Below are 57671 nucleotides of genomic sequence, written 5' to 3' on the forward strand. Positions count from 1 at the left end.
TTCGCCCCCGGGGCTGGTTTTCCACCACCGGAGCTCGCTGGCCGAGACTCTTTTCTCGAAATGGCTCGGATTTCCTGCGGCCGAGCAGTGAGGGGCAAACCTGCACGGTCGCTGATGCTCCTTGGCCTTCGTGGAGTGGGCAAGACGGTACTCCTGAATGAGATCGGCAATATCGCCAGACAAGAGGGGATGCTCGTTTCCCAGCTCGAAGCTCCGGAGAAAAATACACTTTCCACTCTTCTTTACCCTGAACTGCGACGCGTAATGCGTTCACTTTCGGGATTCGAAGGAGCAAAGCACATTGCCACCCGGGGTATGAGCGCCCTGCGCAATTTTGCCTCGATATTCAAAATCGATATCGGTGGCGTTGAGGTGGGCGTTGAGGGTGCTGAACCTGGGCTTGCTGATAGCGGCGATCTGCAACATGATCTTCCAGACCTGTTCGGTGTGATTGGCGAGGGCGCTAAAGCCGCTGGCAAGGGATGGGTGCTGCTCATCGACGAGGTTCAGTACCTCTCGGAAGGCGATCTGTCGGCACTTATCGTTGCGATGCATCGAATGGCCCAGCGCGGGTTGCCTGTGGTTTTGGTTGGGGCAGGACTACCACAGGTTGCCAAATTGGCTGGTGAGGCGAAGTCCTATGCAGAGCGACTTTTCCTCTACCCGCCTGTAGGCGCGCTGGACGAAGAAGCAGCAAAACTTGCTGTTCGAAAACCCGTCGAGGAGGAGGAGCAGACGATCGAAGACGCTGCCCTCCAAGCGATTGTCGCGCGAACGAGGGGCTATCCGTTTTTTCTGCAGGAATGGGGTTCAACTTCATGGGATGTTGCTGCCGGCCCCATGATCACGCTCGCTGATGTCGAACGCGCTTATCCAGAGACTATCGCCGGACTCGATGCCGGCTTCTTCAAGGTTCGTTATGACCGGCTTACCAAAGCCGAGATCCAGTTTGTGATGGCGATGGCCACCCTTGGTGATGGGCCCTATCCTATGGCAGGTATCGCCAAGGTGATGGAGCGTGATCAATCATCGTTAGGCCCGGCCCGGGCCAATATCATTTCCAAAGGTATGATCTACAGCACCGACCATGGTTACCTTGATTTCACCGTTCCTCTTTTCGCGGAATACCTTCGCCGTCGTGGCGAATGAAAATCAGTGGTAGCGCCTTATGTAGTCAGCCGCCGAATTCTTTCCGAAAGTTCTGCCCCGCTTACCTGCCGGTACGCATGGATCAAGAGCATGGGCAGTACTCGATCTTGCGCTCATTGTGGAGCTGCCGAAGGCTGCGATCTTTTGATTTTGATTTTGTGTGGAAGCGAGCCTGCTCGCGAAGGCGGCCTGAATTTGACTAGGTTCCTGGAGTGAATGAAGGTTCCGAAGAATCCGCCGAATTCTGCGATCTTTTGATCCTGGTTCAAAAGCCAGATCGAAACATCGCGCCTTCGCATCGCTAGGCTATAACGCATCCCCTCATTTAATTCTATTTGTTATAGCTGCCTGTCAGATATGACAGTTACGCGCTTATCGATTTTACAGCACGATTGTCCTTCCACTTCGCAATGCAGACGGAACGGATTATGAAAATCGAGAAGGTTAGAACTGCTAAAACGTCAAACACATTCACGGCCACAATTGAGAAGCGCGCGGATTTCGCCGCAAACAGTTTCAGCGTCTATTTCGATGGCACGTATTACCACTGCTATCAATCAATACGCTCCGCTCGGAGTGTTCCTCGTGCCTGAGGTGTATTGGCAACTGACGATCCTTGACTCGCTGTATCGATACAAGGCGGCCAGTCTGGATTTTTCGCAAACATCCATGACCTGCTCAAATTGCTCGGCAGTTGCCTCGACGCGCCACTGTAGTGTCTGGCCTGTCTGACAATTGGATGCGCCAGGCGTGATGTTCATGGATTTCAATTCATTGAGCGCTGCACTGCAGTCTTTTGCCTGCTCTGCGTTATTGTCAGCCTGCGCAGGGATCCAGGCACTGAGTGCGAATATGGCAGCCAGCAGGGCGATACGCAGTTTCGAATAAAGGCTCATACAGAAGGTCCCCACAACCAGCGTTGTCAGATCGGCCACGTCAGTCCCTGAACCACAAAGAATCCATTACAGGTGAGTTCCCGCGTGTCATTCGTGTGCTGTGCTTTGCCGGAAAATTTGTAATCTTTGAGGTCGTATCGGTACACGAAGTTACTGATTTGAGTCACCGCGATAATGGAAGAAGTTGTCGTTTCAAATTCATAGGGACGAGGATCGGCTCGGTCTATGACAATCGTTTCTGAATAGCGCAAAGGGGAAGGATCCTGCGGGTAGCGAAGCGAGATGGAGATGATTCGCGCGCCCGACAAGCTGTCGTTGTGGCGGAAAGAAAAGTCGTATCCCCCTAACACGTTGATGGAAATGGATGTGCTTGAAGTGCTGTAGCTGGTCAAGTCCAGATAATTACCGCTGATGGTGCCTTTGACATCAGTTTCAATAGAGCCGAACGCGAAGACGGCGTTGGGTACGTTTGGGTTTGCCATGAGACCTGCCTCTGTATGATCCGAATAGTGAAGAGGCAAGTCTGGGTAAAAGCGTAAAAGCTGTGAACTGTAATACCTGACAGTTTTTTATTCTTGTTCGCGATAGTTATTCAGGCCCAGCGCATTTTCCGAACGCTACCGACCCGCCTGTCGGAAAACTCCGGCGTATTGATCAGCGTCAGCAGGACGAACCTGTTCACAACCGCTACCACAGGTTTATTCATTGCCTGCCAAGTTGCGCCCACAAAAAAAGGCGATGTCCTTCACGGAACATCGCCTTTTCAATACCGCCAGCTAACGCTTATTCCGGCAGTTTGTACGCAATGATGTAGTCACCCATCTTGGTACCCAGCGAGCCATGGCCGCCAACAACGAGCAACACGTATTGCTTGCCGTCCTTGCCGGTGTAGGTCATCGGAGTCGCTTGACCACCCGCAGGCAGGCGCGATTTCCACAGTTCTTTACCGGTATTCACGTCATAGGCGCGCAGGTACTGGTCGAGGGTGCCGCTGAGGAAGCCGACGCCGCCGGCAGTGACCATAGAACCGCCCATGCTTGGTACGCCGAGGGTGAAGCCGATCGGGATTGGCGAGCTGTCGCGGCTGGTGCCGTTCTTGCGTTTCCACACGACTTTGCCAGTGGTCAGGTCGATACCGGCGACGTAGCCCCAGGCCGGGGCCTGGCACGGTACGCCGAGTGGCGACATGAACGGGTGCATGATCACCGCGTAAGGCGCGCCGGTGTTTGGCTGCACGCCCGAAGTTTCGCTCTCGCGCTTGCTGCCGGCTTCGACTTGCTCGCGTGGGACCATTTTCGAGACGAAGGCCATGTAGTTCGGGCTGGTGAACAGCAGCTGGCGAACCGGGTCGACCGAGACGCCGCCCCAGTTGAACACGCCGACGTTACCCGGATAGATCAGGCTGCCCTGTTCCGATGGCGGGGTGTACTGGCCTTCGTAACGCAGTTCCTTGAACTGGATGCGGCACAGCATCTGGTCGAACGGGCTGGCGCCCCACATGGCTTTTTCGGTGAGTTCCGGGGCCAGCAGGTTGAGGTCCGAACGGGCCTGGGTCGGTGCGGTGTGGTCGCCTTTCACGGCGCCTTGCGGTACCGGGATTTCCTTGATCGGAATGATCGGCGTGCCGTCACGACGGTCAAGGACGTACAGGCTGCCCTGTTTGGTCGGAGCGATCAGCGCAGGTTTCACGCCGTCGGCGGTTTTCATGTCGAGCAGGGTTGGCTGGCTGCCGACGTCCATGTCCCACAGGTCATGGTGGGTGAACTGGTAGTTCCAGCGCACCTTACCGGTGGCCAAGTCCAGTGCGACGAGGCCGGCGCTGAATTTCTCCGCGCCCGGGGTGCGGTTGCCGCCCCATTGGTCTGGAGTCTGGTTGCCCAGTGGCAGGTAAACCATGCCGAGTTTTTCATCGACGCTGGCCAGCGACCACATGTTCGCCGAGTTGCGGCTGTAGGTTTCGCCCGGGGCCAGAGGCTCGGTGGCGTCCGGCTTGTCGCTGTCCCAGTTCCACACCAGGTGACCGTCGCGCACGTCGAAGGCGCGGATCACGCCCGATGGCTCATTGGTCGATTCGTTGTCGGTGACGTGACCGCCCATGATCACCAGATCACGGGTAATCGCTGCTGGCGAGGTGGAGTAGTAGCCGCCAGCGGTGAACGGGCCGATGCCTTGGGTCAGGTCAACCACGCCTTTGTTGCCGAAGCCTTCGCAGATCTTGCCGGTGTCGGCGTTCAACGCAATCAGGCGGGCATCAGCGGTTGGCAGGTACAGACGACGCGGGCAGGCCTGAGCAACAGCCTGGCCGGCTTCGGAGATGACAGCGGAACCGGCGTTTTCAGACTTGGCATAGGCGGCTTCGTCGTAATACGAAACGCCACGGCAAGTCATGTGGGCGAAGCCCTTGAAGCCGACCGGGCTCTTGATCTGTGGATCGAAGCGCCAGATTTCCTTGCCGGTGTCCGGGTCCAGTGCCAGCACTTTGCTGTGCGCGGTGCAGGCGTAGACCATGCCGTTGGCTTTGAGCGGGGTGTTTTCGTTGGTCAGCTCGACCGGGTCATCGGCGGTTGGCAGGTCGCCGGTCTGGATGCGCCAGGCTTCTTGCAGCTTGCCGACGTTTTCCGGGGTGATCTGCTTGAGCGGCGAGTAGCGGTCACCGAACTCGGTGCGACCGTACGCCTGCCAGTCGCCATCCGGCATGGCCGGTGCGGTGCTGGTCATGTCCGCGCTGTCGCGGCCCAGTTCGCCAAAGGTTTCGCCCGGGTGGGTGAAGAGGCTGGCCAGAGCGGTAACGCCGGCCAGGATAACCGCCACGGTCAGACCGCCAGTGCCGATTTTCGCCGGGCCGTTGAGCAGCAGCGGACGACGGAACCACGGCAGCAGCATCACGAAGCCGAGGACAAACCACAGCGCCAGACGCGGCACCAGTTGCCACCAGTCCAGACCGACTTCCCACAATGCCCACACCGTGCTGGCAAACAGCACGATGGCGTACAGGCCCAGTGCCGCGCGGCGGCGCATCAGCAGCAGAACGCCGGTCAATGCGATGCCGATACCGGCCAGCAGATAGTAAAGCGAGCCGCCGAGCATGCTCAGCTTGACTCCCCCGGCCAGCATGGCCAGGCCCATCAGTAGAAGCAGGATGCCGAGCAGGCCCGGTAGCAGACGGCCCCGACTCGAAGCACTTTCGGTGCTCATAGTGTGATTCTCCGTGACGTTTATGTAGTCCCGCGCTGTAGTCACTTTAGATGACGATTTGGCGCAGGCATGGTTCAGATAAAAACTTGTTCGGCTATCGAATTTCATGGATCCCTGTGGGAGCTGGCTTGCCAGCGATGGCGATTGCACATCCAACAATGAAATCGCCAGACAGATTGCTATCGCTGGCAAGCCAGCTCCCACAGGGCCTTGTGGCGTTTTTTAGAACGACGACTGGATCTTGATCCCGCCGATCAGGGCGTCGTCGACGTCGTTTACGCCACCTGGGTGGCGGATGTATTGCAGGTTCGGGCGTACGGTCAGCCAGTTGGTTACGTGCACGCCGTAATACAGCTCGGCGCTGTATTCGGTGTCCTGCGGTGGCAGGAACGCCGGATTGTCGTAGTCGTAGACGGCGTTGGCGCGGTTGGCCATTTCGGCGTTCTTGCGATAGGCCGGGTTGACGTGCACACGAGCGAGGGCGAAACCGATGTCATCCTTGGCGCGGGCATCGAACGGACCTTTGTAGGTCAGGCCGGCCTGCACGTAGTTGTCGATGGCGTTGGTTTTCTTGTCATGCATCGTCGCGTTGGCAAACAGGCTCAAACCGCGCGAGTGGTCGCTGGCGATACTGGTCACCTGCTGCTGAATGCCCAGCCACACGCCGTGCTTGCTCGACGCGCTGCGATAGGCTTCGCCGCTCAACGCTGCCGGTTGGTCATTGCGGTCTTTATAGACGTCGGAGGCCTTGGCATTGCTGTAGTAGTAACCGGCGCGGTATTCGCCCGGCAGGCCGTTGAGCTTCGGCGTCCACACCAGTTCGACCGGCAGGATCGCGCCTTGCGTGCCGCTGCCGCTGAGTTTGAAACCGTTGCCGCGATCGAGGTTCGACGGGTTCTGCTCATAAGCGCCGATCTGCGCATACAGCTCCGGCGTCAGGTGATATTTGACCCGCAGCGCCCATTGGCTGACCGGCCAGTTGTACCAGATGCCGCCGACCCAGTTGCCAACCTGCGAGCCGCAGAACGCGAGGTTCTGGAAGTCGCAAGGGAAGCTGTTGAAGTCTTCGCCTTCGCCGAAACGGCCGACCTTGATGTCGAGCTTCTGATCGAAGAATTTCTGCTGGTACCACATCTGCGTCAGGCGCGTGGTCTGGCCACGGCCCCAGACTTCCTGGGCGGAAGTGAAGCCGCCAACGCGTGGATCGTTGATGCGGTCGTTGCTGATGTTGTTGCCGCTGCGTTTGGTGATGGTCAGCTGAAATTCGGCGTCGTTCCAACCGAGGATCTTCTGCAGATCCAGATGGGTGCCGAGGCCGAACTGGTCGCTGTAGCGGGCAGTGCGGTCGTGGTCGTAACCGCCGTGCAGGTTGCTGCCCATTTCGCCGGTGTAATCGAGTTTGAAGTCGTAGCCTTTTTCCGCAAGTTGCGTGCGCGTGCCGCTCCAGTCACCGAGCATGTACGGTGATTCACTGTCGAAGGCCGGCGCCGCGTGGGCACAGGTAGCCAAGCCAAGGGCGGTGCAGCCGCCAAGGGTGCGCAGGGCAGAGATAGCGCTGTCTCGGGAGAAGGAAAAGTCAGGCATGAAGAAGTCTTTTTTTGATGTTTTTCGAGTGCAGGCCGAGCGCTTCAGATTGTCGCAGGCAGTGAAGCGTTTCAGCGGAAGGGCGGCAGGATAATGATCTGTAACAAATTGAGAAAGGGCTTTTGCAGACATGCAGCGTTTCGGATTCGGTAACAGTGCGGCAAACGGGCGCATTGTGAGTCGGGCCACAGCCTGCGACCTTCCCGGGTTGGCCTACATTTGCAGGAAGGCCTTCCACCCGCTCGGCCCCTCGGCTAAGGTGCGCGGCTTCTGCATATCACTTCGCCCAAAGGCCCGGCATGAACGAACAATCCCCCGATCCGCTGCACGGCGTGACCCTCGAACAGATCCTCAATGCACTGGTGACTCACTACGAGTGGTCGGGGCTGGCCGAGCGTATCGACATCCGTTGTTTCAAGAGCGATCCGAGCATCAAGTCGAGCCTGACCTTCCTGCGTAAAACCCCGTGGGCGCGGGAGAAGGTCGAGCGCCTGTACGTGAAGCTGATGCGCACCAAGCGACCGCTCTGAGATGGACAGCGCGAGGCGCCAACGCCTGATCACCGGCCTGGCCGTGCTGGGCTGGGCAGGGCTGGCAATTCAGCTGTACCTGATTCTCTTCGCACGATTGAGCATCGGCGCCAGCCTGCTGGGCGGGCTGGTGAGTTTCTTCAGCTACTTCACCATATTGACCAACACCCTGGTGGCGACGGTGCTGACCTGCGCGGTCACCGAGCGCGAATCCGCCGCGCGGCGCTGGTTTCTGCAACCGTGGGTCAGCAGCGGGATCGCTGTGAGCATCGCCGTCGTCGCTCTGGCCTACAGCATCCTGCTGCGGCATTTGTGGCATCCCGAAGGCTGGCAGTTTGTTGCCGATGAATTGCTCCACGACGTCATGCCATTGCTGTTTCTCGGCTATTGGTGGTGCTGCGTCCCCAAAGGCACGTTGCGCTTGTGGCACTTGCCGCTGTGGCTGATCTACCCCTTGGTGTATTTCATCTACGCCTTGCTGCGCGGACATCTGCTCGGCGCCTATGCGTATCCGTTCATTGATGTCGCGGTGTTGGGTTATCCACAGGTGCTGGCAAATGCCGGGGGGATATTGGTGGGGTTTGTGTTGGTGGGGTTGCTAGTGACTGGTCTGGATCGATTTCGGCCGTAACGATCAAAAGATCGCAGCCTTCGGCAGCTCCTACATTTGGAATGCATTCCCCTGTAGGAGCTGCCGAAGGCTGCGATCTTTTGCTTCTCGGATTTACTCTTCCTCGGAAGTGCCTTCCGCCCGCCAGTAGCCAACAGCCTTGATGAACTGTTCATCGAGCCCATGCTCATCGATCAGCACCCGGCGGATCTGCCGTGAGACCTTGGTCTCGGTCGCCACCCAGGCGTAAAGATTGCCCTTGGGCACCTGCAGTTGTTTGACCGTCGTCAGCAGGTTGTCCTTGCCACCTTCACGCAGCACCCAGATCACATTGAACTGCGCCGCGCTTTGCAGCACTTGCTGCTCGGCACCGTTTTCCACTTCGATCACCACGAGTGCCCGGCGATTTGCGGCCAGACCTTCGAGGCGGCGGGCGACGGCGGGGAGGGCGGTTTCGTCGCCGATCAGCAGATAGCTGTCAAAGATGTCCGGCACGATCATCGAACCGCGCGGCCCGCCGATATGCAGGAACTGCCCCGGTTGCGCCTGTTCCGCCCAGGTCGAGGCAGGGCCGTCGCCGTGCAGGACGAAATCGATGTCCAGCTCCATTTTATCCAGGTCGTAACGACGCGGCGTGTAGTCGCGCATCTCGGGCATCGGCCCGTTGTCCTTGCCGGCGCCCAGTTGCATCGTCTCCAGCGCGGCAGCCTGTTCGGCGTTCTGCGGGAACAGCAGTTTGACGTGATCGTCCGTGCCCAGGCTGATGAACCCGGCCAGTTCCGGCCCGCCGAGGGTGATGCGGCGCATGCGCGGGGTCAGGTCGGTGACGCGCAGCACTTCAAGCTTGCGCCGTTTGATTTCGTGCATCACGCGGTGAATGGTTTGGTTATCGACTGCAGTCATTCGGCTTTCTCCGTGGCAGGTTGAACGGCAGGGCCGTCGACGATGGCTTTGGCGGTGTCGTTGAGCAGGTCGCGTACGCGCAGGATTTCCTCGGCGCTCCAGCGCCCATGGTGCAGCTGCAAGGCATGGCGCAGGTTATGCACCGCTTCGTGGATTTCCGCCGGACGATCATGCCCGCGCAGCGAGCGCTTGCTGACGTCGATGCGCATGCGGACGCCGTCGAGCGCCACCGCTTGTTCACTTAAAGACAAACGACCGGCGTCGGTGACGCTGTAACGCTTTTTGCCTGCCTCGGCATCACCGGCGATCAGATCGCTCTCTTCCAGAAAGGTCAGGGTCGGGTAGATCACCCCGGGGCTGGGGCTGTAGGCGCCGTCGAACATGCCTTCTATCTGGCGGATCAGGTCGTAACCGTGGCAGGGCTGCTCGGCGATCAGCGCCAGCAACAGCAATTTCAAGTCGCCGGGGGCAAAGACTCGCGGGCCGCGGCCGCCGCGTTCGCGACCGGGGCGCTTCTCGAAGCCGTCGCGGCCATCGCCATGCTCGCGGTGGGGGGAATGATGGTCTCTCATTTCGCTTCTCTCTCGTCGTATTTAGATACAACTTAAGATATATCTTAAGCGCTGTGCAAGACGTTTTTGGCCTCTGGCGACGCTCGACGGACGAGCGGTCAGCGTGAAAAAAGCCACAAAACTCTTTCCGATCAAAAATAAAAAGGCGTGACCTTAAAGTTAAAGTTATCGCTCTAGTTGTGCTTGAGTATATATTCTAATTTCTCGCAAGTTGCCGCGTTAAAGCGGCTAAGTTGCTGTATGGTTTTTTTTCCTGTAACTGTGTGTAGGGCGCAACTTACAGCGAATGTTGCAAGTATCTGTTTTTTGTTCTTTTTTCTGGCGGGGTGTGGGGTTGTTTAACTACGAGTTTGTCGGAAGTTGCCTGCTTACATTCCAGAGGCAACAGTCGATGATGCCCGGCATTGAAAGTTCAAGTTGCTTCAGCGGTCGACGAGCAAAAGGTTTGTGAACTTTCAATGACACCCCCTTATATAAAGCAAACAGGTACTGAACGATGTTCAAGAAAATCGCAATCGCTGCTCCACTGGCTCTTCTGGCAATGTCCTCCACGGCCTTCGCGGCGAATGAAGCCTCGCATACCATCAGTCTTGTCGCCACAGTGCCAACCACCAGCTTCTATGTGGTGCCGGTCGACCCTGATCTGGTCAACAAGGACCAGGACATGAGCTACAACCCTGCCACCGGCAAGATGACCGAGGTCAAAGGTTACTTTGACGTACGTAACACTGACGGCTCCGTTCACGCCAGCCTCAATGGCATCCCTATGCTGCAATCGGGTGTCGATCAGATTGCCCTGGACGTTGAATTCAACGGCAAGATTCTTACCCAAGTGCCACAAATGGTTGTGGGTGAAGATGAATCCGACAGTAGCTACCGCGCATTGCTGAAAATCGCTCCGCGTGCCAGCTCCACATACGCGCCGGGTGATTACACCGGAACTATTGCAATGGTTTTCGATGCGGTACCTCCGGTCGGTTCGCGCTGATCGCATGATCGTCTGCTAGACGCCCACCTTCACCGTGGGTTTGACCGCGGGGCAAACATCCGTGTTTGCCCCGACGGACTTTCATTGTCTGAAAATCAGAGTACGAGTTCATGTTCCCGATGACACCCATCGCGGCTGCGCTTGCGCTGTTGTTCTGTGCCAGCGCAGTCATGGCTTCCGACGCCACCGGTACCACGCCACGCAGTTTGCTGGCGCAGGCCAAAGGCTTGCCGGCGGATTTCGAGGAGCATTTCTTTGATGTACCGCTGGCGGTGCGGGTCGAAGTCGATCAGCAGCCGCTGGGCGAAGCCATGGTGGTGCTGTCGCGAGATGACCGCATCACGCTTCTCGAATTCACCGATACCAGCGAAAACCGCTTTGGCCCGGCCGAGCGGGAAAAGTGGGCGAGCTACCTCAAACCCGGTGTGCCTCTGGGCGCGTGCAGCGGTTCGTGTCCCGATCAGTTTCTGGCGGTGCACTACAACCTGCAAAGTTCGCTGGTTTCGATCCTCACTGAAAATGCCGAGCGCGATGTTCAGGCCAAGCGTTATTACGAGCAACCCGATGGCGGCAGTCGTGGCCTGATGGTGCGCAATCAACTCAATCTCAATGGCGGTCAGGATCAGGATCTGGGTGGGCGCTTCGGCCTGGAAGCCAGTTCCAGTCTGGGCAACTGGAGCCAGACCCTCAACCTGCAAATGGCCCGGCTCGGCGGTCCTGACACCAAGCTGTATCACGCCGTGCATGAGCTGCACACCCAGCGCGAACTGCAAGGCAGTTTCTTTCGCCTGGGCTATTTCACCCCCAATTCCGAAGGGCTGATGCGTCAGCCGCGCACGTTCGGCACCAGCCCCGACACCGCTGTAGGCCTCATGTATGGCAGCTCCGACAGTCTGGCGATCAACACGCCGATGCCGAGCGTGTATCCGATCTACGTGACCGCCAATCGTCAGGGGGCTGTGGAAATCTGGCGCAATGGTTTGCTGATCAACACGCAATCGGTGCCCGCCGGTCTGCAGTCGCTCGATACGCGGCCGCTGCCGGGTGGCATTTACGAAGTGGAGGTTCGCCTGATCGAGGACGGCCAGATCACCTCCACCACGCAGGAACTGGTCTACAAGCCGAGCAACTGGCGCAACCTCGATGAGCGCTGGCGCTACAACGTATTTGCCGGCGAAGAAAGCAAACTGTTGAGTAACTGGGACAAGCAAAGCAGTGGCAGCCCGACCGCCGGTGCATCGCTCAACTATCTGTTGCATCCGCGGGTGATTCTCGGCGCATCGGCGCGGCAAATTCGCGAAAAGCTGCAGTACGGCACATCCATCGACTGGACGCTGGCCAACCACCTCAGCCTGTATGCCAATGTCTACAAGACCGAGGATTACGGCACCGGTCTGGATCTGCAAAGCCTGTACAACTACGGCGCGGGCAGTCTGGTGATCAGCCACAACCGCAGCTGGCTCGACACCACCAACACCTACGAAACGCTGCCCGACGGCACACGCGTTCGTCCGCGTAACGTGTTCGTCGGCCAGACCAGCAATTCATCGCTGGCGCTCAATCATCGGGTGAGCAGCAAGAGTTCGGTCAATGCCCGGGTTTCGCACAGCGAAGGCAATGTCGAAGGCATGGGCCTGGATCTGGGTTGGACCCAGCGCACTGTGCTGCTGGGCAGTGATGCCAGTTGGCGCATGTCGGTCTTTGATCGTCCGGGCAGTTTCAGCAGCGGCGATGCGCGCAATCGCGGGATCGATCTGAGCATCAATCTGGCGCTCGGCGCGCCCGGTCAGCAGCTCACCGGCAGCATCGGCTCACGCACCGCCCGTGATGGCGAGCGCGACAACAACGCCTCGCTCGGCTGGCGCAAGGATTTCAAGGATCACGTGCTGCAAAGCGTCTCGGTCACGGCGCTCACCGATACCTACGGCCTGGGCATGTCCAGCCTGGCCAATTTCCGCACCGATGCGGTCAACGGCGATGGCTTTATTCAACGCTCGTCCTACAACGGCAATTTCACCGGCGGCCTCAACCTCGACAGCACGCTGGTCGTCGGTGGCGAGCAGATGCTCATGACCAATCACAGCGAAGTGCGCGGCGCCGGGATGATCGTCGATGTCGAATCGGACATCGACGACATCGTCCTGCGTGCCGACGACTATAGCGGGAGCAGCGCTGCCTTGAAGCCGGGGCGCAATTTCATCCCGATCACGGCCTATCAGAACAGCTCCGTGAGCTTCGACTTCGAGGGCAATAACGTGCCCGCAGCGACCATCGAGCCGGCGCGCACTCGCTATCACCTGAACAAGGGCGGGGTGGAGTATCGCAAGATCCGTGTGATGAAAACCCTGACGGTGCTCGGTCGCCTGATCGATGAAGCAGGGCGGCCGCTCAAGGGCCATCATGTGATCAACCATGCCAGCCGTGGCGTCACCGAGGTCGACGGGTTCTTTTCAATGGAGATGAACGCCGGTTCGCCGACCCTCGAAATCCGTCGCGATAATCGCTTGCTGTGTCAGTTCCGCCTCGATGCCAACCAGTACCGCAGTGAAAACAACGTCCTGATGATAGGCGATCTGCGCTGCACGCCAGACACCGTGGCCGACGTCGGTGTCACCGCGCAGAAGGCGGGCTGAACCGATGACCAGGTCCACATTTGGGCGACACGCGCAGCAGCAATATCAGCGTTATCCGGGAAGCCGACATGAACGTGCGCGCCGGCGCCTTGTTCCTTTTTTTCATGGAGTTGAAGTGATGAACCGTGGTTTTTTGCTGGGCGTGCTCAGCGTGTTTTGCCTGACGGCGCAGGCCGGGCCGCAGATCAATGTCGGTACGGTGTACGACTATATGGATGGCGACAAGAGTACCTATCTGAAACGGGTGTTCAACAGCGGCGATGCCACCGCGTTCGTCAAGGTAAACGTTCTGGAGATTGTCTACGATGCCGACGGCACGCCGAAGGAAATCCCGGTTGAGAACGCTGCCGACGGCGCTTCGCGCAACGGCCTGATGGCCAGCCCGGCGCGGCTGATCGTCCCGGCCGAGGGCATGCAGGGCACCCGCTTGCTGTACATGGGTGAACGCGATCGCGAGCGTTACTTCCGCGTGCGATTCGTGCCGGTGGTGCCGGAAATGGAAGACGAGTTCGCTGTCAGCCAGGAAGAACGGGAAGACTACAAAAAGGCACTGACGGCCGGGGTCAACGTGATGACCGGTTTCGGCACGGTGTTCTTCGTACGGCCCAAGGACGCACGGTTCGCCACGACGATCAATGAAACCGACAGCCGCTACGAATTGCGCAATGACGGCAACACCGTGGTGATTGTCGACGAGTTCAGAAACTGCTCGTTGAGCGACGAAACCGACTGCGGTGTGACCACCAAACACCATGTGCTGGCGGGCAAGACGTTCGCTTTCGACAAGGAAAAGGGCCGTGGGTACCGCTTCTTCCTGATCGAAGGCAGCGAGAAGAAGACCCTGACGGTCAGCAGCCGCTAGGTCTGCTTTTCATTGACGCAACGGGTAACCAACATGATCAAGCAATGCACCGTCGTCGCGCTGATAGCCGCGGCGGCTCTGACCAGCGATGCGGCCTGGGCGGCTCGGGAAGCACACACGTTCGAAGTGACAGTGGAAGTGCCAAACCGTTCGTTCTACATCATTCCGGCGGTGCCGGACTGGATTCACCGACCGCAGCGGCTCGACTGGAATCACTCGACCTCAAGCCTGGGCAGTGTGCGCAAGTACTTTGATGTGCGTCACGACACCAGTGCGATTGAAGCGCGGCTGGAATCCGCGCCCTACCTTTCGAACGGTCGGCCGGCAGACGATATCAGTCTGCGCGTGACCTTTAACAAGGTGGAGCTGAGCGCCGAGATGGCGCCGCGCGAGGTGGTGTCGCAGGCCGAGGCCGCTGCGGGGACACGGGTGCTGTTGCAGATCGACCCGATCAGCCCGGAGGGCGGCTACCGCCCCGGGGATTACGCCGGCAACGTGCTGTTGCTGTTCAGTGCCCGAGCGCCTGGCGAGTGAGATGGCTCGCGCAATGCTGGTATCGAAGTATTTTCTGGAGACCACCCATGATTTTTTCTAGCGCCCCGGGCATCCGCCCATGGATCGGATTGCTGTTGACGTTGTTCAGCGCTGCGGCAGCGGCCGAAGTGCACAACATTGATGCCACCTTCGAGCCGGACTTTGCCAATCCGCAAAAAAATCAGTTCAAGAATCAGACCCCATCCGAAGGTTTCTGCCGTCAGGTCCCGGCAGCGTGCGAGTCTTTGGGGCTGTTCAGCCTGATCGCGCACATCCCGTTCGCCGCCAATGCGCCGATTCAGGCCAACCATGCGGATCCGCGCCAGGGTGGCATGGCCAAAGTGCCGTCCGAATGGAGGACTGTTTCGGTGACCAACGCTGCCGGTGATAGCCACGTTGTCGAGGTGAGAATCGCCGGTGTTGGTCACGAGGCGGGCTTCCCGTTGCCGGTCGTCGAGTTGACCGGAGGCGGCTGGTGGGATGACTTATGGGAAGGCGGCGGCTGGGTCTTCGCTCCGCCACCATGTCTGAGTGTCGGTACCTATACAGCGGGACATTATGGTTACAACAGTTTCTGGAGAGTTCCGGAAGGGGCGGGGGTGTGCGCCAAGAAAGCTCTGTTCGATATCCCGCTTGGCATGAACTATCAGTATTTCGTCTACGCCTACGAACTGCGCACGCCGGATCCGCTGAAAATGGATGCTGGCGACTACACCGGTGCCATTACCTACACCGTCGGTCCGAACATGGATTTCGACATGGGCGATGTGATGATCCCGAGCGACTCGATTCTGACCCTCAATTTCAATCTGAGGGTTACGCACACCATGAAGGTCGATATTCCTCCCGGCGGCAACCGCGTGGCGCTGCAACCGGTGGGCGGTTGGCAGTCGTGGCTGAACGAGGGCCGCAAGCCGACCCGACTGATGCGTGACCAGACGTTCAATATCTCGGCCTCGAGCCGCTTCAAGATGAACATCGAGTGCCAGTACTTCTTCGTCAACGACTGCTTGATACGGGAATCGAGCACCGGCCATGCGGTACCACTGGAAGTCAGCGTCAGCCTGCCTAACGGGCTGACCGATGGCGCCGGACAAGCGGTCAATCGCCGGCGATTGCTGCGCGATGGCACGGGCACCGAGTTGTTTCAGCCGAGCTTTTATCTGGACCGCAAGGTGGGCACGCTGCATTTCGAAGTGGCCCGCGATGCGGTGGAAAGAATGATCAGGGAAGGGCAAGCGCGCAGCTATTCGGGCAATGTCACGGTGATCTGGGATTCAGAGGTAGGTTAAGCGCGATTCCGGTCAAGCAACCCATGCGAGTCTGGCTGCGTTCAGACGCTCGATCGGGCCCCAGCGACTCGCGCGGCTGCACGGGGCCAACCTGGCAGGACCCCTCGCGGTGTATGCGACAGAAGCAAGAGCAGTAATGCGATGTCATCCGGACAGGATTGCCAACTGCGCCGGCCCGGTGGTAACCACGGGTGGATTTTCCGCCGGACGACATTGCGAGTCACTGCCCGGTTGCAGATACGGCGTGAGAATCGGCGCCATGCCCTTGAGCACTTGCGTGGGCAGGGCCGAGGTGAACTTGAAGTTCTCTGCCGAGCGACCTGGGACGAACGCGGTAAGCGTGCCGAAATGGTGATCGCCGATGTAGAACACGAAGGTCGCCGTGCGGTTGATCGACTTCGAACTGATGATCCGCCCGCCGGAGCCGATCGCCGCAATGCGGTTGTCGCCGGTGCCGGTCTTGCCACCCATGGCCAGCGGCGTGCCGTCGGGCAATTTGAAACTGCCCGACAACCGTTTGGCGGTACCGGCATCGACCACTTGCGACAACGCCTCGCGCATGGCCCGGGCGACTTCCACCGGCATCACCCGTTTACCCACGTGCGGGTCGTTGACCAGTCTGGTTTCGTACGGCGTATCGGCGGCGAAATGCAGGCTGTCGATGCGCAGCGTCGGCATGCGTACGCCGTCGTTGAGGATGGTGCCGATCAGCTCGGCGAGCGCCGCCGGGCGGTCGCCGGAACTGCCAATGGCAGTGGCCAGTGACGGCACCAGGTGATCGAACGGGTAGCCGACTTTCTGCCAGCGCTGATGAATGTCGAGGAACGCTTCGATCTCGAGCATTGTGCGGATGCGGCTGTCGCGCGCGCCTTTGTGCCGGCTCTTGAACAGCCAGCTGTAGACTTCCTGACGTTCAAAATGGCTGGCCTTGACGATCTCGCTGAAGGTCGCTTCCGGGTGATGCAGCAGATAACCCATCATCCACAGGTCCAGCGGATGCACCTTGGCGATGAAACCCTGGTCGGGCAAATCGTAACTGCCGGGGCCGTAGGCATCGTAGAGGCGGATCAGGCGGTCATCGGTGAGTTTCTCCTTGAGCCTGGCGCCTTTGAGGTGGGCGCGAACAAAGCTGTTGAAGTCTTCCTGGCTGGCATCCGGCAATAGATAACGGTGCACCGCTGCCATGCGAATCGGCGTCGGGCGGATGCTGTCGAGGAAGGTATCCAGGCGCGCCTGGGTGTCCTTGTTCTTGTACTTCTTCCAGAACTTGAGCAGGAACGAGGTGCCTTCGCGGTCGGCGAAACTGGCCAGATATTCCTGACGGCGCGGGTCGCGATCATCCTTGAGCAATTCGCCGTTGGGGCCTGAGTAGGTGGTGTAACGGACGATGTCGCGCATCAGCCGAATGAACGGCAGGTTGATCGACTCGCGCAGCGAATCGCGCAGGGTCGGCAGGCGACCGTTGTCCTCTTTGCGGAAGTTGTTGAATCTGTGCAGGCCGCCGCCGGTAAAAAACGCCTCGCCGGGGCTGGCTGAATATTTGCGATCCAGCGCGGCGCCGAGCAGCTTCGACAGATCGTGATCCTTGTTCTGGATCAGGTAGTCGATGACCCAGCGGCTGAGGCGGTCCTGATCGGGCACTTCGACTTTTTTCAGTTCCGGTCCGCTCATCGTGCCGTATTTGTCGTGCAGCTCGGCGACGATTTGCAGGTACGTGGTCAGCACACGCATTTTCGCCGTGGAGCCGAGTTCGAGCTTGCTGCCTTCGTTGATGTCGAACGGCTGATCGGTGCTGTCGGTCTGCACGCGTACGCGCGAGCCGTCCGGGGTCAGTTCGAACAAGGTGAAGCTGTAGCGCACTTGCGTGGTGCTGGTCGGCGTCAGCAGGCGTTCGCCGAGCAGACCGATTTCCGCGGCATAGGCCGGGTCGGCAAGTTTTTTCAGATAAGCCGTGGCCTGGGTTTGCAGATCGCCCTGCAGGGTGCTGGTGGCTGACAGGTCGAGACGATCGAGGTCGTAAAGCGGCCGGTTGAGCATGCTCGCCAAACGACTGCGGGCAACGCTGATGCCTTTGTTGGTTTCAATCGGCTGCATCGTTGGCTGGGTCTGCCAGTCGCGGTATGACACGGTGCTTGCCAGCGCGGCGTCGGCCAGAGCGCTGTCGATCACGCCGTTCTGCTTGAGCAGGCGCAGGTGGCTGTCGGTGAGGCTGGCCAGTTCCTCGCGGCCCTTGGTCAGGTAATGCGAAGGGCGGCGCTGGGCGATCATCAGCGAGAGCATTTCGCGCAGGGCCAGGCCTTTGGCGGCCATGGTCTGCGGATCGGTCTTCGGGCTGTTCAGTTGCTCGTTGGCCTTGTTGAAATCACTGCCGTACCAGACTCGCAAACCTTCGGCCATGCCGTGCACTTCACCGTGGCCGGGTACCGCCGAGAGCGGCACGCTGTTGAGATAGTCGCGCACGATGTTCTGCCGCGAACCGAGGGTCTCTGGGCCATCCTGATAGGCGCGCACGCTGGCGGAAACCATCTGGCGGATCTTCTCCGCGCCCGACACGGTCAGGCCATCGGGCGAGTGGCGATACTTTTCCAGTTGCGTCGCCAGGGTACTGCCGCCGGCCGATTGCCCGGGCAGGCGCAGCAGTTTCGCCACTTGCGACCACGCGGCCATGCCGAAACGCGGCCAGTCCACCGCCGGGTTGGCCAGCGGTTGTTTCGGATCGAGCAGAAAGCGGTTTTCGATGAACAGCAAACTGCTGACCACCACCGGCGGAATCGCCGCGAAGTCGGCATACAGTTGCTGCGGATAGTTGTATCGATACAGCGGCGCGCCTCGGCAATCGGTGATCGACAGCCCGGCCTGAATCTTTTCCGAATACGGCACGAACAGGCCTTTGTCGGTGTAACCGAGCAGGGCAGGGGAGAAGCGTGTCTGCTCGGTGATCACATAGTTGCGCTTGAGCAGACGCGGCAGGAATTCGTCCAGAGAGCTGTAACCCAGGCGCAGATCGAACGGGCCGTTGCCCGGATAACGAATCGCTTCGCTGGGGCCGGGTTCAAGTTTGTAGGTCAGCGAAGTGGCGTACTGGCTCAGCTCCCGCGCCTGAAAGCGCGAGGTGCGCATTTCCTTGGACGCGGCGAGTCCCACCACCACCGCAATGATCAAAAACAGCAACCAGAAAGCCTTCCACCCGTGCCGGTTGCGACGGGGTTTTTCAGGGACAGGCGCTTCATTCACACTTTCAGTCTGAACCACGGTTTTACTCGAATCGGTTTGCCACAAAGCGCCCATAGTCGACTGATCCATTCACGCAGATTGATCGGACTTGTCTGAAGCTTAGACGGTGGTTGAAGCCGGTGAAAAAAATGTGAAGAGCGGAGCCGGCGCTTTGTCTGAATAAAACCGGAACAAACACTGTGGCGAGGGGATTCATCCCCGCTGGGCTGCAAAGCAGCCCCAAAACCTGCCACCACAGTTTCTACAGGCACACCGCGTGTGAGCAAATGGCGACTGCTGCGCAGCCGAGCGGGGATAAATCCCCTCGCCACAAGGATGCTGTTCACATTCCAAGGATGTGTCTGCGTGAGCAATGGACTCCCTGTGGCCAGCAGATTTATCAGTCTTGCGGGAACTCCCGTGGCGAGGGGATTTATCCCCGTTGGGCTGCAAAGCAGCCCCAAAACCTGCCACCACAGTTTCTACAGGCCCACCGCATGTGAGCAAATAGCGACTGCTGCGCAGCCGAGCGGGGATAAATCCCCTCGCCACAAGGATGCTGTTCAAATCCCCATGATGTGTCTATGCGAGCAATGGATTCCCTGTGGCGAGGGGATTCATCCCCGTTGGGCTGCAAAGCAGCCCCGAAACCTGCCAGCACGGTTTCTACAGGCCCACCGCATGTGAGCGAGTTGCGCCTGCTGCGCAGTCGAGCGGGGATAAATCCCCTCGCCACAAGGATGCTGTTCAAATCCCCATGATGTGTCTGTGCGAGCAATGAACCCCCTGTGGCGAGGGGATTCATCCCCGCTGGGCTGCGAAGCGGCCCCAAAACCTGCCACCACAGTTTCTACAGGCCCACCGCATGTGAGCAAATGGCGACTGCTGCGCAGCCGAGCGGGGATAAATCCCGTCGCCACAAGGATGTTGTTCAAATCCCCATGATGTGTCTATGCGAGCAATGGATTCCCTGTGGCGAGGGGATTCATCCCCGTTGGGCTGCAAAGCAACCCCAAAACCTGCCACCACAGTTTCTACAGGCCCACCGCATGTGAGCAAGTTGCGCCTGCTTCGCAGCCGAGCGGGGATGAATCCCCTCGCCACAATAGATACACCTATTCCATAGAACTATGGCGCTCAGAGCCAGCAGGCATCCCAAAGCGGGTAGTCACCGAGGTTATCGACCAGCCCGGCTCGCAAAGGATTATTGATGATGTAGCGGGCAAAGGGCTCCAGGTCCTCGCCGTCACGGATCGCACGGTCGTGGTAGCCGGTTTGCCACAGCGGTCCGTGACGTCCGGTTTTTCTGTTAACCGCATGCGTACAGCGAGCCTTTACACCGCCGATGACTTCGCCAAGTGAGCCTCGTTGCAATTGCATCAGCCAATGAAAGTGGTCAGGCATGACAACCCAGGCGATGGATTGCGCGACTCCTTGCTCATGAGCCCGGCGCAGTTCGGCAACCAGTAATCGGCCGGTCTGCCAATCTGCAAATACGGGCTGGCGTTCGTGGATGACTGAGGTGATGAAATAGGCACGACCGTTTTCCGAGAAACGACCTTGGCGCAGACGGTGGGAATTGGGGCGGACTGGCATGTGAGCTTCCTTGCATGTGCTCCTGGCTTTTTCAAAGGTTAGTGGTTGGCCGCCCCGGTCGGCGCTGCAACTGTTGAACGAAATTTCTGAATCCGTAGGGCGATTTATCCGTGATCAAGCGAGGCGAGACATCACACAGTGGATCAAATGCCCCAGAGCTGAAACATGACGCTGCACCATCGCTGTGCAATACTTCGCGGCTTTTTCAGTGGCGACTTTTCCTACGGAATGCAGGTAATGCCTCTCCGAGGAACCCACTATTGCCGAGAGTTGTCGCTGAATGTTGTGACTTTTAGAGTGAAAAATCCTGCCCTGAGCTTTTTATACTGCATGCCCCGCTGATCTTTCAGGCCCGCCCTGCAAGACGCGTCTGCCCACGAAGCCGACGCGGTTTCCTGCCCAGCCAAGGCCTATCGGCCGACGCTTCGAAACCCGGTGGTCATATCCAATAACAAGACGAGGTTGTACCCCTATGCCAGTTGGCAATCATCTGCCGCACGGCGACACCGCTTCGGGCGGTCCGCTCAAACGTGAACTCGGCGAACGGCATATCCGCCTGATGGCGCTCGGTGCCTGTATCGGCGTCGGCCTGTTTCTCGGTTCGGCCAAAGCCATCCAGATGGCCGGTCCGGCGATCATGCTTTCCTACATCCTTGGCGGTCTGGCGATCCTGGTGATCATGCGCGCCCTTGGCGAAATGGCCGTGCATAACCCGGTGGCCGGTTCGTTCAGCCGCTACGCGCAGGATTATCTCGGTCCGCTGGCAGGCTTTCTCACCGGTTGGAATTACTGGTTTCTGTGGCTGGTGACCTGCGTCGCGGAAATCACTGCGGTGGCGGTGTACATGGGTATCTGGTTCCCCGATGTGCCGCGCTGGATCTGGGCCCTGGCGGCGTTGATCAGCATGGGCTCGATCAACCTGATCGCGGTGAAAGCCTTCGGCGAATTCGAATTCTGGTTCGCCCTGATCAAGATTGTCACCATCATTGCCATGGTCATCGGCGGCATCGGCATCATCGCCTTCGGTTTCGGCAATGACGGCGTGGCGCTGGGCATTTCCAACCTGTGGGCCCACGGCGGTTTCATGCCCAACGGCGTGACCGGTGTGCTGATGTCGCTGCAAATGGTCATGTTCGCCTACCTCGGTGTCGAGATGATCGGCCTGACCGCCGGTGAAGCGAAGAATCCGCAAAAGACCATTCCTGACGCGATCGGCTCGGTGTTCTGGCGGATTCTGCTGTTCTACGTCGGCGCGCTGTTCGTGATTCTGTCGATCTACCCGTGGAACGAAATCGGCACCCAGGGCAGCCCGTTCGTGATGACCTTCGAGCGGCTGGGCATCAAGACCGCCGCCGGTATCATCAACTTCGTGGTGATTACTGCGGCGCTGTCGTCGTGCAACGGCGGCATCTTCAGCACCGGGCGCATGCTCTACAGCCTGGCGCAGAACGGCCAGGCCCCGGCCGGTTTCGCCAAGACCTCGAACAACGGCGTGCCGCGTCGGGCGCTGTTGCTGTCGATCGCGGTGTTGCTGCTGGGCGTAGTGCTCAACTATCTGGTGCCGGAAAAGGTCTTCGTCTGGGTCACCTCGATTGCCACCTTCGGTGCGATCTGGACCTGGGTGATGATCCTTCTCGCCCAGCTGAAATTCCGCAAAGGCCTGAGCGCCAGCGAACGTGCCGGGCTCAAGTACAAAATGTGGCTGTACCCGGTCAGTTCGTATTTCGCCTTGGCGTTTCTGGTACTGGTGGTCGGCCTGATGGCGTACTTCCCGGATACCCGCGTGGCGCTGTATGTCGGGCCGGCGTTTCTGGTGTTGCTGACGGTGTTGTTTTACGTGTTCAAGTTGCAGCCGAACCAGGTTTCGCAAGACGCGGTGCGTTCGATTTCGTAAGTTCCAGCCGCTGAAAAAAACAAAGCCCCGGTCGCAAGATCGGGGCTTTTTTGGTTCGAGCGAGCTGATCGCCAGTCTTACGCCGCTACCACTTCCTGCGGCTCAAAACTGTCCGCCCGCGCCATCTGCCACATCCGCGAATAGAACTCGCCATTCACTTCGCCGGTAAGCAGTTCCCCCGGTTTCAGAAACACATGCAACTGCGAGAACAGTTTGATCTCGGTTGCCGACATGCGACGCACCAGATGCTTGGCCGACAGTTGCGAAGGATGATCAAGCCCGGCAGCAGCGAGCATCTCCGCCAGCGCTTTGAGCGTGCTGCGATGGAAGTTGTAGACGCGCTCGGCTTTGTCCGGCACCACCAGAGCGCGTTGGCGCAAGGCGTCCTGAGTGGCAACGCCGGTCGGGCATTTGTTGGTGTGGCACGACTGCGACTGGATGCAGCCGATGGCGAACATGAAGCCGCGCGCCGAGTTGGCCCAGTCGGCGCCGATGGCCAGCACGCTGGCGATGTCGAAGGCGCTGACGATCTTGCCGCTGGCGCCGAGTTTGATCTTGTCGCGCAGGTTCAGGCCGACCAGCGTGTTGTGCACGAACAGCAAGCCTTCGCGCATCGGCACGCCGATGTGGTCGGTGAACTCGACAGGCGCTGCGCCAGTGCCGCCTTCCTTGCCATCGACGACGATAAAGTCGGGAAGGATGCCGGTTTCCAGCATGGCTTTCGCAATGCCCATGAATTCCCACGGATGGCCAAGGCAGAACTTGAAGCCCACCGGCTTGCCACCGGACAGTTCGCGCAGTTGCTGGATGAACTGCATCATCTCGATCGGCGTTGAAAACGCACTGTGGCGCGACGGCGAAACGCAGTCTTCGCCCATCAGGATGCCGCGGGTCTCTGCGATTTCTTTGGTGACCTTGTGCTTGGGCAGGATGCCGCCGTGGCCGGGCTTGGCGCCCTGGCTCATCTTGATTTCGATCATGCGCACTTGCGGATTCTGCGCCTGCGCGGCGAAGCGCTCCGGGTCGAAACGGCCGTCGCTGGTGCGGCAGCCGAAGTAGCCGCTGCCCAGCTCCCAGGTCAGATCGCCGCCGTGTTCGCGGTGATACGGGCTGATGCTGCCTTCACCGGTGTCGTGGGCAAAGTTGCCGAGTTTCGCGCCCTGGTTCAAGGCGCGAATGGCGTTGGCGCTGAGCGAGCCGAAGCTCATTGCCGAAATATTGAAGATCGACGCCGAGTAGGGCTGCGTGCACTGCGGCCCGCCGACAGTGACGCGGAAACCGTTCGGGTCACTCAACGGCGCCGGGCGCATCGAGTGGCCGATGAATTCGAAGCCGGACTGGTAGACGTCGATCAGCGTGCCGAACGGTTTGTCGGCGGTTTCGTTTTTCGCTCGCGAGTACACCAGCGAACGCTGGGCGCGGGAAAAGGGCAGGGCGTCGCTGTCGGATTCGAGTAGATATTGACGAATCTCCGGGCGGATGCCTTCGACCAGATAACGGATGTTGCCCAGAATCGGATAATTGCGGCGCACTGCATGGCGCGTCTGCAACAAGTCGAACACGCCGAGCAGGCTCAGCACCCCAGTGACGGCAGTGATCGGCCACAGCCAGTCATGTTCGAGAAAGGGCAGGCTGGCGAGGGTGAAAATCACACAGATGGCAAAGAAGGCGTAGCGGCTCAGCAGCGACAGGCTCATACGGGTTCCTTGGTTCGGACTCAATTTTGTGCAACGGCACGCATTTCTGTGGGAGCGAGCCTGCTCGCGAAGACGGCGGACCAGCCAACCTTGATGTCGGCCATGCGGGCCTCTTCGCGAGCAGGCTCGCTCCCACAAAAAGCGTTAAGCACACTGTTTCAGGCGTTCTGCGCCTGCAGAAAAATCGAAAACAGCTCGGACTGGGATTTGATCCCCAGCTTGCTGTACATGTGTTTCTTATGGACTTTCACGGTTTCCACGGAGATTTCCAGCTTGCGGGCGATTTCTTTGCTGGAACAACCGCTGAGCATTAAACGCCCGACGTCCAGTTCCCGCGCGGTCAGTTGTGCGCCTTTGAGCTGTTGCACCGACGCTTCCAGTTGCACCCGCCAGTCTGCCTGCGCAGGTGCGACGGCGAGGGCCACGGTTTCGTTGATCTCGTATGGCAAGCGCTGGCGCAACAGACCCAGCACCCACGGTTGAATCAAAGACAGCAAAGCGATCTGTTCACCAGTGAAACGTTTTTCACTGCCCAGCGACAGGCACAGCGTGCGCTCGCCTTCGAGCTGGCAATTGAACTGGATTTCGTCGGCCACCACATTCAGACGAAAGTATCGCTGGTAGTACTCGGTCAGCTCGAAATGCTCCGGCGCGACTTCCGAGAGGCGATACAGGCCGGTGCGCGAGTGCTCGCGGCAGGCGATGTAGAACGGATCGAGCAGATACAGCCCGCGCAGGTAATCCTGGAACAGCGGGTCCGGGCTGCCGTCCTCGCCGGGGCATTCGGCGAAGACTTGCGGATGCTGATCGGCGCTGAACAGCAGCACCACCCAGCTATCGAACGCCACGTACTGCTCTAGCAGGCGCACCAGTTGCGCCCAGAAATTCGGCTTGTCGAGCGCGTCGATCAATTGCCCGACGGCGCGGTGCCAAGTGATGTCATTCAACGAAAGTGTCATCGATCTACCCCTATCGGGTTACCCCGGCCGCGTGATTCCCTGGCCGGTTGCTTGCTGCGCATACTGGCCCACAGACAGGCACCGGGCAATCTTTCCGGGCCGGGCCACATAACAAGGGATAACCATGAAAGTCGAACTCGCCCAACTGGCGGGCCGTGACAACGACACGGCTTACAACCTGCAACGCGCACTGGCGGCGATTGCTGCCTGCGCGGCCGACACGCAGATGATCGTGTTCCCGGAAACCCACCTGATGGGCTTCCCCAACGCCGAAACCGTGGCGCAGATCGCCGAACCGCTCGACGGCCCGACCGTCAGCGCCGTGCTCGCAGCAGCGCGTGAGCGTGACATCGCTGTGGTGATCGGCATGGCCGAGAACGACAACGGCCGCTTCTACAACACCACGCTGCTGATCACACCCGAAGGCATCGCCCTGAAATACCGCAAGACCCATCTGTGGGCTTCGGATCGCGGCGTGTTCGAAGCCGGCGACCGTTACGCCACCTGCGTGTGGAACGGTGTGCGCGTGGGCCTGTTGGTCTGCTACGACATCGAGTTCCCGGAAACCGCCCGCGCCCTGGCGCAACTGGGTGCGGAATTGCTCATCGTCACCAACGGCAACATGGACCCGTACGGCCCCACCCACCGCACCGCGATCATGGCCCGCGCCCAGGAAAACCAGGCGTTTGCGCTGATGGTCAATCGCGTTGATGCAGGGGATGACGGCCTGGTGTTTGCCGGCGGCAGTGCGCTGGTCGATCCGCTGGGGACCCTGCTGTTCGAGGCTGGACGCGAAGAAGGGCGGTTCAGGGTCGAGCTGGATTTCACGCAACTGGAGATTGCGCGCAAGGATTATCGCTATCTGGATGATCAGCGTTTGAAGTTGCCGGGGGAGGTGGTGGAGCAGGCTTCTGGTCTGCGCGAGCTGCTGATTCCTTGACCTGCTGTACCTGATCGTTCCCACGCTCTGCGTGGGAACGCAGCCCGGGACGCTCCGCGTCCCAAGAGCGGACGCAGAGCGTCCATTGAGGCATTCCCACGCAGAGCGTGGGAACGATCAGCCACACCCGAAATTTTTGCCGAACCCGGCTCTGCCATAAATCCAATAACATTCGGAGTAAGTCGCCCATGGCTCGTTTGCAACGCACCCTTTCGCTAGGGTCGGTGGTGCTGTTCGGCATCGCCTACATGACGCCGATCATTGTCCTCGGCACTTTCGGCATCCTCGCCCAGTCCACCGCCGGCATGGTGCCGGCCGCCTACCTGACGGCGCTGGTGGCGATGTTCTTCACCGCCATGAGTTACGGGCGCATGGCCGCTGCCTTTCCGGTGGCCGGTTCGGCTTACAGCTACGTGCGCAAGGCAATCAGCCCGAAACTCGGTTTCATTGCCGGCTGGGCGGTGTTGCTCGATTACCTGTTCCTGCCCATGGCCATCTGGCTGATCGGCGCCGCTTATCTGGCCTCGGCGTTCCCGTCGATCCCGCAGTGGATCTGGGTGCTGGCGTTCATCGGCATCACCAGTGCGATCAACATCGTCGGGCTGAAACTGGCCAACGGCATCAACGCCTTGCTGATGCTGGTGCAGTTCCTCGTATTGATTGCCTTCGTTGCGCTGTGCGTGCACTACATCGGCGGCGATGCGAGCACGCCGCTGTGGTCGATCAAACCTTTCTTCAACGGCGACATGCAGATGCCGCTGATCATGAGCGGCGCGGCGATTGCCTGCTATTCATTCCTTGGCTTTGACGCAGTCAGCACCCTGACCGAAGAGACCCGCGATCCACGCCGTACCATTCCCCGAGCAATCATGCTGATCACCTTGATCGGCGGCCTGATCTTCGTTGGCGTTTCATACTTCGTGCAGATCGCTCATCCATCGTTCCAGTTCGACAGCGTCGACTCGGCAGCCTATGAAATTGCGCGCAACATCGGTGGCGACCTGTTCGTGTCGATTTTCCTGATCGGCCTGATTGTCGGCCAGTTCGCCTCGGGGCTGTCGGCCCAGGCCAGCGGTTCGCGACTGTTGTTCGCCATGGGCCGCGACGGCGTCTTGCCGAAGTCGTTTTTCGGCACCTTGCACGCGCGCTTCGGCACCCCGGTCAACAGCATTCTGTTGTGCGCGGCGGTGGCGTTGCTGGCGCTGAAACTCGACGTTACCACCTCGACCTCGTTCATCAACTTCGGCGCGTTCCTGGCGTTCAGCCTGGTCAACCTGTCGGTGATCTTCCATTACTGGATCGGCGGCGAGAAAAAGGGCCCGCGCGAGTTGCTGCTGTTTTTGCTCTGCCCGCTGATCGGCCTGGTCGCCGACCTGTGGCTGATGGTCAGCCTTGATCATCTGGCGGTCTGGCTGGGGCTGAGCTGGCTGGCGATTGGTGTGGTGTATCTCGCCGTGCTGACGGGTGGTTTCCGCCGTCAGCCGCCGGAACTGGATTTTCAGGAAGCGACCTGAGCTTCGTGGCTTGGCTTCCCTCTGACGGGCATGGGATCCTTGGCGCCTTTGCGCCAAGGGATTCCTTTATGTCGACCATTCATATCGCCGCAGCCCTGTTGCTCAACGCTCAAGGCCAGACCCTGCTGGTGCGCAAGCGCGGCACCACGGCGTTCATGCAACCGGGTGGCAAGATCGAGGCCCATGAGCTGCCGATCCACGCCCTTGCCCGAGAGCTGGAAGAAGAATTGGGTCTGCAGATCGATCCGACGCAGGCGATTTTCCTCAACAGCTTTTCCGCCCCCGCCGCCAACGAGCCGGGCTTCATCGTCCATGCGGAAATCTTTCAACTGACCATCGATTGCGATGTCTGCCCGGCGGCGGAAATCGAAGAGGTCATCTGGGTCGATCCGGCTACTGATCCGGCGCTCGAGCTGGCGCCATTGACACGCGAACACATCCTGCCGTTCTATCGCCGTTCATTGACTGCACTCGCCTGATCATTCCCGCAAAGGACTCCGCCATGATCCCGCTGCAAGACTTGCTGATATTTGCCGCCGCCGCATTGCTGATGGTGCTGACGCCGGGGCCGAACATGATCTATCTGATCTCGCGTTCGATCTGTCAGGGGCGCCGCGCCGGAGTGACTTCGTTGCTTGGCGTGGTCGGCGGGTTCTTCGTGCATATGTTCGCCGCGGCGGCGGGTTTGACGGCCGTTTTTCTGGCTGTGCCGATGGCTTATGAAGTGTTGAAATGGGCCGGCGCGTTGTACCTGCTGTGGCTGGCCTGGCAAGCGCTGAAACCCGGCGCACGTTCGCCGTTCGAAGCGCAGCAATTGCCGCCGGACTCGTCGCGAAAATTGATCACCATGGGCTTTCTCACCAGCGCGCTGAACCCGAAAATCGCTGTGTTCTACCTCTCGGTGTTTCCGCAATTCATCAGCCCCGAACACGGCTCGGTGTTCACCCAAAGCATCATTCTCGGCCTGACGCAGATCAGCGTCAGCTTCAGCGTCAATCTTTTGATCGCGCTGTTCGCCGCAGGTATCGCCTCGTGGTTTGTGCGCAACCCGACGTGGCTGGCGATGCAGCGTTATTTCATGGGCCTGGTGCTTGGCGGCCTCGCCGTAAGGCTGATGCTCGAACAACGCCGGACCGCCTGAGGTGTGGATCGAACGGCTGGATGCCAGCCATGCCCTGGCTTACCGCGAACTGATGCTTGAAGCCTATGACCGGCATCCGCAAGCGTTCACCTCCAGCGTGCGCGAACGCGCGGTGATGCCATTGAGTTGGTGGGAAGGGCGCCTGACCAGCAAGCTCGATGTGGTGCTGGGGGCATTCGATGCCGGGACGTTGGCCGGGATTGTCGGCCTGGCGTTCGAACCGCGCGAGAAGGCGCGCCACAAGGCCACGCTGTTCGGCATGTATGTCTCGGCGGATTTTCGTCGCAAGGGTCTAGGGTTTGATCTGGTCCAAGCGGCTCTGTCCGAGGCGCAAAAGCATCCGGCGCTGAAACTGCTGCAGCTCACCGTCACCGCCGGCAATGACGCGGCTTTTCAGTTGTACCAGCGTTGCGGCTTCATTCAGTACGGTCTCGAACCACTCGCCGTGCGGGTGGGCGAAGACTACTTCGACAAGATCCACATGTGGCGCCAGCTCTGACCCACCACGACAATCCTTGTGGGAGCGAGCCTGCTCGCGAAGGCGTCCGTCCAGCCGACATCATCGCTGAATCATCCACCGCTTTCGCGAGCAGGCTCGCTCCCACAGGGGGAACTCTTGCTCGGAAAAATCAGCGTACGGCGCTGACACCATCGAGGGTCGAAAACGAGGTGTCCTTGGCGGTCAGGAGGAAATCGCGCATGTACGGCGCGTCGAGCATGTCGGTGCGAATCGCCGCGTACAGCGTCGCGAACAAGCCCTTTTCACCTAACCGTTTGCCCTTTACATAGCCGCGCGAGCTGTATTCATGCAGCGCCCAGTGCGGCATGCCGCAGACGCCACGGCCGCTGGCGACCAGTTGCATCATCATCACCGTCAGTTCTGAAGTGCGCACCTGCGCCGGTTCGATGTCGGCCGGTTCGAGGAAGCGGGTGAAGATGTCCAGGCGATCGCGCTCGACCGGGTAGGTGATCAGCGTTTCCGTCAACAAGTCTTCAGGAACGATGTACGGCTTGCTCGCCAGCGCATGCTGGTTGGCCACGGCGAGCATGGCTTCGTAGGTGAACAGCGGCACGTAAGTGATGCCGGCAATTTCCAGCGGATCGGAGGTCACCACCAGATCCAGATCGCCACGGGCCAGTGCCGGCAGCGGGGCGAAAGCAAAACCCGAAGCCAGGTCCAGCTCGACTTCCGGCCAGGCATCGCGGAACTGGTCGATGGTCGGCATCAGCCACTGGAAGCAGCTGTGGCATTCGATCGCCATGTGCAGACGCCCGGCGGTGCCACCGGCCAGCCGACCAATGTCCCGTTCCGCAGCACGCAACAGCGGCAGAGTGGCATCGGCCAGTTGCAGCAGGCGCAGACCGGCGCTGGTGAAGCGCACCGGTTTGGTCTTGCGCACGAACAACTGCATGCCCATGCGCTCTTCCAGCTCTTTGAATTGGTGCGACAGTGCTGACTGTGTCAGATGCAAACGGTCGGCGGCGTCGACCAGGCTGTCGGCCTCGCGCAGGGCATGCAGGGTTTTCAGATGTCGGATTTCAAGCACCGGCGGGCTCCATGAAGAAAACTTGTGACGAATGCGTGGAAGGTGAGTTTGTCTCATGAGGAACGCTTTGTCGATCTGCCGGCCAGGATCCGGCGATGCAATCGACAGCCGACCGCTCGGCACTCTTCATCAAACTGTCATGCAACTGTGGCAGCGCGCTTGTACGAACTTCATCAGACTCGCGCTCTACTGGGGTGCTGCGTTTTGGTGTTTTTCATGTTCAAGAGATTGTTTTCAGTCGCGGCCGCGTTGGCCGCGCTTTTGTTCGGGGCCGGCTCGTTTGCAGCCGGACGCTGCGATGTCAACGTGCCGACCGAGCACGCCGAGCTGGCGCAGGTCAGTCTTGCCTATCAGAGTATCGGTCGTGCATCGGACCCGGCGCTGTTGCTGGTCATGGGCCTGGGTGGGCAGTTGATTCACTGGCCGGATGAAGTGGTTGTCGCTTTGTGCCAGCAGGGTTTCCGGGTGATCCGCTATGACAACCGCGACGTCGGCCTGTCGACCTGGCGGCAGGCGCCGATCGAGGCCAATCTGACTTTCGAAGTGCTGCGTTACAAGCTCGGTCTGCCGGTGTCGGCACCGTACAGCCTGACTGACATGGCCGACGATGCGCTGGGCTTGATGACCGCGCTGAAGGTCGAGCAATTCCACGTGCTCGGCGCGAGCATGGGTGGAATGATCGCCCAGCACATGGCGGCGATGGCGCCGCAGCGGGTGGAAAGCCTGACGCTGATCATGACCACTTCCGGCGCTGAAGGCCTGCCGGCGCCGAGTGCGGCGCTGGTGCAGTTGCTCTCGCGGCGGGGTGCGCCGAACCGTGAAGTGGCGCTGGAGCAACAGGCCGATCTGCTCGCGGCACTCGGTAGCCCGGCGGTAAACGATGATCGCCAAGCGCTGTTGCAACAGGCGGCGGCGTCCTACGACCGCGCGTTCAACCCCGAAGGCGTCAAACGGCAGATCATGGCGATACTTGCCGAACCCAGTCGCGTGGCTTTGCTCAATCAACTGCGAGTGCCGACCTTGGTGGTGCATGGCACGGCAGATCCGCTGCTGCCGGTGATGCACGGCGTACATCTGGCGGCGCACATTCAGGGCAGTCAGTTGAAACTGATTCCGGGGCTGGCGCATCGTTTTCAGGAAGCGTTCAAGGAACCGTTGCTGGCGGCGGTGCTGCCGTATCTGCAGGCGCATCGCGAGGATACTTCGCATTGGGCGCAGGTCGATCCGGCGGCGCCGAACAATCTGCTGTAACAGTGCCAGCATCCTGTCGCCAAAAAAATATCAATGTGCCACTATTGTTTGCCGCGTTGTTGCCGATAAGGCGCAGGAACGTTTTCAGACATAGGGACTTGATCCATGATTTTTCGCGCTACACGTCAATGGGCCGCGCTGGCTCTGCTCGCCGTACTGACTCTCACCGGCTGCGCTCATGTGCAACCGCCCGTGGCCCTGGACAAACAGTTCTGGGATGCCAAAGAGCCGACCATCGGTGTGGCCATTACCGTCGTACCGTCGCCGGTGCTGGCGCTGACCGGCAATCAGGGCATCCTCGATTACGCCATCAATGCCGGCGTCAACAGCAAGCTCAGCGCCAATGTCGAGACCTGGCAGGTGCGCGATCTGGAAACCCTGCCCGACGCCATCGTCGCCAAGCTGCAAGCCAAGGGCTACAAGGCCAAGCGCATTGATGAAAAGGTCGATCTGAAGACCTTCAAGGAAGTCGATTTCCGCGAGGGCTACATGACCAAGGACCTGTCGCCGATGAAAGCTGCCCACGGCATCGACCGTCTATTGCTGGTGTCGATTTATGCCACCGGTGCCACCCGCAGCTACTACAGCATCGTGCCCACCAGCGTGCCGATGGCCCAGGTCGGCGGCCAGGGCATGGTGATCGATCTGTCGGACAACAAACTCTTGTGGTACCAGCCATTCGCCGCTGTGCAAGCCGCGCAAGGCGAGTGGGACGAGCCGTCCTACACCAACCTGTCCAACGCGTTTTATCAGGCGATGGATAACAGCCGTCAGCAAATGATCGCCCCGTTCGCGCAATGAAACGTCTGGCGCTGACCTTCGCGGCGATCTCGCTGCTGGCGTTGCCTGGCTGTGCGCAGAAACCGGCACCCGAGGCCGGTTTCAAGGATCAGGCCGCCATGAGCTATGTGCAGGCACACGGGCTGAAGGTCGACGTGCAACTGCCGGCGGAATTCGTCGGCGCCAGCACGGTGATCGACAGCAAGGCGGCGGTGAACGCGGCCAATTCCAGCTACACACTGGTGTCGAGCTCCGGCGCTGGCGCCGGGTTGGCGGGGATTCTGGTGGCCAGCCTGATCAACACGCAAATGGGTTCCGGTACGTTACAGCGCGATGCCGAAAAAGCCGCGCTGAACGAATCGCGGCCGCTGGCCGACCTGCTTGCTGGCGTGCCGTTGCAGGAGCGCTTGCAACAGCGTTTTCAGGCGGCGTCGCAGGTGTCCGGATTCAAGCAGGGGGCAGGTGCGGTCACGGCACGCTTGCTGATCGAACCGAAGCTGATGCTGACGCCCGATCGCGGCAGTTTTGTGCTGGTCAATCAGGTGCAATTGCAGGATATCGCCGGCTTGCCGCTGTACCGCATGCGCATTGAAGTGGCCAGTCAGCCGATTCGTCGTTGCGGCAAGCAATGCATCGATGACGGCGCTCTTGACCTGGCCAAGGTCACCGCCGTGCTGGACGAATGCATTGATGAATCCATGCGCGTATTGAGCGCCGACCTGATGCAACCGACGCCACCGCCCGCCGCGCAGGAAACCCTGCGTTACGTGCTCGACGGCCAGCGCGTGGTCGAGCGCGGTTATCAACTGGCGCAGAACGGCAACTACTGGCGCTACCGCAATCTCTACGGTGCGGTGAAGTCAGTGCCGGTGCCGTTCGAGGATGCCTTGTCGTCCGCGCAACTGGCCCGAGTCTACGGTCGCTAGAGGCAGATGCGCGTGGGTTCAGGCATGCAGCCGGACCCACACGCTGACCAGCACCGTCGCCGCTATCAACCAGGCCACCGCCGCCACCGCCAGTGACGCTTCCAGGCGCATGCGGTCGACCATCACGTACAACGTCGCCAGATAGACAAAGTAGGGAATGATCGACCACATCCCAAACACGATCGTGGTCTTCAGGTCGTCGACCGAGCGGCCCTTGCCGACGATGTAGTGCGCAATCAGGGCAAAGGTCGGGAACAGCGGTACCAGCCCAGCGATGTAGTAATTTCTGGTCTTGGACAGTGCCGCGAGGATCAGCACCACTGCGGCGCCGATAGCGGCTTTGAGAATCAGATCCATCAGTGGCTCAGCCCGTACTTTTTGACTTTGTCGAACAGCGTGGTCTTGGCCATGCCCAGTTCCTGGCTGGCCTGGGTCAGGTTGCCGCCGCTGCGTTGCAAGGCGTCGACCAGCAGATTGCGCTCGAACGCTTCCACCGCTTCGGCAAACGCCATACCCTGGCCGGCGCTGGCCCCGGACTTCTTGAAGGCCGGCAGGCCGAGGGCGAAGCGTTCGGCGACGTTGCGCAGTTCGCGCACGTTGCCCGGCCAGTCGTGGCTCATCAGGTTCGACAGGGTCTGGTTGTCCAGCTCCGGCAGCGCGCGGTCGAAGCGCAGCGCCGATTGCTGGGTGAAGTGTTCGAACAGTTGCAGGATGTCTTCGCGGCGTTCGCGCAGCGGTGGCAATTCCAGGGTCACGACGTTGAGGCGGTAGTACAAGTCGCTGCGAAACTCGCCGGCCTTGCTTGACTCATCGAGGTCGGATTTGGTCGCCGCAATCACCCGGCAATCCACCGCCACACTCTGGTTCGAGCCGAGGCGTTCGAGGGTGCGTTCCTGCAATACGCGCAGCAGTTTGATCTGCAACGGCAGCGGCATGCTTTCCACTTCGTCGAGGAACAGCGTACCGCCGTCGGCGTGCTCGATCTTGCCAATGCGGCGTTTGCCGGCGCCAGTGAAGGCGTTGGCTTCGTGGCCGAAGATCTCGCTTTCAAAGAGGTTTTCCGGCAGGCCGCCGCAGTTCAGCGCGACGAACTGTTTGCTGTGGCGCCGACTGAAATCGTGCAGGCAGCGAGCGACCAGCTCCTTGCCGGTGCCGGTCTCGCCTTCGATCAGGACGTTGGCCGAAGTGTCGGCGACGTTGGCAATCAGTTCGCGCAGGTTCTGCATCGCTGGTGAACGGCCGATGATCCGCCCTTCAAGGGAGTCGCGTTCAGTCAGTTGTCGACGCAACGAGGAAACCTCGCGGGCTAGGCTGCGTTGCTCCAGCGCCCGCCGCGCGACGTCTACCAGACGCTCCGGCGAAAACGGTTTTTCCATGAAGTCGTAAGCGCCTTTCTGCATCGCGCCGACAGCCATGGAAATGTCGCCGTGGCCGGTGATCAGCACTACCGGCAGGCTGCGATCACGCTGCTTGAGGCGGGTGAGCAATTCCAGGCCATCGATACCCGGCAGGCGGATGTCGCTGATGACGATGCCGGCAAAGTTGTCACCGACCTGCGCCAGCGCTTCTTCGGCACTGCCGACGCCGATGCACGGAATGTCTTCGAGGGTCAGCGCCTGTTGGCAGCCGAGCAGCACATGGGGGTCGTCTTCGACAATCAGCACACTGAGTTCAGGGTTCATATTGGCTCGGCAGAAAGAGGGCTTACCAACGGTAAACTGAGGACGAAAGTGGTGCCACCGCCGGCCGGGTGTTCGACACCCAGGTGCCCGCCGGTAGCGGCGGCGAGGCTGGCGGACAGGGTCAGGCCCAGTCCCAGGCCTTGCTCGCCGGGCTTGGTGGTGAAGAACGGTTCGAACAGATGCTTGCGCGCTTCGGCGTCGATGCCGTGGCCATTGTCGCGCACCCGCAAGCGATACTTGCCGTTGAATTCTTCACCCTCCAGCCACAGCTGCGGCTGCGGTTGCGCGTGCGTGGCGTCGAGGGCGTTGCCGATCAGGTTGACGAGGATCTGTTCGAGGCGGGTCTGATCGATCAGCAATTGCACATCGGCAAACTGCCGGTGAATCTGCAGCGCGGTGTTTTCCACGCGCGCGCCGAGCACTTGCAAGGCGGCGTCGACGGCTTTGCCGAGACTGGCCTGACCCTTGTTGTCGCCGCGCCGGGCAAACGAACGCAGGCTGGCGGTGATCCGGCCCATGCGGTCGATCAGGTCGTTGATGGTCTTGAGGTTGGTGCTGGCGACGTCGAGCTGGCCGCGCTCGAGAAAGCGCACGGTGTTGCCCGACAGCGTGCGCATCGCCGCCAGCGGCTGGTTCAGTTCATGGGCAATGCTGGTCGACATCTGGCCGATGGCGGCGAGTTTGCCGGCCTGCACCAGTTCATCCTGAGCGCGGCGCAACGTCTCTTCGGCCTGGCGGCGCTCGCGGATCTGACTCTTCAGGCGTTCGTTGCTGGCGCGCAGATCGGCGGTGCGTTCGGTAATCCGACGTTCGAGTTGGCTGTTGGCTTCCTGCAAAGCTTCGCGGGCGGCGAGGCGGGTGGCGAGGACTTTGCGCCGCTCGTTCCAGGCAATCAGCAGGAAGGCGAACAGGGCAAACGCAACGGCCACCAGAATGCCTTGGTTGACCGCTTCGCGGCGCAGGTCCTGCAACGGCGTGAGCAGGGTGAAATTCCACGGCGTGTCACTCAGCAGTCGGGTTTGCGCCAGATAGCTGATGTCGTCTTCGTCGGGCTGCAATTCGCTGTTGGCCGGGAAGGTCAGTTTCTCCACGCCTTCGGCCAGTGTCTCGCGGGCCAGCGGTTGCAGTTCGTTGAGTGGAAACCAGTAGTACTGCAGGCTGCGAGCGAGTTTTTCCTTGACCTCGTCGCTGAGCGGGATCACCGATTTCAGCCGCCTCGCCGGATCGCTGGAGAGAATGATGATGCCGTTCTCATCGCTGACGAACGCCTCCAGACGCGCGCGCTGCCAGCGTTCTTCCATGGCTTCCAGACGCACCTTGACCACCGCGACACCGATGATCTTGCCGTGCTCTTCGAGGCCGTGGGCAAGGTAGTAACCGGGTTCGCCATTGGTGCTGCCGATGCCATAGAAACGCCCGGGCTGGCCGCGCACGGCGTCTTTGAAATAGGCGCGGAAGGACAGGTCCTCACCCAGATAACTGTCGACATCGCGCCAGTTGCTGGTGGCCATGACCCGGCCGGTGGTGTCCATGACGTAGATGGCGCGGCTGCGGCTGCGGCGGTTCAGGCCTTCGAGGTAATCGTTGACCGTCTGCCGGTGCTCCGGGGTCGGGTCGGCCAGCAACTGCGGCACACTGGTTTCGAGTTCCAGCAGACTGGGCAGGTAGGTGTATTTGCTGATCTCGCTTTCGACCGCGCGGGCGTGCAGTTCCAGCTGACGCTGACCGTTCTCGCCGAGGCTGCGGATGCCGAAGTGTTCACTGGTCCAGAAGCCGATGAAACCCAGCCCGACCATCAGGGCGATGATCAGTGGCGGCAGGAACAGATGACGGATCAGACGGGGCTTCACGGCAAGTGATGGCTCTGCAGCGCGATAAAGAGTGGGGTCGCATTTCATCACAGATGCCTTGGGTCAACCACAACACTTGTTGTGCATCACCATTGGTTTGAGGTGAACCCTGTGGCGAGGGGATTTATCCCCGTTGGGCTGCGAAGCGGCCCCGGCATTTCATGGTCAAACCGGATTTAACGGTTCGACGACTGCTTCGCAGCCGAACGGGGATAAATCCCCTCGCCACAGAAGCTCGCCACACCACAGGGTTCTGCGTGGTTTTTTAGTGCTGCAGGATTTTCTCGAGGAAGTGCTGCGCGCGTTCGGAGCGGGCGCTGATGTCGCCGAAGAATTCCTCTTTCGGGCAGTCCTCGATGATCTTGCCCTGGTCCATGAAGATCACCCGGTCCGCCACTTTACGGGCGAAGCCCATTTCGTGGGTCACGCACATCATGGTCATGCCTTCGTGCGCCAGTTGCACCATGACGTCGAGCACTTCATTGACCATTTCCGGGTCGAGCGCCGAGGTCGGTTCGTCGAACAGCATGACGATCGGGTCCATCGCCAGCGCACGGGCAATCGCCACACGCTGTTGCTGACCACCGGACAGTTGCCCCGGATGCTTGTGGGCGTGCGCCGACAAACCTACGCGCTCGAGCAGTTGCAGACCTTTTTTGGTCGCCTCTTCCTTGCTGCGTCCGAGCACCTTGATCTGCGCGATGGTCAGGTTTTCGGTGATGGTCAGGTGCGGGAACAGCTCGAAATGCTGGAACACCATGCCCACGCGCGAACGCAGTTTCGGCAGGTTGGTTTTCGGGTCAGCGATCGACGTACCGTCAACCACCACGTCACCTTTCTGGAACGGCTCCAGGGCGTTGACGCACTTGATCAGCGTCGACTTGCCTGAACCCGACGGGCCGCAGACCACGATCACTTCGCCTTTCTTGACCTCGGTGCTGCAATCAGTCAGCACCTGGAAGTCCCCATACCACTTGTTGATGTTTTTGATAGAGATCATACGGCGAACCTTTTTTGCAGACGCTTGACCAACCGCGAGGCGGCGAAGCTGATGATGAAGTACACGAGACCGGCGAAAATCAGGAACTCATTGGAGCGGCCGATGATGTCGCCGCTGGCGCGCGAGGCGTTGAGGAAATCCACCAGGCCCACGGTGTAGACCAGCGAGGTGTCCTGGAACAGGATGATGCTCTGCTGCAGCAGCAGCGGGGTCATCTTGCGGAACGCCTGCGGCAGGATGATCAGGCGCATCATCTGCCCGTAGTTCATGCCCAGCGCTTGCGCGGCACCCATCTGGCCCTTGGAAATCGACTGCACACCGGCACGGACGATTTCGCAGAAGTACGCCGCTTCGAACATCATGAACGCCACGACGCAGGAGGTAAACGCACCGATCGGCGTGTCTTCGCCGGTGATCCAGCGCAGCACGAACGGCACCGCCAGGTAGAACCAGGTGATCACCAGCAGCAGCGGAATCGAGCGGAAATAGTTGACGTAGGCGCCAGCGATGCTCGACAGCAGCTTGTTGTGCGACAAACGGCACAGCGCGAGGATCGTGCCGAGAATCATCCCGCCGATCACGCCCATGGCCATCAGTTTGAGGGTCATCACCATGCCGTTCCACAAACCGGGAATGGCCGGGACGATGCCACTGAAATCGAATTCCATTATTTACCCCCCACGGAGATCAGGCCGGGCACTGCGACTTTCTTCTCGACCAGGCGCATCAGCAGCATCAGGCTCATGTTGAGGGTGAAATAGATCAGCGTTGCCAGGGTGAACGCTTCGAACAGGTTGGCCGAGAACTCGGCGGTCTGTTTGGTCTGCGCCAGCAATTCCATCAAACCGATCAGGGACGCCACGGAGGAGTTCTTGAACACGTTGAGGAATTCCGAGGTGAGCGGCGGAATGATGATCCGGTAGGCCTGGGGCAGCAGCACGTTCCAGTAGATCTGTGGCAGTTTGAAACCCATCGCGCGGGCGGCGGATTCCTGGCCACGAGGCAGCGCCTGGATACCGGTGCGCACTTGCTCGCAGACACGGGCGGCGGTGAACAGACCGAGGCAGACGACAACGCTCAGGTAGGCCGAAGTAGTCGGGTTGAGGTCCTGCTTGTACCACTCCTGCAGATCCGGCGGCAGCAGATCGGGCACCAGGAAGTACCAGATGAACAGCTGCACCAGCAGCGGCACGTTACGGAACAGCTCGACGTAGCAGGTCGCAATGCCCGATACGATGCGGTTCGGCACGGTGCGCATGATGCCCAGCAGCGAGCCGAGCAGCAGGGCGATGATCCACGCCACGATGGCGATGGCAATGGTCCAGCCCAGACCGGAGATGAACCAGTCGAGATATGTCTCGCTGCCCACGCCGGTGGACTTGAAGAACACGCCCCAGTCCCAGTTGTAATTCATTAGGGTCTCCCCTCGATTCGATCGATGTACAAGTGCCCGCCTGGGGAACTCCGTTCCCTCCCCAGTCTTTTTTCAAAGACCGGGCACACGCGATCGGCTCGACAGCCACCGGTTCGAGTGTTTCCAGAAAAATGCCAGCAGGGAGTGACCATCCCCTGAAAAGGCAGGCGCCTCCTCAGGGGATAAGGTTAGTCAGAAAATCAGGACTTCTTGTCGTCAGCCGCTTTGTCGGTCGGATTGGCGATCAGGGTCTTGAGCTCGTCGCTCATCGGGAAGTTCAGGTTCAGGCCTTTTGGCGGAATCGGCTGCATGAACCACTTCTCGTAGATCTTGTTGATTTCGCCCGAAGCGTAGGTGGCCTTGATCGCGTCATCCACAGCCTTTTTGAACGGCTCGTCACCTTTGCGCATCATGCAGCCGTAGATTTCGTACGACTGTGGTGTGCCGGTCACTTCCCAATCGGCGGCTTTCTTGGCCTTGGCGGCTTCGCCGGCCAGCAGCGCGTCATCCATCATGAACGCAACGGCACGGCCCGATTCCAGCATCTGGAAGGATTCGCCGTGATCTTTGGCGGAGATGACGTTCATGCCCATCTGCTTGTCGGCGTTCATCGCCTTGAGAATGCGCTCGGAAGTGGTGCCGGCGGTGGTCACGACGTTCTTGCCTTTCAGATCGTCGAAATCCTTGTACTTGGAATCTTTCTTGGACAGCAGACGGGTACCGATTTCGAAGATGCCGACGGAGAAGTCGACCTGCTGCTGACGCTCGACGTTGTTGGTGGTCGAACCGCACTCGACGTCCACGGTGCCGTTCTGCACCAGCGGGATACGGGTCTGCGAGGTGACGAGGTTGTATTTGACTTGCAGGTTCGGCAGGTCGAGGTCTTTCTTGATCGCTTCGACGATCTTCAGCTGGATATCGTGCGAGTAGCCAACCGGCTTGCCGGACGCATCAGCGATGTAGGAGAACGGAATGGAGGCGTCACGGTGGCCCAGGGTGATGACACCGGACTCTTTGATCTTCTTCAGGGTGCCGGTGAGTTCGGCGGCGAAAACTGGCGTGCTGATCAGAGCGGCAGCAATGGCTGCGCCCAGGATATGGGGAACGATGCGCATCAAATTTTCCTCGACATTGTTTTTTTTATGGAGCCAGTTTGTCGGCCCTTTTTGTGCTTCGAATGCCTGACGGCTCCTGAAGGTGTTGGCACAGCAGGCATTCGTCGAGAGAGTGTAGAGCATGAGTCGTGCCAGAGCAGTCGAAGTCAGTTAAGCGATTGTTTTATAACGTTATTAAAGTTTTATGGCGGTAATTTGTTGAAGATGAGATCCGGTTAACCGAATCGACTGTGGAGTCGCGTTCGGAAAACCGAATGAATCCTTGCGGGCTCACTCTCACAAGGAACAGGCGAATGCCGCAGGTACGAAAAAGCCCCTGAATCTCTCGATTCAAGGGCTTTCGTTTGAACGGTGAGATCAAGCCGCCTCGATCTTCCGGTTCTGCTCAACCTTGCCCAGATACGTCGACAGCTTCTGCTGTTCCTCCGCTGTGGTGAACAAGCCTAGCTTGGTGCGGCGCCACAGGATGTCGTGCGCCGTAGTGGCCCACTCTTCGCTGCACAGGTAATCGACTTCGCGGGTGTAGAGCCCGCCGCCGATGTGTTCGCCCATGTCGGCCAGTGTTTCCACGCCTTCGAGCATGCGCCAGGTGCGGCTGCCGTAGGTGACGGCCCAGCGCCGGGCGATTTCGCTCGGAACGAAGTCGAACTTGTCGCGGATTCGAGCGCTCAGCGCCTCTGGCGTGGTCATGTCTTCGCCGCCGGGCAGGGTGGCGGTGGCAGTCCAGCTCGGGCGCATTTGGGTGAAGAACGGCATCAGTTGCGCCATCGCCGATTCGGCGAGTTTGCGGTAAGTGGTCAGCTTGCCACCGAACACCGACAGCAACGGCGCTTCCTCAGCACTGCCCGACAGCGCCAGGGTGTAATCGCGAGTCACTGCCGACGGGTTGTCGGATTCGTCGTTGCACAGCGGGCGAACGCCCGAGTAGCTGTGCACGATGTCTTCACGGCTCAGCTGCTTCTTGAAGTGAGCGTTGACAACCTTCAGCACGTAATCGGTTTCGCCTTCGGTGATCGCCACTTTCGCCGGGTCGCCGGTGTACTCGCGGTCGGTGGTGCCGATCAGGGTGAAATGGTTCAGGTACGGAATGGTGAAAACGATGCGTTGATCTTCGTTTTGCAGAATGTGCGCGTGCTCGCCTTCATACAGTTTCGGCACGATGATGTGGCTGCCCTGAATCAGACGGATGCCATACGGCGATTCCATCTTCAGGTCGTCACGGATGAACTTGGCCACCCATGGGCCGGCGGCGTTGACCAGAGCCTTGGCTGTGATCGAAAACAAACTGCCGTCGGCGCGCTCCAGATGCAGATGCCACAAACCTTTGCTGCGGCGGGCACTGACACAGCGGGTCTGGGTATGCACGTGCGCACCTTTTTCGCGGGCGGCCATGGCGTTCAAGACCACGAGGCGGGCGTCATCGACCCAGCAGTCGGAGTATTCGAAGCCTTTCTTGATTTCGCTTTTCAGCGCGCTGTCGGCGCCGAACTTCAGGCTTTTCGAACCCGGCAATTTTTCGCGCTTGCCGAGGTTGTCGTAAAGGAACAGGCCGGCACGAATCATCCACGCTGGACGCAGGTGCGGGCGGTGTGGCAGGACGAAACGCATCGGTTTGACGATGTGCGGCGCTTTCGCCAGCAGCACTTCGCGCTCAGCCAGTGCTTCACGCACCAGACGGAATTCGTAATGCTCCAGATAGCGCAGGCCACCGTGGATCAGCTTGCTGCTGGCCGAAGAGGTGTGGCTGGCCAGGTCGTCTTTTTCGCAAAGGAACACCGAAAGACCGCGACCGGCGGCATCCGCTGCGATCCCTACGCCGTTGATCCCGCCGCCAATCACGGCAACGTCATAGATCTCGGAGAGAGGGGGCGTACGCAAGGTAGAGGTGGACATCGGCTGGCCTCGGTTCTTTTGGTTTTATGTCTTGGAAATCGAACATTAATGTTCATTTGCGAAAATGGTAGCCGATAAACACGCGCGCAGCCAGTCGCGTTCGATTGAAAAAACTCATCGAAGGGCCGAGAAAGGAAAATATCCGAACATTAAAAGCAAAAGATCGCAGCCTTCGGCAGCTCCTACAGGAGGAAATGCATTCCAGATGTAGGAGCTGCCGAAGGCTGCGATCTTTTGATGCCTGGAAGCGTTAAACGACTTCCAGACGAATCTTGTGCTGACTCAGCAACTGCGCCAGCGCCGGTACCGGCTGCTGATCGGTGACCAGGCAATCGATCAGGCTGATCGGCCCCAGTCGAATCATCGCGTTACGCCCGAACTTGCTCGAGTCCGCCGCCAGGATCACCTGCCGCGCATTGGCGATGATCGCTTGAGAAACCCGGACTTCCTGATAATCGAAGTCGAGCAGGCTGCCGTCCTCATCGATCCCGCTGATCCCGACCAGTGCGAAATCGACCTTGAACTGATTGATGAAATCCACACTCGCCTGACCGACCACACCGCCGTCACGCCGCACGTTACCGCCAGTCAGCAGCACATCGAAATCATCCTTGGCGCTGAGCATCGAGGCGACGTGCAGGTTGTTGGTGATGATTTTCAGGTGGCTGTGATTGAGCAGGGCGCGGGCGATCGATTCGGTGGTGGTACCGATATTGATGAACAGCGAGGCGTGATCGGGGATTTGTGCGGCGATGGCTTCGCCGATGCGTTGTTTTTCGTCGCGCATCTGATCGGCGCGCATCGCATACGCGGTGTTTTCGACACTGGAATCGTACGCGGCGCCACCGTGGTAGCGACGCAGCAGGTTGGCTTCCGCGAGCTGATTGATGTCGCGGCGGATGGTTTGCGGGGTGACAACGAACAGCGTGGCCATTTCCTCGATGCTCACATAGCCGCGTTCGCGGACCAGCTCGAGGATTTGCTGCTGACGGGGAGGCAGATTCATGGGGCTTCCTTTGGGCTGCCGTGCAAAATTTGCCCATGATGCCGCAGGAATCCGCTCCCGACCAGTTAGATACCTATGTGTAACTCAAGGCTGGCTTATTCAGCGTCCTCACGCGCCCAGTCACGGGTGCGGCTGACGGCTTTTTTCCAGCCTTTGTAGAGTTTCTCTTTCTCGACTTCGTCCAGGCTCGGTTCGAACTCGCGCTCGATCACTGCTTTGCCGCGCAGTTCTTCCAGGCTGCCCCAGAAGCCGCAGGCCAGGCCGGCCAGATAAGCCGCGCCGAGTGCGGTGGTTTCGCGCATTTGCGGGCGTTCGACCTGGGTGCCGAGGATGTCGGCCTGGAACTGCATGAGGAAGTTGTTCGCCACCGCGCCGCCGTCCACGCGCAGGGCTTTCAGGCGTTCGCCGGAATCCTGTTGCATGGCGTCGAGTACGTCGCGGGTCTGGTAGGCGATCGATTCCAGCGCGGCGCGGATGATGTGATCCACGCGTACGCCGCGCGTCAGGCCGAACAGCGCGCCACGGGCATACGGGTCCCAGTACGGTGCGCCGAGACCGGTAAACGCCGGCACCAGATACACGCCGTTGCTGTCCTTGACCTTGTTGGCAAAGTACTCGGTGTCGTGGGCGTCGTTGACGATTTTCAGTTCATCGCGCAGCCATTGCACGGTCGAACCGCCGTTGAACACGGCGCCTTCCAGAGCATAAGCAACTTCGCCGCGCGGGCCGCAGGCGATGGTGGTGAGCATGCCGTGCTGGGATTTCACCGCTTTGTCGCCGGTGTTCATCAGCAGGAAGCAACCGGTGCCGTAAGTGTTTTTCGCCTGGCCTGGCTCCACGCACATCTGGCCGAACAGTGCTGCCTGCTGGTCGCCGGCGATACCGCCGATGGCGATGCCGCTCTTGGTGCGACCGTAGATTTCCGAGGAAGCTTTGACCTCCGGGAGCATCTCGCGGGGGATGTCGAGGATCTCCAGCATCTTCGAATCCCACTCCAGCGAGTGAATGTTGAAGAGCATGGTGCGCGAGGCGTTGGTGTAGTCGGTGACGTGCACCTTGCCGCCGGTGAATTTCCAGATCAGCCAGCTATCGACGGTGCCGAACAGCAGTTCGCCGTTGCGCGCACGCTCGCGGCTGCCTTCGACGTTGTCGAGGATCCACTTCAGTTTGGTGCCGGAGAAGTACGGGTCGGTGACCAGGCCGGTGGTGTCACGGATGTAGTCTTCGTGGCCATCGCGCTTGAGCTGCTGGCAGATCTCGGTGCTGCGACGGCACTGCCAGACGATCGCGTTATACACCGGGCGGCCAGTGGTCTTGTCCCAGACCACGGTGGTTTCCCGCTGGTTGGTGATACCGATCGCGGCGACCTGGTCATGATGCAGGCCGGCTTGGGCCAGCGCTTCAACCATCACCGCGCTCTGGGTGGCGAAAATTTCCATCGGGTCATGCTCGACCCAACCGGCCTGCGGATAGTGCTGAACGAATTCGCGCTGCGCGGTGCAGACCACGTTCGCGTCGCGGTCGAAGATGATCGCGCGGGAGCTGGTCGTACCCTGATCAAGGGCAATGATGTAGTTCTTGTTCTGAATGTCGGTCATGTCGATTGCCTTGGACGAAAAAAACGAGAGTGGGCCGTGGCGCAGGCTCGGATGGGCAGGAGCCGGCGCCGACTGTTTCAAGAAGTTCTTGGTTTGCCGTCAATGGCCGGTTCTGCATCCTTTGTAGCAGGTGTGGCGCCGGTCAGGTGACGGGCAATCAGCCCGCGATACCCGGCAGCGCCGAGGCAGGCACCGACAATCGGTGCAAAAATCGGAATCAGGAAGTACGGAATATCACGACCACCGGTGAAGGAAATTTCACCCCAACCAGTAAAGAAAGTCATCAGTTTCGGACCGAAGTCACGCGCGGGGTTCATGGCGAAACCGGTCAGCGGGCCCATCGCACTGCCGATCACGGCGATCAGCAAACCGATCAGCAGCGGCGCCATCGGGCCGCGCGGCAGGCCGTTGTTGTCATCGGTCAGGGCCATGATCACGCCCATCAGGATCGCGGTGATGATCATCTCGACCAGAAACGCCTGGGCCGTCGACAGCACCGGGTTCGGGTAGGTAGAGAACACCGAGGCCAATTCCAGGCTGGCAGCCGAGCCACGAACCATCTGGTGGGTTTGTTCGTAATCGAAGAAGAGGTTGCTGTAGAGCGTGTAGACCAGCAACGCGCCGCAGAAGGCGCCGGCAATTTGCGAAAGGATGTAGAACGGCAGTTTGCGCTTTTCGAAGTCAGCGAAGATTGCCAGAGCGATGCTCACGGCCGGGTTCAGGTGCGCGCCGGAAACCCCGGCGGTGAGGTAGATCGCCATGCTCACGCCGACGCCCCAGATGATGCTGATTTCCCACAGGCCGAAGCTGGCGCCCGCGACTTTGAGCGCGGCGACACAACCGGTGCCGAAGAAGATCAGAAGGGCGGTGCCCAGAAATTCGGCCATGCATTGGCCGGAAAGCGATGGTTGCGGTAAAGCAGCTGTCATTGAAAACCTCGGTTCTTTTTCTTGTGTAGCGCCTTGCCAACGGAGCAGGGCGCGATCTTCACCGGGTCGGAATCCCCATTCGGTTCCCGGGTTACTGCTGGGTACTGCGCGGAACATGATTCTTACATTATTCAGATTCGAAAAAATATAGACAAGAAACAAACCTGTCAAAGGTCGAAAGTGAACCGTCGGTCACAATAAAACTATTCGCCGTATGAATGATCAGCGCGGCGATCAGCTTGAATGCAGCGCGAAGCCACGGGATTCGCGGCCTGGAATAGAGCCTTTTGCCCAACGATGACCTAGAATCCGCCGCAGGTTTTTCTAAGACTGCCGAACCCGGAGCTGCCATGACCCCAGCGTTGGACTTGTTGAAAAAAGTTCGTGCCGAACATCGCGTGCACAGTTACGAACATGATCCGAAGGCCGCGTCCTACGGGCTGGAGGCAGCAGAGAAGCTCGGGCTCGCACCGGCGCAAGTGTTCAAAACCTTGCTGGCCGCCAGTGAAAAAGGCGAACTGCTGGTGGCTGTGGTGCCGGTCGTCGGAACGCTCGATCTCAAGGGGCTGGCCCATGCCGCTGGAGTGAAGAAAGCTGAAATGGCTGATCCCGCTGCCGCGCAACGCTCCACCGGCTACCTGTTGGGCGGCATCAGCCCGCTCGGGCAGAAGAAGCGCCTGCGCACCTTCATCGACAATTCCGCTCAGGGGTTCGCAACTATCTATGTGAGTGCCGGGCGGCGAGGACTTGAAGTGGAACTGGCGCCAGCAGTATTGGCTGAGCACACCCAGGCGCAGTTCGCCGATATCGGCCGCGCGTAATAGTCGCGCCGGCTGTATGAAGAAAAAATTGCGCTTCTGTCACTGGCACTGATCCGGGCCGCCGTTGCATGCTCGGTCGACCAATTCAGGGAGAAAATCATGCAGCTTGCGTTTCATCAGGTCGACGCGTTCAGTGATCGGCCGTTCAGTGGCAACCCGGCGATGGTCTATCGGCTCGACAGCTGGCTGGCCGATGACTTGATGCAGAAGATCGCCGCCGAACACAACCTGGCGGAGACTGCGTTTCTGGTGCGCGAAGGTCAGGCCTGGCATATCCGCTGGTTCACCCCGAGCACCGAAGTGCCGCTGTGCGGGCATGCGACGTTGGCCAGCGCGTTTGTACTGTTCGAAATCTATAAGGAAAGCGCCGAGCGCATCGACTTCACCTGCAAGTCAGGTCCTTTGAGTGTCAGCCGTGAAGGCGACCGCTTGTGGCTGGATTTCCCGACCATCGTGCCGTCGGAAATCGGCGTGACGCTGGATGTCGAGCGGGCGCTCGGCGTTGAGGCTGTCGACGTTCTCGGCTCCAACGAACTTTTCGTCGTGCTGGATTCGGAACAGGCGGTGCTCGACTGTAAACCGGACATGGCGGCGCTGGCGAAACTGCCATGGCTGGGGGCGATTGTCACTGCGCGTGGCAACCAGCATGACTTCGTCTCGCGCTATTTCGCCCCGGCCATCGGTATCAATGAAGACCCGGTGACCGGCTCGACCCATTGCAGCCTGATTCCTTACTGGGCCAAACGTCTGGGCAAATCTAACCTGACCGCGTGCCAGCGCTCGGCGCGGGGCGGGGAGTTGTTCTGTCGGTTGGAGGGGGAACGGGTGAAGATTGGTGGCAATGCGACGCTGGTGGCCAGCGGTACCCTGTTTTTAGGCTGAGGCAATACCAACTGTGGGAGCGAGCCTGCTCGCGAAAGCGCTCTTTCAGTCAACATCTTCGGCGACTGAAACACCGCATTCGCGAGCAGGCTCGCTCCCACAATTTTTATCCAGTGCGGATCAAAGGCTGGTGCTGAATCGACGGACGCCGTTTTCCACCGCCGGAATCTGTGCCGCAGTGCTCCCCGAAGCCTGGAACAGCACCAGGTGATCCGCCGCTACGCGAATCCCGACCTGCGCGCCAACCAGATGATCGGCATGGCTGGGGAAGATCGATTCCAGTTGTGCACCGGTCGGCAGTTGCAGGCGATACAAGGTCGCCGCGCCGAGGAATGTCTTGCCGACAATCTGCGCCTGCAATGCGCTGTCCGGTGCATAAACAATGTCATCCGGACGCAACAGCACATCCACCGCACCGCCGATCGGCCAGGTGTAGGCGCGATTGCCGCGCAGCTCACCCAGCTCGGTCTGCACCGATTCCGGGGTGACGAGCTGGCCGCGAATGAAATAGCCCTGACCGATGAAACTGGCGACATATGGCGTCGCCGGTTCGTGATAGAGGTTGTAGGGCGTGTCCCACTGTTCCAGCCGACCTTCCTTGAACACACCAACGTGATCGCTGACGGCAAAGGCTTCTTCCTGATCGTGGGTGACCAGAATCGCACTGGTGCCACGGGCCTTGAGAATGTCGCGCACCTCATGGCTGAGCTTGCGGCGCAACTCGCCATCGAGGTTGGAAAACGGCTCGTCGAGCAGCAACAGCTGCGGTTCCGGCGCCAGGGCGCGGGCGAGGGCGACCCGCTGTTGTTGGCCGCCGGACAGCTCGTGCGGAAAGCGCTTGCCGAGGTTTTTCAGGTTGACCAGTTCCAGCAGCTCTTCGACCACGCGCGCCTTGTTCGGGTGCTTGCGAATGCCGAAAGCGATGTTGTCAGCCACGTTCAGGTGCGGGAACAGTGCGTAGTCCTGAAACACCATGCCGATCCGGCGTTTCTCCGGCGCCAGGGTGAAACCGGCGCTGGAGAGGGTTTCGCCACCGAGGGTGATTTCGCCTTCGTGCACCGGTTCGAAACCGGCGATGGCGCGCAGGGTGGTGGTCTTGCCGCAGCCGGACGAGCCGAGCAGGCAGCCGATGTCGCCAGCGTTGAGGTGCAGATTGAGGTTCTGCACCACGCGTTGATCTTGGTAGCCGCAAGCGAGGTTGCGCAGGTTCAGCAGTAATTCATGGCTCATGCGTGGTGATATGCCGGTTCGACGAGGAACTCGAGCAGGGCCTTCTGTGCGTGGAGACGGTTTTCTGCCTGATCCCAGGCGACGGAGCGCGGGTCATCGAGCAGGTCGAGACTGATTTCTTCGCCACGGTGCGCCGGCAGGCAGTGCATGAACAGCACGTCCTCGGCAGCGAGGTCGAGCAGGGCACGGTTGACCTGAAACGGCGCGAACAGCTTGAGGCGCTTGGCAGTTTCCTCTTCCTGGCCCATCGAAGTCCAGACGTCGGTGCTGACCAGATGCGCACCACGCACGGCGTCTTGCGGATCGCGGACGATGGTCACGCGATCACCAGCCTGGGCGACGAATTCCGGGTTCGGCTCGTAGCCTTCCGGGCAGGCAACGCGCAATTGGAAGTCGAACTGGATCGCCGCTTCTATATAGCTGTTGCACATGTTGTTGCCGTCACCGATCCAGGCCACGGTCTTGCCCTGGATCGAGCCACGGTGCTCAAGAAAGGTCTGCATGTCGGCGAGCAGCTGGCAAGGGTGCAGATCATCGGACAGGCCGTTGATCACCGGCACCCGCGAGTTGGCGGCGAATTCGGTGAGGGTGCTGTGGGCGAAGGTGCGGATCATCACCGCATCGAGCATGCTCGACATGACGATGGCGCAGTCGCTGATCGGCTCGCCACGGCCCAGTTGAGTGTCGCGCGGGGACAGGAAGATTGCCTGGCCGCCGAGCTGGATCATGCCGGCCTCAAAGGAGATCCGGGTACGGGTCGAGGATTTTTCGAAGATCATCCCCAGGACGCGGTTTTTCAGAGGCTCGAACAGTACGCCGCGGTTACGCAGGTCCTTGAGCTCAACGCCTCGACGGATCACGCTGACCAGCTCTTCGGGCGTGCAATCCATCAGGGAGAGAAAGTGCCTTGCGCTCATCATTGACTACCTTTTTGCTACAGACCGCAGATGCTCAAAGCCTTGTTTAACGGAACAACGGGCGAGACCTGCGGCGTAAGCCGCACGGGGCGACGAAATAGGGGAAGGCGCGATATTGACACTAAATGTCGCGTTTTTCCAATAGGCTACTTTTTCAGCGGGGTTCGGAGCGCGGACCGAGCATTTCGATCACGCATGTTGAAGCCGGATTCAGTACAGCGGTGAGCCTCTTTGTACACTGGCCCCGCAGCCCTTGGCAATGCGCCGCGACGGCATCGCAGCTGTCCTGGTCGGTTTGCGAGTGCTGTGCCACGGATTCGCTTGGTCGGATGTTCAGACTGAAACATTTGCTAAAGCAAAGTGCTGGGTTATAAATAAGTTTCGAGCGACGCAGGAAGCCTCCGCATGGAATCGAAAGAACAACTGTTAATGGAGCTGCTGGGCCACACGGCTCGCTCTCTGACCCACCTCACCGCGTCAGTCACCTCGATGTCTTTCGAGTTGCTGCGCAGTGACGACGAAGTGGTCAAATCCGCCGGTCGACACATGATCGATCGCATGGCCACCATCAGCGCCGGGCTTGATGAGCACTGGCGTTTGATCGGCGAGCTCACCGGCGTCCACATCGCCCATGAGCAGATAGAAACCATCCAGGAAATCCAGCTGGCGGCACCGCCGCAGTTGCCGCCGAACTGATCGCGGCGATTTATCGGCTGTCCTGATAACCGTCGATTCACAAGACGAACGTCGCTGGCGCCGCCTCTGCACACGGGCCATAGTTTTGTTCCCGCGGGCGTGATTGCCTGCTCCCGAACAAGACAGAGACTGGCCATGACCAAGACTCTTCACCACCGTGCATGCCACCTGTGCGAAGCCATTTGCGGCCTGACCATCGAAACCACGGAAACCGATGGCAACGTCGCGATCACCTCGATCAAGGGTGATGCCCTCGACACCTTCAGCCGCGGCCATATCTGCCCGAAAGCCGTGGCCCTGCAGGATATCCAGAACGATCCCGATCGCCTGCGCCAGCCAATGCGCCGCGTCGGCAGCGAATGGCTGCCGATCGAATGGGACGAGGCGTTTGCGCTGGTGTCCGAGAAACTCGCGGCGATTCAGGAACGTCACGGGCAGAACGCCGTTGCGGTGTATCAGGGCAATCCGAGCGTGCACAACTACGGCCTGATGACCCACAGCAATTACTTCTTGGGGTTGCTGAAAACCCGCAATCGCTACTCGGCAACGTCGGTCGATCAACTGCCGCACCACCTCAGCAGTTACCTGATGTACGGCCACGGTTTGCTGTTACCGATTCCCGATATCGATCACACCGACTTCATGCTGATCCTCGGCGGCAATCCGCTGGCGTCCAACGGCAGCATCATGACCGTGCCGGACGTCGAGAAGCGCCTGAAGGCGATTCAGGCGCGCGGCGGCAAAGTGGTGGTGGTCGATCCGCGCCGCAGCGAAACCGCAGCGATGGCTGATCAGCACGTGTTCGTCCGCCCGGGCGGCGATGCGGCGTTGTTGTTCGGCATGCTCAATACGCTGTTCAGCGAAGGCCTGACCCGCGACAGTCATTTGCCGGTCGATGGCCTCGACGAGGTGCGCAACGCCGTGGCTGCGTTTAGCGCCGAAGCGATGAGCCCGCTCTGCGCAGTGCCGGCCGAGCAGATTCGCCAACTGGCGCGCGACTTCGCTGCCGCACCGAGTGCGGTCTGCTACGGGCGCATGGGCGTCTCGACGCAGGCGTTCGGCACCCTCTGTCACTGGGTGGTGCAGTTGATCAATCTGGTCACCGGCAATCTCGACCGCGTTGGCGGTGCACTGTGCACCGAACCCGCTGTGGATCTGGTGGCGTCGACCTCGGGCGGGCATTTCAACAAATGGCAGAGCCGGGTTTCCGGGCGTCCTGAATACGGCGGCGAGTTGCCGGTCTCGGCGCTGGCCGAAGAAATGCTCACCGACGGCGAGGGGCAGATCCGCGCGCTGATCACCGTCGCCGGCAACCCGGTGTTGTCGACACCCAACGGCCGGCAACTGGAGCAGGCGCTGGACGGCCTCGACTTCATGCTCAGCATCGACCTATACATCAACGAAACCACGCGCTATGCCGATCTGATCCTGCCGTCGACCTCGGCGCTGGAAAACGATCACTACGACACCACGTTCAATCTGTTCGCGGTGCGTAACGTCACCCGCTTCAATCGCGCCATCCTCGCCAAGCCCGAGGGTGCACTGCACGACTGGGAGATCTTCGTCGGGCTGGCCAAGGCCTTCGCTGAAAAAACCGCCAAGGAGCTGAAACCGACCATGCCGCCGGCGAACATGATCGACATGGGCCTGCGCATGGGCCGCTATGGCGATGCATCCGAACACAAGCTGTCGCTGGCGATGCTGTTCGATCATCCGCACGGCATTGATCTGGGGGCGCTGAAGCCGAATCTGGCGTCACGTCTGAAAACGCCGAGTCAGCGTATCCAGGCCGCACCGCCGGAAATTCTCGCCGACCTCGCACGCTTTGCCGCGTTGCAGGCGCCGGCAGCCGATGAATTGTTGATGATCGGTCGCCGCCATGTACGCAGCAATAATTCGTGGATGCACAATTTTCATCGGCTGGTGAAGGGCAAGCCACGGCATCAGTTGCTGATGCACCCGGATGACCTGGCCAGCCGTGGTCTGGCCGATGGGCAGCGGGTTCGGGTGAGTTCGCGGGTCGGGCAGATCGAGGTGGAAGTGCTCGCCAGTCTCGACATGATGAAAGGCGTGGTCAGCCTGCCCCACGGTTGGGGCCATGCGCGCCCGGGTGTGCAGATGGCAATCGCCAGTGGCCAGCCGGGGTCGAGCGCCAACGACCTGACCGACGAGTGCCAGCTCGACGAACTGTCGGGCAACGCGGCGTTGAACGGTGTGCCGGTGACCGTGGCGGCGGCTTGAGCGGGTCTGTCGGGGAGACCGAGCATGGCGCTCGGGATTCCGTTACAATGCGCCACCGTGCCGACCTCTGAGTCGGAAAGTTCAGCCGAGGTGCTCCATGGATATCATCGAAACGATTAAAGAGCAGATTGCCAACAACACCATTCTGCTTTACATGAAAGGCTCGCCGAATGCCCCGCAGTGCGGCTTCTCCGCAAAAGCTGCGCAAGCCGTGATGGCCTGTGGTGAAAAGTTCGCGTACGTGGACATCCTGCAGAACCCGGAAATCCGCGCCAACCTGCCGAAATACGCCAACTGGCCGACTTTCCCGCAACTGTGGGTCGGCGGTGAGCTGGTCGGCGGCAGCGACATCATGACCGAGATGGCTGCAGACGGTTCGCTGCAAAGCACCATCAAGGCGGCTGTGGAAGCGGCAGCGGCGAACAAGTCCGAAGCCTGATTCTACTTTCATATAGTTTCGCTCGACGACGCGTCTCCTGTAGGGGCTGTCGAGTGAAACGAGGCTGCGATCTTTTGATCTTCGGCCAACAAAAAGCCCCGCACCTCGAAAGAGGGCGGGGCTTTTTGTTGGTTATACGAGTTGACTGAGTATCAAGGCTGAAATCGATAAAGATCGCAGCCTCGTTTCACTCGACAGCTCCTACTCTTCGCCCATCTGCGACTGCAGATAGTTTTCCAGGCCGATCTTGTCGATCAGGCCGAGCTGGGTTTCCAGCCAGTCGATGTGTTCTTCTTCCGACTCGAGAATGTCTTCGAGCAGTTCACGGCTGCCGAAGTCGCCAACGGTTTCGCAATGGGCGATGGCGGCTTTCAGGTCGGCATGGCCGGTCTTCTCGATGCGCAGGTCGCATTCGAGCATTTCGCGGGTGTGCTCGCCGATGTGCAGCTTGCCCAGGTCCTGAACGTTCGGCAGGCCTTCAAGGAACAGAATGCGCTTGATCAGCTTGTCCGCGTGTTTCATCTCGTCGATGGATTCGTGGTATTCGTGCTTGCCGAGCTTGTTCAGACCCCAATCTTCATACATGCGTGCATGCAGGAAGTACTGATTGATCGCGACCAGCTCATTGGCAAGGATCTTGTTGAGATGCTGGATGACTGTGATGTCGCCTTTCATGATCGGAGTCCTGCCCTGTATTAACCGTATATAAGGCGGAGTTTGAGCTTGGCAGTTATAAGTGTCAAACCTAAGTTATTGAATAATAAATGAAAATTAATCGGAATAAGAATGTTTGTGTTCCGCGTCTGGACGCTAAGCAATTGATTTTCAGGCATAAAAAAACCGGACATCTAGTCCGGTTCTTTGAAATGGGGCATTTACGCAGCAGTAAATTCTACCGGGTAAGGGATCGCGGCCTGGGCGGTTTGCAGCTTGGTCAGGGTTTCGCGCACCACTTCCTTGGCAAGGCAGGCACATTTGCCACACTGGCTGGCGACGCCGGTGGCCTGGCGAACTTCTTTGTAGCTGCAGCAACCTTCATAGATCGCTTCGCGGATCTGTCCGTCGGTGACGCCAGTGCAGAGGCAAACATACATAAGTAAGAACCGTCGCTGGTTGTGACTCAATTGCGATGGATCTTAATGTTAACGAGAATGATTGTCAAAGTGCTTTCGGAACGCTTCGCAGCCAATTTCCCAGCGACTGACGAACGGTATTTTCCAAATGCTCGTCTGACCCCATGAATACGCAGTGGACAACCGAACAGGGAAAATCCGTTACGGACAGGCCAAACACGCAGTGTATGATGGTCGTCCCTTGCGAAGAGGGTTCGTGTCACAGGGCTGTCGCCTGAGGGTGACAGGCTGGCCCGGACCCTGAACTTCAAGTTTTTACACCAGGAGATATCAATGAGCGTACTCGTAGGCAAACAAGCCCCAGACTTCACCGTCCCGGCCGTACTCGGCAATGGCGAGATCGTTGACAGCTTCACCCTGTCCTCGGCCATCAAAGGCAAATACGGCCTGGTGTTCTTCTACCCGCTGGACTTCACCTTCGTCTGCCCGTCCGAGCTGATCGCTCTGGACAACCGCATGGCTGACTTCAAGGCGCGCAACGTTGAAGTGATCGCTGTGTCGATCGACTCGCACTTCACCCACAACGCTTGGCGCAACACTCCAGTGAACAATGGCGGCATCGGCCAGGTGAAATACACCATGGCTGCCGACATGAAGCACGACATCGCCAAGGCATACGACGTTGAATCCGAAGGCGGCGTGGCTTTCCGTGGCGCGTTCCTGATCGACGACAAAGGCGTGGTTCGCTCGCAGATCATCAACGACCTGCCGCTGGGCCGTAACATGGAAGAGCTGATCCGTCTGGTCGACGCGCTGCAATTCCACGAAGAGCACGGCGAAGTCTGCCCGGCCAACTGGAAGAAAGGCGACAAAGGCATGAACGCTTCGCCGGAAGGCGTTGCGGCTTACCTGACCGAGAACGCTGCGGCCCTGTAAGGCGCAACGTCGAGGTACAAAAAAACCGGCCCATGTGGCCGGTTTTTTCATGCGCGGGATTTGTTCGTCGAGGATCAGTCGTCGAAGTCTTCCCAGCCGCCCATCTGCTTCCAGCGATTGACGATGCCGCAGAACAGCTCAGCGGTCTTTTCGGTGTCGTAACGCGCCGAGTGCGCTTCACGGCCGTCGAAATCGATGCCGGCGGCCTGACAGGCTTTCGCCAGCACTGTCTGACCGTACGCCAGACCCGCCAGGGTCGCGGTGTCGAAACTGGAGAACGGGTGGAACGGGTTGCGCTTCATGTCCAGGCGCGCAACTGCTGCGTTGAGGAAGCCCAGGTCGAAACTGCTGTTGTGCCCGACCAGAATTGCCCGCTTGCAGCCGTTGGCTTTCAGCGCCTTGCGGATGCCACGGAAGATGTCGGTCAGCGCGGTTTCTTCGCTGACGGCCATGCGCAGCGGATGATCGAGCTTGATCCCGGTGAACTCCAGCGCTGCCGCTTCAACGTTGGCGCCTTCGAATGGCTCGACGCGGAAGAAGTAGGTGTGATCCGGGTAGACGAAACCCTTTTCATCCATGGCGATGGTGGTCGCGGCAATCTCCAGCAAGGCATCGGTGGCTGCGTTGAAGCCACCGGTTTCTACGTCGACGACAACCGGCAGGTAGCCGCGAAAACGCGCTGCCATCGGATGACGGGAACCGCCGCCGCCACCTTGACCGTCCAGTTCATCGTCGAAATTGTCTTCACTCACGCGTGTTCCTCCAGCAGGCGCCAGCGCAGTTTTTCACCGGCGCGCAGCGGGATAACGGTCAGCTCGCCAAATGGCAGACTGGTCGGGGCGGTCCATTCTTCACGGACCAGGGTGATGCGATCGGTATTTGCCGGCAGGCCGTAGAAACGCGGGCCGTTGAGGCTGGCGAAGGCTTCGAGCTTGTCCAGCGCGTTACGCTGTTCGAACGCTTCGGCATACATCTCGATGGCGGCGTAAGCGGTGTAGCAACCGGCACAACCGCAGGCGGCTTCCTTGGCGTGCTGGGCGTGGGGCGCCGAGTCGGTGCCGAGGAAGAACTTGGCGCTGCCGCTGGTGGCGGCGTCGAGCAAGGCTTCCTGATGGGTATTGCGCTTGAGAATCGGCAAGCAGTAGAAGTGCGGTCGAATCCCGCCGACCAGCATGTGGTTGCGGTTGTACAGCAGGTGATGCGCGGTGATGGTCGCGCCAACGTTGGCCGAAGCCTCGTTGACGAACTGCACGGCGTCGCCGGTGGTGATGTGTTCGAACACCACTTTCAGCGTCGGGAAACGCTCGACTACGCGGCGCATGTGCTCGTCGATGAAAATCTTTTCGCGGTCGAATACATCGACGTCGCCACGGGTGACTTCACCGTGGATCAACAGCGGCATGCCGACTTCGGCCATGGCTTCCAGCGCCGGGAAGATCTTGTCGATGCTGGTCACGCCGGAATCGGAGTTGGTGGTCGCGCCGGCCGGGTACAGCTTGGCGGCGTAGACGAAACCGCTGGCCTTGGCCTGACGAATTTCTTCCGGTTGGGTGCGGTCGGTGAGGTACAGCACCATCAACGGCTCGAACTGACTGCCGGCCGGGCGGGCAGCGAGAATGCGCTGACGATAGCCGTCGGCTTCAGCGGCGTTGCGCACCGGCGGTACCAGGTTCGGCATGATGATCGCGCGCCCGAAGGTGCGGGCCACATCGGCAACGGTATTGGTCAACACGGCACCATCGCGAAGATGAATGTGCCAGTCGTCGGGACGCAGCAGGGTCAGGCGGTCGGACATGAGGGGATTCCAGGCGGGTCAAACTGAGGCGAATGCTACCGGAAAAGACTCTTGCAGGCACCCGCTATCAAGTTTTGCCACACGCGTCCGATATCCCGAAGGTATGCCGTAAACATTGTGTGAATCGGTGTTTGTGTTTCACAAGCCAATGGAGCCTCCCGTGCGCCAGCGTTATTTAGCCCTGCTCAGTGTGTTTGCCAGCCTTCCCGCGATGGCGCTGACTTACCAGACCCGTCTGGAGAACATTGAGTGGACGGTCGCCGGCGACCAGTTCGAATGCCGCCTGACCCAGCCGATCACCGATTTCGGCTCGGGCGAGTTCGTGCGCAAGGCCGGTGAGCAGGCGATCTTTCGCCTGAACGCCTACAACGCCATGCTCGGCGGCGGTTCGGCGACCTTGCTCGCTGCCGCAGCACCTTGGCAGCCAGGGCGTGGCGACATCAATCTGGGCTCTGTGCGTCTGGGCAGCGGCAATGTGTTGTTCAACAGCTCGCAATCTCAGGCCGGGGGATTGATCAGCGGTCTGCTGGACGGTCGCAGCCCGGTGGTACGCCGTGCGTCTGGCGATGGCCGCGTCTCCGAAGTGCGTTTGTTGCCGGTGAAATTCAGCAAGGCGTTCAACGACTATCAAGGCTGTGTGGCGAAATTGCTGCCGCAGAATTTCGACCAGATCAAGCAGTCGCAGATCGGCTTCCCCGGCGAAGGCGTTGAGCTGGACCCGGCTGCCAAGGCCAAGCTGCAAGTGATGCTCGAATACATGAAGGCCGACCCGACGGTGAACCACATTGACCTCGACGGCCATTCCGACAACAGCGGCAATCGTCTGACCAACCGCGAATTGTCGCGCCGCCGCGCGCTGGCGGTGGTGGATTTCTTCAAGGCCAACGGCATTCAGGAATCGCAGATCACCGTGCGTTTCCACGGCGAGCAGTATCCGATCGTGCCCAA

At 59.8% G+C, this 57671-nt stretch carries 52 protein-coding genes (2 of these 52 running past the window's edge); 24 read left to right on the forward strand and 28 right to left on the reverse strand.

What is annotated here, in order from left to right:
* Positions 1-1149, forward strand: the 3' portion of a protein-coding gene (locus AB4N47_RS02170) for an ATP-binding protein (RefSeq protein ID WP_217865324.1). 21 nt of this gene lie to the left of the window's left edge; the window shows 1149 of its 1170 coding nt (coding positions 22-1170); its start codon lies beyond the left edge, outside the window; the stop codon is at positions 1147-1149.
* Positions 1150-1706: 557 nt separating this feature from the next.
* On the opposite strand, the gene AB4N47_RS02175 is transcribed toward AB4N47_RS02170, so the two are convergent.
* The 4 genes from AB4N47_RS02175 to AB4N47_RS02190 form a co-directional block, all read right to left on the reverse strand.
* Positions 1707-2084 (reverse strand): hypothetical protein, encoded by a 378-nt coding sequence (locus tag AB4N47_RS02175; protein ID WP_217865325.1) that lies wholly within the window; start codon positions 2082-2084, stop codon positions 1707-1709.
* Positions 2072-2527, reverse strand: a complete 456-nt coding sequence (locus AB4N47_RS02180; protein WP_217865326.1) for a hypothetical protein — start codon at positions 2525-2527, stop codon at positions 2072-2074. The genes AB4N47_RS02175 and AB4N47_RS02180 overlap by 13 nt, the downstream gene beginning before the upstream one ends.
* 301 nt (positions 2528-2828) lie before the next feature.
* The gene (locus tag AB4N47_RS02185; protein WP_460154402.1) at positions 2829-5240 is read right to left on the reverse strand and encodes a glucose/quinate/shikimate family membrane-bound PQQ-dependent dehydrogenase; all 2412 of its coding nucleotides are present in this window, start codon (positions 5238-5240) and stop codon (positions 2829-2831) included.
* Positions 5241-5462: 222 nt separating this feature from the next.
* Positions 5463-6824 carry a carbohydrate porin gene (locus tag AB4N47_RS02190; RefSeq protein WP_341638868.1) on the reverse strand — a complete coding sequence of 454 codons (1362 nt, stop codon included), beginning with the start codon at positions 6822-6824 and terminating at the stop codon, positions 5463-5465.
* Between the two features lie 299 nt (positions 6825-7123).
* Here AB4N47_RS02190 and AB4N47_RS02195 point away from each other — a divergent pair, with 299 nt between their 5' ends.
* A complete protein-coding gene (locus AB4N47_RS02195; RefSeq protein ID WP_016773359.1) occupies positions 7124-7354 on the forward strand; it encodes a VF530 family protein in 231 nt (76 codons plus the stop codon).
* A gap of 1 nt (position 7355) precedes the next feature.
* A complete protein-coding gene (locus AB4N47_RS02200; RefSeq protein WP_341638869.1) occupies positions 7356-7985 on the forward strand; it encodes a Pr6Pr family membrane protein in 630 nt (209 codons plus the stop codon).
* A gap of 93 nt (positions 7986-8078) precedes the next feature.
* Here the strand turns inward: AB4N47_RS02200 and AB4N47_RS02205 are convergent, their stop codons facing one another.
* Both AB4N47_RS02205 and AB4N47_RS02210 read right to left on the reverse strand, forming a co-directional pair.
* Positions 8079-8867, reverse strand: coding sequence for a siderophore-interacting protein (locus AB4N47_RS02205; RefSeq protein ID WP_341638870.1), 789 nt, complete (start codon positions 8865-8867; stop codon positions 8079-8081).
* Entirely contained in the window at positions 8864-9439 is a 576-nt protein-coding gene (locus AB4N47_RS02210; RefSeq protein WP_024014184.1) for a PadR family transcriptional regulator, read from the reverse strand. Before AB4N47_RS02210 ends, AB4N47_RS02205 begins: the two co-directional genes overlap by 4 nt.
* A 496-nt stretch (positions 9440-9935) precedes the next feature.
* On the opposite strand from AB4N47_RS02210, the gene AB4N47_RS02215 reads away from it, so the two are divergent.
* The 5 genes from AB4N47_RS02215 to AB4N47_RS02235 all read left to right on the forward strand — a co-directional run bounded on the left by AB4N47_RS02215 (position 9936) and on the right by AB4N47_RS02235 (position 15748).
* Positions 9936-10427 (forward strand): CS1 type fimbrial major subunit, encoded by a 492-nt coding sequence (locus tag AB4N47_RS02215; RefSeq protein WP_460154403.1) that lies wholly within the window; start codon positions 9936-9938, stop codon positions 10425-10427.
* A 110-nt stretch (positions 10428-10537) separates the two neighbouring features.
* The gene (locus AB4N47_RS02220) at positions 10538-13060 is read left to right on the forward strand and encodes a TcfC E-set like domain-containing protein (RefSeq protein WP_341638872.1); all 2523 of its coding nucleotides are present in this window, start codon (positions 10538-10540) and stop codon (positions 13058-13060) included.
* Between the two features lie 118 nt (positions 13061-13178).
* Complete coding sequence (locus tag AB4N47_RS02225) at positions 13179-13922, forward strand: molecular chaperone (protein ID WP_341638873.1); 744 nt, start codon at positions 13179-13181, stop codon at positions 13920-13922.
* Between the two features lie 33 nt (positions 13923-13955).
* Positions 13956-14456 (forward strand): CS1 type fimbrial major subunit, encoded by a 501-nt coding sequence (locus AB4N47_RS02230; protein WP_341638874.1) that lies wholly within the window; start codon positions 13956-13958, stop codon positions 14454-14456.
* Positions 14457-14503: 47 nt separating this feature from the next.
* On the forward strand, positions 14504-15748 hold the full coding sequence (locus tag AB4N47_RS02235) for a hypothetical protein (RefSeq protein WP_341638875.1): 1245 nt from the start codon (positions 14504-14506) through the stop codon (positions 15746-15748).
* Positions 15749-15892: 144 nt separating this feature from the next.
* Here the strand turns inward: AB4N47_RS02235 and AB4N47_RS02240 are convergent, their stop codons facing one another.
* The gene (locus AB4N47_RS02240; protein ID WP_341638876.1) at positions 15893-19036 is read right to left on the reverse strand and encodes a transglycosylase domain-containing protein; all 3144 of its coding nucleotides are present in this window, start codon (positions 19034-19036) and stop codon (positions 15893-15895) included.
* A gap of 1062 nt (positions 19037-20098) precedes the next feature.
* Entirely contained in the window at positions 20099-20557 is a 459-nt protein-coding gene (locus tag AB4N47_RS02245; protein WP_073473226.1) for an REP-associated tyrosine transposase, read from the reverse strand.
* Between the two features lie 472 nt (positions 20558-21029).
* On the opposite strand from AB4N47_RS02245, the gene AB4N47_RS02250 reads away from it, so the two are divergent.
* Positions 21030-22451: an amino acid permease gene (locus AB4N47_RS02250; RefSeq protein WP_341638877.1), complete on the forward strand. Its 1422-nt coding sequence runs from the start codon at positions 21030-21032 to the stop codon at positions 22449-22451.
* A gap of 77 nt (positions 22452-22528) precedes the next feature.
* Here AB4N47_RS02250 and AB4N47_RS02255 read toward each other — a convergent pair whose 3' ends face one another.
* Positions 22529-24148, reverse strand: a complete 1620-nt coding sequence (locus AB4N47_RS02255) for an FMN-binding glutamate synthase family protein (RefSeq protein WP_341638878.1) — start codon at positions 24146-24148, stop codon at positions 22529-22531.
* Positions 24149-24306: 158 nt separating this feature from the next.
* A complete protein-coding gene (locus tag AB4N47_RS02260) occupies positions 24307-25107 on the reverse strand; it encodes a helix-turn-helix transcriptional regulator (protein WP_125917676.1) in 801 nt (266 codons plus the stop codon).
* A 124-nt stretch (positions 25108-25231) separates the two neighbouring features.
* On the opposite strand from AB4N47_RS02260, the gene AB4N47_RS02265 reads away from it, so the two are divergent.
* From AB4N47_RS02265 to AB4N47_RS02285, 5 genes are all read left to right on the forward strand, one after another.
* On the forward strand, positions 25232-26047 hold the full coding sequence (locus AB4N47_RS02265; RefSeq protein ID WP_341638879.1) for a carbon-nitrogen hydrolase family protein: 816 nt from the start codon (positions 25232-25234) through the stop codon (positions 26045-26047).
* A 188-nt stretch (positions 26048-26235) separates the two neighbouring features.
* Positions 26236-27561: an APC family permease gene (locus tag AB4N47_RS02270; RefSeq protein ID WP_341638880.1), complete on the forward strand. Its 1326-nt coding sequence runs from the start codon at positions 26236-26238 to the stop codon at positions 27559-27561.
* A gap of 68 nt (positions 27562-27629) precedes the next feature.
* Positions 27630-28040, forward strand: coding sequence for an NUDIX hydrolase (locus tag AB4N47_RS02275; RefSeq protein WP_341638881.1), 411 nt, complete (start codon positions 27630-27632; stop codon positions 28038-28040).
* A gap of 23 nt (positions 28041-28063) precedes the next feature.
* Complete coding sequence (locus tag AB4N47_RS02280; protein ID WP_101162108.1) at positions 28064-28702, forward strand: LysE family translocator; 639 nt, start codon at positions 28064-28066, stop codon at positions 28700-28702.
* Between the two features lies 1 nt (position 28703).
* On the forward strand, positions 28704-29201 hold the full coding sequence (locus AB4N47_RS02285; RefSeq protein WP_341638882.1) for a GNAT family N-acetyltransferase: 498 nt from the start codon (positions 28704-28706) through the stop codon (positions 29199-29201).
* A gap of 130 nt (positions 29202-29331) precedes the next feature.
* On the opposite strand, the gene metR is transcribed toward AB4N47_RS02285, so the two are convergent.
* On the reverse strand, positions 29332-30249 hold the full coding sequence (gene metR / locus AB4N47_RS02290; protein WP_016773382.1) for a transcriptional regulator MetR: 918 nt from the start codon (positions 30247-30249) through the stop codon (positions 29332-29334).
* A 216-nt stretch (positions 30250-30465) separates the two neighbouring features.
* Here metR and AB4N47_RS02295 point away from each other — a divergent pair, with 216 nt between their 5' ends.
* The 3 genes from AB4N47_RS02295 to AB4N47_RS02305 all read left to right on the forward strand — a co-directional run bounded on the left by AB4N47_RS02295 (position 30466) and on the right by AB4N47_RS02305 (position 33206).
* Positions 30466-31500, forward strand: coding sequence for an alpha/beta fold hydrolase (locus AB4N47_RS02295; RefSeq protein ID WP_341638883.1), 1035 nt, complete (start codon positions 30466-30468; stop codon positions 31498-31500).
* A 105-nt stretch (positions 31501-31605) separates the two neighbouring features.
* The gene (locus AB4N47_RS02300; protein WP_024014168.1) at positions 31606-32301 is read left to right on the forward strand and encodes a hypothetical protein; all 696 of its coding nucleotides are present in this window, start codon (positions 31606-31608) and stop codon (positions 32299-32301) included.
* Complete coding sequence (locus tag AB4N47_RS02305; protein WP_341638884.1) at positions 32298-33206, forward strand: hypothetical protein; 909 nt, start codon at positions 32298-32300, stop codon at positions 33204-33206. The genes AB4N47_RS02300 and AB4N47_RS02305 overlap by 4 nt, the downstream gene beginning before the upstream one ends.
* A gap of 18 nt (positions 33207-33224) precedes the next feature.
* On the opposite strand, the gene AB4N47_RS02310 is transcribed toward AB4N47_RS02305, so the two are convergent.
* From AB4N47_RS02310 to AB4N47_RS02360, 11 genes are all read right to left on the reverse strand, one after another.
* Positions 33225-33554: a GlpM family protein gene (locus AB4N47_RS02310; RefSeq protein ID WP_172834034.1), complete on the reverse strand. Its 330-nt coding sequence runs from the start codon at positions 33552-33554 to the stop codon at positions 33225-33227.
* Positions 33555-33562: 8 nt separating this feature from the next.
* The gene (gene aauR, locus AB4N47_RS02315) at positions 33563-34888 is read right to left on the reverse strand and encodes a two-component response regulator AauR (protein WP_460154404.1); all 1326 of its coding nucleotides are present in this window, start codon (positions 34886-34888) and stop codon (positions 33563-33565) included.
* Positions 34885-36786, reverse strand: a complete 1902-nt coding sequence (gene aauS / locus AB4N47_RS02320) for a two-component sensor histidine kinase AauS (RefSeq protein WP_460154405.1) — start codon at positions 36784-36786, stop codon at positions 34885-34887. Before aauS ends, aauR begins: the two co-directional genes overlap by 4 nt.
* A 217-nt stretch (positions 36787-37003) precedes the next feature.
* The gene (locus tag AB4N47_RS02325; protein WP_016773390.1) at positions 37004-37738 is read right to left on the reverse strand and encodes an amino acid ABC transporter ATP-binding protein; all 735 of its coding nucleotides are present in this window, start codon (positions 37736-37738) and stop codon (positions 37004-37006) included.
* Positions 37735-38406, reverse strand: coding sequence for an amino acid ABC transporter permease (locus AB4N47_RS02330; protein WP_016773391.1), 672 nt, complete (start codon positions 38404-38406; stop codon positions 37735-37737). The genes AB4N47_RS02325 and AB4N47_RS02330 overlap by 4 nt, the downstream gene beginning before the upstream one ends.
* Positions 38406-39152: an amino acid ABC transporter permease gene (locus AB4N47_RS02335; protein WP_016773392.1), complete on the reverse strand. Its 747-nt coding sequence runs from the start codon at positions 39150-39152 to the stop codon at positions 38406-38408. Before AB4N47_RS02335 ends, AB4N47_RS02330 begins: the two co-directional genes overlap by 1 nt.
* A gap of 200 nt (positions 39153-39352) precedes the next feature.
* Positions 39353-40267, reverse strand: coding sequence for a glutamate/aspartate ABC transporter substrate-binding protein (locus tag AB4N47_RS02340; protein WP_095181779.1), 915 nt, complete (start codon positions 40265-40267; stop codon positions 39353-39355).
* 357 nt (positions 40268-40624) lie between these two features.
* A complete protein-coding gene (glpD, locus tag AB4N47_RS02345) occupies positions 40625-42160 on the reverse strand; it encodes a glycerol-3-phosphate dehydrogenase (RefSeq protein ID WP_341638886.1) in 1536 nt (511 codons plus the stop codon).
* 250 nt (positions 42161-42410) lie between these two features.
* Entirely contained in the window at positions 42411-43166 is a 756-nt protein-coding gene (locus AB4N47_RS02350) for a DeoR/GlpR family transcriptional regulator (RefSeq protein ID WP_007953179.1), read from the reverse strand.
* A gap of 95 nt (positions 43167-43261) precedes the next feature.
* Entirely contained in the window at positions 43262-44764 is a 1503-nt protein-coding gene (glpK, locus tag AB4N47_RS02355; protein WP_042607375.1) for a glycerol kinase GlpK, read from the reverse strand.
* A gap of 77 nt (positions 44765-44841) precedes the next feature.
* Positions 44842-45693, reverse strand: coding sequence for an MIP/aquaporin family protein (locus tag AB4N47_RS02360; protein ID WP_016773396.1), 852 nt, complete (start codon positions 45691-45693; stop codon positions 44842-44844).
* A gap of 350 nt (positions 45694-46043) precedes the next feature.
* Here AB4N47_RS02360 and ybaK point away from each other — a divergent pair, with 350 nt between their 5' ends.
* Both ybaK and AB4N47_RS02370 read left to right on the forward strand, forming a co-directional pair.
* On the forward strand, positions 46044-46514 hold the full coding sequence (gene ybaK, locus AB4N47_RS02365; RefSeq protein ID WP_095181783.1) for a Cys-tRNA(Pro) deacylase: 471 nt from the start codon (positions 46044-46046) through the stop codon (positions 46512-46514).
* 99 nt (positions 46515-46613) lie between these two features.
* A complete protein-coding gene (locus AB4N47_RS02370; RefSeq protein ID WP_341638887.1) occupies positions 46614-47396 on the forward strand; it encodes a PhzF family phenazine biosynthesis protein in 783 nt (260 codons plus the stop codon).
* 120 nt (positions 47397-47516) lie between these two features.
* On the opposite strand, the gene AB4N47_RS02375 is transcribed toward AB4N47_RS02370, so the two are convergent.
* Complete coding sequence (locus tag AB4N47_RS02375; protein ID WP_341638888.1) at positions 47517-48626, reverse strand: ABC transporter ATP-binding protein; 1110 nt, start codon at positions 48624-48626, stop codon at positions 47517-47519.
* Complete coding sequence (argF, locus tag AB4N47_RS02380) at positions 48623-49543, reverse strand: ornithine carbamoyltransferase (protein WP_024014160.1); 921 nt, start codon at positions 49541-49543, stop codon at positions 48623-48625. Before argF ends, AB4N47_RS02375 begins: the two co-directional genes overlap by 4 nt.
* A gap of 405 nt (positions 49544-49948) precedes the next feature.
* Here argF and AB4N47_RS02385 point away from each other — a divergent pair, with 405 nt between their 5' ends.
* The 3 genes from AB4N47_RS02385 (at position 49949) to grxD (ending at position 52919) form a co-directional block, all read left to right on the forward strand.
* Positions 49949-50239 carry a hypothetical protein gene (locus AB4N47_RS02385; protein WP_110603264.1) on the forward strand — a complete coding sequence of 97 codons (291 nt, stop codon included), beginning with the start codon at positions 49949-49951 and terminating at the stop codon, positions 50237-50239.
* Between the two features lie 135 nt (positions 50240-50374).
* Positions 50375-52480, forward strand: coding sequence for a molybdopterin oxidoreductase family protein (locus AB4N47_RS02390; protein ID WP_341638889.1), 2106 nt, complete (start codon positions 50375-50377; stop codon positions 52478-52480).
* Between the two features lie 97 nt (positions 52481-52577).
* A complete protein-coding gene (gene grxD / locus AB4N47_RS02395; protein ID WP_016773402.1) occupies positions 52578-52919 on the forward strand; it encodes a Grx4 family monothiol glutaredoxin in 342 nt (113 codons plus the stop codon).
* 201 nt (positions 52920-53120) lie between these two features.
* Here the strand turns inward: grxD and bfr are convergent, their stop codons facing one another.
* Positions 53121-53594 carry a bacterioferritin gene (bfr, locus tag AB4N47_RS02400; protein WP_016773403.1) on the reverse strand — a complete coding sequence of 158 codons (474 nt, stop codon included), beginning with the start codon at positions 53592-53594 and terminating at the stop codon, positions 53121-53123.
* A gap of 200 nt (positions 53595-53794) precedes the next feature.
* Positions 53795-54013 (reverse strand): bacterioferritin-associated ferredoxin, encoded by a 219-nt coding sequence (locus tag AB4N47_RS02405; protein WP_003227725.1) that lies wholly within the window; start codon positions 54011-54013, stop codon positions 53795-53797.
* A 312-nt stretch (positions 54014-54325) separates the two neighbouring features.
* Here AB4N47_RS02405 and AB4N47_RS02410 point away from each other — a divergent pair, with 312 nt between their 5' ends.
* Complete coding sequence (locus tag AB4N47_RS02410) at positions 54326-54928, forward strand: peroxiredoxin (RefSeq protein ID WP_003227723.1); 603 nt, start codon at positions 54326-54328, stop codon at positions 54926-54928.
* Between the two features lie 74 nt (positions 54929-55002).
* Here AB4N47_RS02410 and rnt read toward each other — a convergent pair whose 3' ends face one another.
* Both rnt and pyrC read right to left on the reverse strand, forming a co-directional pair.
* Positions 55003-55680, reverse strand: coding sequence for a ribonuclease T (gene rnt / locus AB4N47_RS02415; RefSeq protein ID WP_016773404.1), 678 nt, complete (start codon positions 55678-55680; stop codon positions 55003-55005).
* Positions 55677-56723: a dihydroorotase gene (gene pyrC, locus AB4N47_RS02420; RefSeq protein WP_016773405.1), complete on the reverse strand. Its 1047-nt coding sequence runs from the start codon at positions 56721-56723 to the stop codon at positions 55677-55679. Before pyrC ends, rnt begins: the two co-directional genes overlap by 4 nt.
* A gap of 160 nt (positions 56724-56883) precedes the next feature.
* Between pyrC and AB4N47_RS02425 the strand changes: the two genes are divergently transcribed.
* Positions 56884-57671 carry the 5' portion of a flagellar protein MotY gene (locus AB4N47_RS02425; protein ID WP_016773406.1) on the forward strand. Its footprint extends 127 nt past the window's final position, so the window shows 788 of its 915 coding nt (coding positions 1-788); the start codon lies at positions 56884-56886; the stop codon falls past the right edge of the window.

The sequence above is a fragment of the Pseudomonas sp. S3_G06 genome (assembly GCF_054667565.1).

Bases quoted from the DNA above. Each gene is read 5' to 3' on its own strand.
- AB4N47_RS02180 (WP_217865326.1), bottom strand. From the start codon at position 2,527: ATGGCAAACCCAAACGTACCCAACGCCGTCTTCGCGTTCGGCTCTATT.
- AB4N47_RS02185 (WP_460154402.1), bottom strand. From the start codon at position 5,240: ATGAGCACCGAAAGTGCTTCGAGTCGGGGCCGTCTGCTACCGGGCCTG.
- AB4N47_RS02190 (WP_341638868.1), bottom strand. From the start codon at position 6,824: ATGCCTGACTTTTCCTTCTCCCGAGACAGCGCTATCTCTGCCCTGCGC.
- AB4N47_RS02195 (WP_016773359.1), top strand. From the start codon at position 7,124: ATGAACGAACAATCCCCCGATCCGCTGCACGGCGTGACCCTCGAACAG.
- AB4N47_RS02200 (WP_341638869.1), top strand. From the start codon at position 7,356: ATGGACAGCGCGAGGCGCCAACGCCTGATCACCGGCCTGGCCGTGCTG.
- AB4N47_RS02205 (WP_341638870.1), bottom strand. From the start codon at position 8,867: ATGACTGCAGTCGATAACCAAACCATTCACCGCGTGATGCACGAAATC.
- AB4N47_RS02210 (WP_024014184.1), bottom strand. From the start codon at position 9,439: ATGAGAGACCATCATTCCCCCCACCGCGAGCATGGCGATGGCCGCGAC.
- AB4N47_RS02215 (WP_460154403.1), top strand. From the start codon at position 9,936: ATGTTCAAGAAAATCGCAATCGCTGCTCCACTGGCTCTTCTGGCAATG.
- AB4N47_RS02220 (WP_341638872.1), top strand. From the start codon at position 10,538: ATGTTCCCGATGACACCCATCGCGGCTGCGCTTGCGCTGTTGTTCTGT.
- AB4N47_RS02225 (WP_341638873.1), top strand. From the start codon at position 13,179: ATGAACCGTGGTTTTTTGCTGGGCGTGCTCAGCGTGTTTTGCCTGACG.
- AB4N47_RS02230 (WP_341638874.1), top strand. From the start codon at position 13,956: ATGATCAAGCAATGCACCGTCGTCGCGCTGATAGCCGCGGCGGCTCTG.
- AB4N47_RS02235 (WP_341638875.1), top strand. From the start codon at position 14,504: ATGATTTTTTCTAGCGCCCCGGGCATCCGCCCATGGATCGGATTGCTG.
- AB4N47_RS02240 (WP_341638876.1), bottom strand. From the start codon at position 19,036: ATGGGCGCTTTGTGGCAAACCGATTCGAGTAAAACCGTGGTTCAGACT.
- AB4N47_RS02245 (WP_073473226.1), bottom strand. From the start codon at position 20,557: ATGCCAGTCCGCCCCAATTCCCACCGTCTGCGCCAAGGTCGTTTCTCG.
- AB4N47_RS02250 (WP_341638877.1), top strand. From the start codon at position 21,030: ATGCCAGTTGGCAATCATCTGCCGCACGGCGACACCGCTTCGGGCGGT.
- AB4N47_RS02255 (WP_341638878.1), bottom strand. From the start codon at position 24,148: ATGAGCCTGTCGCTGCTGAGCCGCTACGCCTTCTTTGCCATCTGTGTG.
- AB4N47_RS02260 (WP_125917676.1), bottom strand. From the start codon at position 25,107: ATGACACTTTCGTTGAATGACATCACTTGGCACCGCGCCGTCGGGCAA.
- AB4N47_RS02265 (WP_341638879.1), top strand. From the start codon at position 25,232: ATGAAAGTCGAACTCGCCCAACTGGCGGGCCGTGACAACGACACGGCT.
- AB4N47_RS02270 (WP_341638880.1), top strand. From the start codon at position 26,236: ATGGCTCGTTTGCAACGCACCCTTTCGCTAGGGTCGGTGGTGCTGTTC.
- AB4N47_RS02275 (WP_341638881.1), top strand. From the start codon at position 27,630: ATGTCGACCATTCATATCGCCGCAGCCCTGTTGCTCAACGCTCAAGGC.
- AB4N47_RS02280 (WP_101162108.1), top strand. From the start codon at position 28,064: ATGATCCCGCTGCAAGACTTGCTGATATTTGCCGCCGCCGCATTGCTG.
- AB4N47_RS02295 (WP_341638883.1), top strand. From the start codon at position 30,466: ATGTTCAAGAGATTGTTTTCAGTCGCGGCCGCGTTGGCCGCGCTTTTG.
- AB4N47_RS02300 (WP_024014168.1), top strand. From the start codon at position 31,606: ATGATTTTTCGCGCTACACGTCAATGGGCCGCGCTGGCTCTGCTCGCC.
- AB4N47_RS02305 (WP_341638884.1), top strand. From the start codon at position 32,298: ATGAAACGTCTGGCGCTGACCTTCGCGGCGATCTCGCTGCTGGCGTTG.
- aauR (WP_460154404.1), bottom strand. From the start codon at position 34,888: ATGAACCCTGAACTCAGTGTGCTGATTGTCGAAGACGACCCCCATGTG.
- aauS (WP_460154405.1), bottom strand. From the start codon at position 36,786: ATGAAATGCGACCCCACTCTTTATCGCGCTGCAGAGCCATCACTTGCC.
- AB4N47_RS02325 (WP_016773390.1), bottom strand. From the start codon at position 37,738: ATGATCTCTATCAAAAACATCAACAAGTGGTATGGGGACTTCCAGGTG.
- AB4N47_RS02330 (WP_016773391.1), bottom strand. From the start codon at position 38,406: ATGGAATTCGATTTCAGTGGCATCGTCCCGGCCATTCCCGGTTTGTGG.
- AB4N47_RS02335 (WP_016773392.1), bottom strand. From the start codon at position 39,152: ATGAATTACAACTGGGACTGGGGCGTGTTCTTCAAGTCCACCGGCGTG.
- AB4N47_RS02340 (WP_095181779.1), bottom strand. From the start codon at position 40,267: ATGCGCATCGTTCCCCATATCCTGGGCGCAGCCATTGCTGCCGCTCTG.
- glpD (WP_341638886.1), bottom strand. From the start codon at position 42,160: ATGTCCACCTCTACCTTGCGTACGCCCCCTCTCTCCGAGATCTATGAC.
- AB4N47_RS02350 (WP_007953179.1), bottom strand. From the start codon at position 43,166: ATGAATCTGCCTCCCCGTCAGCAGCAAATCCTCGAGCTGGTCCGCGAA.
- glpK (WP_042607375.1), bottom strand. From the start codon at position 44,764: ATGACCGACATTCAGAACAAGAACTACATCATTGCCCTTGATCAGGGT.
- AB4N47_RS02360 (WP_016773396.1), bottom strand. From the start codon at position 45,693: ATGACAGCTGCTTTACCGCAACCATCGCTTTCCGGCCAATGCATGGCC.
- ybaK (WP_095181783.1), top strand. From the start codon at position 46,044: ATGACCCCAGCGTTGGACTTGTTGAAAAAAGTTCGTGCCGAACATCGC.
- AB4N47_RS02370 (WP_341638887.1), top strand. From the start codon at position 46,614: ATGCAGCTTGCGTTTCATCAGGTCGACGCGTTCAGTGATCGGCCGTTC.
- AB4N47_RS02375 (WP_341638888.1), bottom strand. From the start codon at position 48,626: ATGAGCCATGAATTACTGCTGAACCTGCGCAACCTCGCTTGCGGCTAC.
- argF (WP_024014160.1), bottom strand. From the start codon at position 49,543: ATGAGCGCAAGGCACTTTCTCTCCCTGATGGATTGCACGCCCGAAGAG.
- AB4N47_RS02385 (WP_110603264.1), top strand. From the start codon at position 49,949: ATGGAATCGAAAGAACAACTGTTAATGGAGCTGCTGGGCCACACGGCT.
- AB4N47_RS02390 (WP_341638889.1), top strand. From the start codon at position 50,375: ATGACCAAGACTCTTCACCACCGTGCATGCCACCTGTGCGAAGCCATT.
- grxD (WP_016773402.1), top strand. From the start codon at position 52,578: ATGGATATCATCGAAACGATTAAAGAGCAGATTGCCAACAACACCATT.
- bfr (WP_016773403.1), bottom strand. From the start codon at position 53,594: ATGAAAGGCGACATCACAGTCATCCAGCATCTCAACAAGATCCTTGCC.
- AB4N47_RS02405 (WP_003227725.1), bottom strand. From the start codon at position 54,013: ATGTATGTTTGCCTCTGCACTGGCGTCACCGACGGACAGATCCGCGAA.
- AB4N47_RS02410 (WP_003227723.1), top strand. From the start codon at position 54,326: ATGAGCGTACTCGTAGGCAAACAAGCCCCAGACTTCACCGTCCCGGCC.
- pyrC (WP_016773405.1), bottom strand. From the start codon at position 56,723: ATGTCCGACCGCCTGACCCTGCTGCGTCCCGACGACTGGCACATTCAT.